Consider the following 57,671-nt stretch of genomic DNA (forward strand, 5'->3'; position numbering starts at 1 on the left):
ATGGATCAAAACCTGCAAACTTCATCGTCGCGAAAGACTTCACGTTTACACCAGATGGGGAAGACTTCCGCGCGAAGTATCCGGATCTACAAAGCTACGATGCTGACGCTGCGAAAAAAGCTTGGGATGCTGGCTTGAAAGAACTCGGTGTGAAGACAGTCGAACTCAGCATGCTCTCACGAGATGAAGATGCCTTCAAAAAGGTTTCTGAGTACTTAAAAGGAGATCTTGAGAAGCACCTGCCTGGTTTGACGATCAAAATCAAACAACAACCGTTCAAGAACTTCCTCGAACTCGAATCGAAGGGAGATTACGATATCTCTGCGGCTGGTTGGGGACCTGACTACCAGGATCCAATGACGTTCCTCGATATGTGGTTAACGGATGGAAGCTTCAACCGAATGGAATACTCGAACAAAAAATTCGATGATCTCATCAAGGGAGCAAAACAACAAGCAGATGAAGCGAAACGTTGGTCGGACATGCAAGAAGCTGAAAAAATGCTGTTGACAGAAGACTATGCCATCGCACCAATCTACCAAAAAGGGGAAGCTTACTTACAACGTACAAACATTGATAAATTATACCGTCACCCATTCGGTGCCGATATGAGCTTTAAATGGATGGAAGTAAAATAACCCTTTAAAACATTGATGAACAAGTAGCGGACCTCGTTCCCTACTTGTTTTTTTATTTCCAGACGTGATTCTCAGAAAACAACAAAGACCCCTTCTGACGGAGCCATCGGGGGTCTTTACTGTGCAATTTGTTTATAAAAAGCAATCTCTTCATCCTGTCCTTCCTCAACTGCTCGGAAGAATTCAGCGAAGTAAGCATAAAGAACGGTGCGTTCCTCATACGTCGGTCGAGCTTGACGAATGACGGAGAATGCAAGATTTCGCAATTGACGTTTCGTTCGTCGATGTGTTGGTAACGCATGGAACTGACGCGTGAATGAACGATAGACATCGGCAATCAAAGCTTCATGCCCTTCAAAATAAGTCTTATCCATAATAATGATCTCCTTTCTAATCTTGTTGTCCTACTATTTTCTACGATCCTTCTAGATAAAAGTTTCATAGAAAGTGAGGTTTCTCACAAATGATATAGAACCTACTATAACAAGCTTTCCAAAATGATTCAATATCCAAACTATTAAGTTTCATTAAGGATTTCTAACCGTTTTGTAAAGTGGCTTTTTTTGATTTTAACGTAACTTGATTGACAGAAAAACGGTCTGAGTCCCGGAATGAGACTCAGACTCGCGACGGACATCAGTCTGCTTGTACTGAAATATGCTGAAAGTGTTTTACGTCGAATAATCCACTGTCGGTCAGCTTTAACTCCGGAATGACCGGTAAGCAAAGGAATGACATCGTCAAATATGGATTAAAGGAACGATCCGCCTCTAACACATCGAGTGCATCATTCAATGCTTCGAGTGTATCTCCAACTTCTTGGAAGGGACGATTCGTCATCAGTCCAGCGATTTCAAGCGGTAACTCAGCAAGTACCTCTTGCCCATTGACGGCAATGACTCCCCCACCCGCTTGGACGAGACGTTCCGCAGCCAGTTGCATTTCCTCATCCGACGCACCAACGATGACGAGGTTGTGCGAATCATGGGCAACAGTCGCCGCAATCGCTCCGCGTTTCATCTTGAAACCTTTGACGATACCGACTGCCGAGAAGGATGTGCCGTGATGCCGTTCAATGACAGCGATCTTCAAAAGATCCTGCTCCGGTACAGGCACGAAATGTCCGTCTTGAAGTGGAACATCGAGAACCAGATGTTCCGTGACGATGCTTTTTGGAATGACTCCGATCACATGCGCCCGTGATGATTCAAGTGGCAGCGCAAATACTTCCGGCGTAATCGGTTTTGTATTCAATGCACCTCGTAACGATTCTGGAACATGCGCGCGCCGTACTGTTCGGGTCGTTTTTCCTGCTCGTGCGACACACTCACCTTTAATATAAACCTCGTCAATCACGACGTTATCGGCATCGGATAACAGGACGAAGTCCGCCCGGCGTCCCGGCACGATAGCTCCACGATCGTCCAGACGATAGGCATTCGTCGCATGCAACGATGCCATCGCATATGCTGTCTCGCGTTTAATCCCATGACGAATCGCATAGCGGATATTATAGTCGATCGTACCTTCGCGTAATGTATCGTCCAAATGTTTATCATCCGTACAGAAGAGGAAACGGCTCGCATTGCTTTCCGTCACAGCATCGAGTACTTCTTTTAAGTTTCGAGCTGCCGAACCTTCCCGTACTTCGACATACAGACCACGACGTGCTCGGGCGATCGCATCTTCCTTACTGACGGATTCATGATCCGTTCGAATTCCGGCGACACCATAAATGTTAATTTCGCGTGGTCCGAGTCCCGCCGCATGACCATCGACCAGTTTTCCTGCGTCTTCGATCTGTTTAATTTTTTTGAGCATATCGTGATCGGCTCGTTCGACCGCTGGATAATCCATGACTTCTCCCAAACCATGGACACCAGGATGATCGACGAACGGTGCAAGTGCCGCCGCATCAAGAGATGCTCCCGCGTGTTCAAACGAAGTGGCCGGTACGCAGCTCGGTAGCATCATGCGGATATCAAGGGCGAGACCTTCAGCATCGTCTAGCATGAAGGATAATCCTTCTGCTCCTTTTACATTCGCGATCTCATGCGGATCGGCGATGATCGTCGTGACACCTAATGGTAGAATCGCTTGCTCATACTCACTCGGTGGCACCATCGATGATTCAATATGGACGTGGGCATCGACGAAACTTGGTGCGATGAAAAGTCCTTCTCCCGGACGATTCTCGATTCCCTCATACCCCTCTCCGACAGCAGCAATATAGCCTGAATCAATCACTACATCTGCTGTATATGTCTCACGTGTCATGACATCAATGACTGAAATATTCTGATAGACGACGGCTGCTTTCTCTTTTTTTGCAGCGATCGCGATCAATCGTTCACGCACTGTTTGTTCCATCCTGTCTCCTCCTGTTGTAAGCGTATTTTTACCATCTTACAATTAGTTTGGAAGCTGTTGCAATTTATTTTTTGTAACGTCAAGATGAAAGAGTGTTGATTTAATGTCTGAGGGGGAAAAACGCATGAAATATCGTGTCGGTTCACTTGTTCCAAACATCGATCCATCCGTTTATTTAGCGGACGGATCAAAGGTCATCGGAGAGGTCACGATCGGAAAAGACTCATCTGTCTGGTTCAATACGGTCATACGCGGAGATGAAGGTCCGATTCACATCGGGGAACGCGTCAACATCCAAGATGGTTCGATGATTCATCAGTATGAAGGATATCCGACCATCATTGAAGATGAAGTGACGATTGGTCATATGGCGATGATTCACGGCGGAATCATTCGAAAAGGAGCGTTAATCGGAATGTCGGCGACGATCCTCGATGAAGCCGAAATTGGAGAAGGGGCATTCGTTGCTGCGGGGAGTCTTGTTCCGCCAAAAATGAAGGTACCTGCCGGCGCGATGGTCATGGGTGTTCCTGCAAAAATCGTCCGGGATATCAGTGACCATGATCGATTCATCATGGAACGAACAGTCCGAAAATACGTGAAACGAGGTCAGCAGTATGCTGACAGTTGTGAAGCTATTACAGAGGATATGACAAGTTTGTGATAACGTTTACAAAGTTCACAGGTTCTTAATACCTCCCCTCTTCCATCTTTACAATTCTTTCGTACACTAGAGGTGTAAGAGATGAATCAAGACACAGAGAGGGGATTTTACATGATTCCAGTATACGAAGAACGCATCATGTCTGATTTGTTTTCATCTACGAATAACCCAAGTTACGGTTTGCCGACGTTACCCGAATCAGAAACAGATTGGTTGACAGTCGAGATTCAAGCACGTATCGTTAAAGATGCCGAGCACCGCCTTGGAACATTAAACCGAGAGGAAGAACGTGTATGATTCAGCAACGCACTGTTCGCGCTTGGCTCGCTAGTCGCATCAAAAAATAATTTAATCACTTGATTACGTATTTTCCAAAACGATATAGCGCGTCAGCGCGCATACCAAAAGAGCCGAAGCGGATTCCCGCCTCGGCTCTACCTGTTTATTTTGAAATTAATCCTTCTTCGATTAAGAAATCACGCGCGACTTTTTCAGGGCGCTGTTTCTCGACATCTGCTTTGTAATTCAATTCTTGCATCTTCTCATCCGTAATTTTATCTTTTAACGTGTTGAGGACTTTTTTCAGCTCCGGATGTTCTTCAAGTGTTTCTTGACGAACAAGCGGTACCGCATAGTATGGTGGGAAGAACTTTTTATCGTCTTCTAGCACTGTCAAATCGAATTTTTGTAACAAACCATCTGTTGAGAAGCTATCGATGACGTTCGTTCGACCATTCGTCAATGCTGTATAACGGAGTCCTCCATCGACTGGTTGTACATCTTGGAACTTCATATCTGGATACTTTTTCTTCAAACCAAGGTAACCATCTTCACGGTTCGCAAATTCGATTGTTGATCCGAGAATCAAACGATCACTGACTTTTGACATATCTGATACCGTCTTCAAGTCATATTTTTCGATATCTTCTTTCGTCATGGCAAGGGCATACGTATTGTTGAAACCGATTGGGTCAAGGACGTCGACCTGACTTTTTTCCGGAATCATCTTCCCGACTTTTGCATAGACTGTTTCCGGATCCGTTTCGACGTCTTGCTTGAGAACGTCGATCAACAAAGTACCTGTGTACTCGACATACGCGTCGATTTCCCCTTTTTCAAGCGCCCCGTAAGCGACTTTTGTTCCGCCGAGGTTCAATTGACGTTCGACTTCTAAATCCGTTTTATCTTCGATTAAATCCGCTAACATATTTCCGAGAATCAATTGTTCCGTAAAGTTCTTCGATCCGATGACGATCTTATCTTCCTTGAGGAAAGAGTAAGCGACCGTTCCACCGATTAATAAGAAGACAATACTTGCAATCGCGATCTTACGTCCAGCTGGCATCGCCTTACGACGCTTCCGTGCCTTATTCTTGATCCGCCCATCTGCAAGTGGAATCCCATTTGGCGCCACGGAATATTCAATCCGACTGACGACGAAGTCGATGACGAGTGCTAAAATACCGGCTGGAATTGCTCCGGCAAGAATCTGGTTATTATCAACTGTTTGAATACCTGAGAAGACGAGGTAACCAAGACCACCGGCACCGATGAATGCTGAGATCGTCATTAAACCAACAGCTGTAACGGCTGAAATTCGAATCCCTGCCATCATGATCGGCAAGGCAAGTGGAATCTGAACCTTACTGAGAATTTGCCGATCCGTTAAACCAATTCCTTTAGCTGCTTCGAGCGTGTCCCCGGGAATGCTCGACAGACCCGTGTACGTATTTTTAACGATTGGCAAGAGTGAATAAAGCACGACCATGATGATCGCTGGTGTCGATCCGATACCAATGAACGGAATCAAGAAACCAAGTAAGGCAAGACTCGGAACGGCTTGCACGACACTCGTCAGCGCAAGGACAGGTTTCGCGAACTTTTGGTAACGGGTGATCAGAATTCCGATCGGAATCCCGAGAACGACCGCGATGACGACGGCAAAGACCGTCAGCTGTAAGTGCTCTAGCAATAAATCACCGATCTGATCGGTATTATTTTTTACATAATCAAAGAATCCGTTCATTGGACTTCCTCCTCATGAATGAATTGCTCACTCAAGACGGAAAGTAAGCTACTACGTGTAATCAACCCTCTGAGTTTTCCTGTTGCATCCGTTACTGGTAGATAACCAGTCTCTTCCTGATTCATGACTTCAAGAACATCGAGTAATGAATCGTGTTCATTGACGGCGATGATTTCGCCCTCCATCACTTCTTCGATCCGTTGGCTCTTATCCGGAATCGTCTGGATGTTCTTCAACTTAATCAGCCCTTGTAAGACGCGGTCACGATCGGTGATCAACAGGCTGTCGACTTTGCGTCCACGCATGATTTCAATTCCCTGTAACAACGTCCGTTTGCCACTGATTGAAACTGGGTCCTCGATCATGATATCTTCTGCCTTGATGAATTCTGGACTACTCCAGATTTTATTTTTTCCGATGAACGATTCGACATATTCATCTTTTGGATGACGCAAGATTTCTTCTGGAGTATCGAACTGGACGATTTCCCCATCACGCATGATACATATCCGATCCGCTAACTTGATCGCTTCATCCATATCATGGGTGACGAAAACGATCGTCTTTTTCACTTCTTCCTGCAAGTTAAAAAGTTCTTCCTGTAGATCGTTACGGGTAACGGGATCGAGTGCACTGAACGGCTCATCCATCAAAATGACATCAGGATCATTCATTAAAGCTCGTGCGAAACCAACACGCTGTTGCTGCCCACCACTGAGTTCGCTTGGATAACGATCGATGAATTGCTTTGGATCAAGCCCGACCATCGTCAACAGTTGTTCTGTCCGTTGATCCATCTCATCGTGGTTCTTCCCCTCAAGCCCAGCAATCAATTGAATGTTTTCCCGGACCGTCATGTGAGGGAACAAGCCGGTTTGCTGAATGACATATCCCATATGACGTCTTAATTCGATCGTGTCCGTCTTCATGATGTCCTTCCCGTTGACCAAAATCGTGCCTGAAGAAGGTTCGATCAGTCGATTGATCATCTTAAGTGACGTCGTTTTCCCACAGCCACTTGGTCCGATGAAAACAACGAGTTCACCCTTTTGAATCTCGAGCGATAAGCCTTTCAAGACGACATTGTCCTTAAACTGCTTACCGACGTTTTTGAATTCGATCATTCCTTCTCACTCCTTTTTACTATTTCCATATATTATAGTTTCCCAAAAAGATTACGGTTTAAACAAATTTTCTGTAGTTTAGTTTTATTTCTTTGCAAAACGGGAATTTCTTAGTTCTTTTTTTAAAATAAAGGGAATACCTTAATAAAGAGTACTTGTAAAGCATGTTTTTGATGAAGGAGGTACTAGACGATGAACATCAAGAAACCCACCATCATGATGATCGGATTGCTTCTCCTAACCCCACTTTCAATTCCCTCACAGGTCGATGCAGCGAGTTCTACGTTTGTCACAAAAGGAACGACGACCAAAAAAGTCGTCGCATTGACATTTGATGACGGTTCAGATGGAACGAACATTGCCAAAATATTAAGTGTCTTAAAAAGTAATCAAGTGAAAGCTACTTTCTTTTTAACAGGCAGTGGTGCAAACAACCATCCTCAATCGATTAAAAACATCACAACCGCCTCTCCAACACATCAAATCGGCAATCACTCGTATTCACATCCGGATTTCACGACTTTATCAGCAAGCCAAATGACAAGTGAATTATCCCGGACGGAGTCGCTCATCCGATCCTTGACCGGAAAAACGACGAAACCGATTTTTCGGGCGCCGTTCGGTGCGAGTAACAGTAAGATATTGAGTGTCGTCGGAGCGGCTGGTTATACGAAAACGATTCAATGGAATATCGATTCGACGGATTGGAAAGGCATCTCTTCAACAGCCATCTTGGATCGTGTGTTACCAAAAGTCGTTCCTGGATCAATCATCCTCATGCACACTGGGGCTGGTGCGAAAGGAACACCAACCGCTTTGCCAACGATGATTTCAAAACTAAAAGCAAAAGGCTATTCGTTCGTCACGATTTCAGAACTGTTGCGTTCTACGGTCCCAACCGGTACGACGTATACTGTCAAAGCAGGCGATACACTCTATTCGATTGCCCGTAAATACAATGTCTCGGTCTCTGCCCTCGCGAGTGCGAACAACATCACGAATTGGAGTCTACTCAATGTCGGTCAAGTCTTAAAAATCCCGACAACGACGTATACGGTTAAAGCGGGTGATACACTTTACTCGATTGCGACACGTTACGGCGTCACCGTCACAGCATTGATGCAGGCAAACAACATTACGAATCCGAACCTCTTGCTCGTTGGACAAGTCTTAAAAATTCCAAAATGAATATGCTAATCGCAACACAAAAAAACGATCCCTCTCTATTCAAGAGAAGAATCGCTTTAGATCGTATGCATGAAACCGGCGCGATAGCGTCGGTTTTTTTGTCCTCTAGTTTGACCCCGCACCTCTTACGACTCTGAACGGACCCCATTGATCCCAAGATCATACTGAATCAAATCCGCATACGTTTGTCGACGGACGACTTCACGGGATTCCCCGTCCCGAACGAAAATGAGTGCCGGACGTAAGAACTGGTTATAGTTGCTTGCCATCGAAAAGTTATACGCTCCTGTCCCAAAGACAGCAAGTGTATCGCCACCGTTCGGTGTAACCAACTGTGCTTTTTCAGCGACGAGATCCCCTGATTCACAAGCTGCTCCAACGACCGTCACTTCGGTCGTTTCGCCACTCATCCGGTTAGCGATGACCGTTTCATACACCGCACCGTAAAGTGCTGGGCGAATGTTATCTGTCATTCCGCCATCGACCGAAAGATATGTCCGGACGCCTTCGATCTCTTTGATGGCCCCGACTGTATAAAGTGTCGTCCCTGCATTCGCAACGACCCAGCGTCCTGGTTCGATACCGATTCGCGGACGTTCGATGCCAAGTCGTGCCGTTTCCGTCTCAATGACATCCATGACGCGTGCGATCGTCGCTTCAAAGTCAAGTGGCTGGTCGTCCTGCGTATAGGCAATTCCGAACCCACCTCCAACGTTGACTTCGCTGACTGTGAAATCATGTTGTACACGAATTGTTTCGACGAAGCCCATCATCGTCCGAGCCGTCTGTTCGAACAGCGACGGATCTTGGATTTGCGAACCGACATGACAATGGATGCCAAGTAACGATAGATGTTCTGATGCTAAAATCGCTTCGATTGCGTCCAAGTAATCTGACGCATGTGTCGAGAAACCGAATTTCGTATCGACACCACCTGTCTGAATTTTCGCATGCGCTCCACCGATGACTTGTGGCACGATCCGAATCAAGACATGAACCGTTCGACCAGCTTGTGCCGCAATCGCTTCCAGTTGTGCAATCTCTGCAAAGTGATCGATGACGATTCGTCCGACACCTTCTTCGACAGCATACTGAAGATCAGCCGTTGATTTATTCGAACCATGGAAATAAATTCGCTCTGCTGGAACGCCCGATTGACGGGCGATGAAGAGTTCCCCGCCCGTGACGACGTCAATTCCAAGACCATGACGCACGACTTGTTCATACACCGCACTGACAGTCAATGCTTTAGAAGCGAAGGAAGCATACGTGTTCGGATACTTATCAAGGAAGTGTTCCCGGACGGTCGCCAGTCGATCCGTCAGCTCCCGCTCTGCCATCACATACAACGGTGTTCCGTACTGTGCTGCAAGATCGGTCGCTGCGACACCATCGATGTGCAACGTATTGTTTTCTTCTGTCAGGTATTGACTTCCATACATAATAAGTTCCTCCTTATAGATACTGATGCGTCAAACGCCAAGACCGGGCACACATCTGCTCTGAATTGTTCGCTGCTCCTGTCCGAGTAATATCGTCAATTTCAACGCCATCCCCGTATAGCACGACCTCGTCTCCGACCTCAACCGTCCCATCGACAGCGACGAACGTATGACTCATGAATAATTTATTGATGACCGGATAAGGTTTTTCTTTAATATGAACAGGCAGAGCGGCACGCCCACGGACGACACCGTCTCCATAGCCGACTGGTAAGATGGCAATCCGCATCGGTTCTGTACTCGTAAAGTTCGTCCCGTACCCAACGTGTTCACCCGGTCCGATTTCGCGAATTTCAACGACCTCCGTCGTCATCCGTAGCGAAGGAACGAGCCAGTCCATCTTTTCAATCGGTGAATAGCCGAATAAGAAGATTCCAGGGCGGACATAATTACAAAATGCGAGACGCGGATCGTGTTTGACGATCGTCGCACTGTTTTCCGAGTGCATATACGTAAACGTATGGCGCTTTCGTAACACATCGGCAATGGCGACGAAACGTTCGACTTGTCCATCGTGATCCGCATCCGGCTCATCGGCAAGCGGAAAGTGTGTATATAAACCTGTTAAAGCGAGCGAATCTGCTTGCGCAAGCGCAAGAACAGCTTCCGCCTCTTGAAGCGAACTGACACCAAAACGATTCATCCCGACGTTGATCTTCAAATGTAACTCGATTCCCTGCAGCTGTTTACTGTTTAGGGCGAGCCATTCTAGCGATGAGACACCGAGTGCAATTCCGAAACGTCGTGCTGTTTCAAAATCCTCCGTCGGATTCATCACCAGTACATAACTGTCTGGAAAATTCGTTTTGATTTCAATGGCTTCATACAACTCGGCGACAGCAAAGTGATGCACATCAGACGCCATCAGCGTTTCGACCATCTCGAGCATGCCTAAGTTGTACGCATTGTTCTTGACCACGGCAAAAATACGTTTACGTGACCGAGCGAAGACCGATGCGACGTTCTGTCGCACCGCCTTCCGATCGATCGTGACGAGTGTACGCGTCGTCATTCTGCGACAGCTGGTGTCACATACGTCAACCAATCCGCATATTGCGGCAATTGACCTGTGACGGCTTGACGGTAAAGATCGAGCAACTCATCTGCGACGTTCCGTGTTCCGCCGTTGATGGAGATATGATCGATTTCACCGACACTCGTGATTTCAGCAGCTGTTCCTGTTAAGAAGATCTCATCTGCGACATATAACTCATCGCGTCCGATGTGACGTTCGACGACAGGATAGCCTTGATCTTGTGCCAAACGGATGATGACTTGGCGTGTGATACCGTCGAGTACTGAACAATCAAGTGACGGTGTATGAATCGTTCCGTTTTTAAGAAGGAAAAGATTCGCAACACTCGCTTCACTAACGTTTCCGTTCATGTCGAGCGCGATGGCTTCATCAAATCCATCACGGATCGCTTCACCTTTTAAGAGTTGTGAGTTCATATAGTTCGCAGCCGCTTTCGCTTGCATCGGCATCATCGTTGATGAGACGCGGCGGTATGATGCGACTTTGGCACGGATGCCAGCACCTTTATCGAAGTATTCCCCAAGCTCCCAGCAAGAGATGCCGACATGAACCGTCGTATCTTTCGCCATCAATGCTTGCCATGGCGTACCGAGGAACACGAATGGACGGATATAACACGATTCAAATCCGTTTTTCGCAACTAAATCAATCGTTGCTTGAACAAGTTCGTCGACAGTATACGGAATCGTGACATGGTAGTACGCACAACTGCGGAAGAGACGCTCGATATGTTCCTTCAATTGGAAAATCGCCGGTCCGTCCGGTGTCGCGTATGCACGAATTCCTTCAAAGAATCCACTACCGTAGTGAATCGCATGTGACATGACGCTCGTGTTCGCATCTTTCGGATCATGAAAGACTCCATCTAACCAAATTGCTTCTCCATACTGTGTATCCACTGCCATGTGTTTTCCTCCTCTTCGACGTCAATCAGAGTGAACGTAAATCATCCACCAATTGCGTCTTCTCTTCTGTTTTCGCATCTTTCTGTTTGATGACACGTGCAGGTGTTCCAGCAACGACGCTTCCAGCAGGTACGTCTTCTGTGACGACACTACCAGCAGCGACGACGGCATCTTTGCCGACTTTGACGCCTTCAAGAATGACTGCATTTGCACCAATCAAGACACCGTCTTCAATGATGACAGGTGTTTTTGAAGGTGGTTCGAGGACACCCGCAACCACGGCACCTGCGCCGACATGAACGTTTTTCCCGATCGTCCCACGTGCACCGACGACAGCGTTCATATCAATCATTGTACCATCTCCGATTGATGCACCGATATTGATGATTGCACCCATCATGACGACTGCGTTGTCACCGATGACGACATGATCACGAATCCATGAACCTGGTTCGATGCGCGCATTCAAGTGACGTGTATCAAGCATTGGTACCGCACTGTTGCGACGGTCATACTCCACGTGAACATCCGTGATGCGATCTGAATACTTTTCTAAGAAAGTAGCCGCAAGTCCTGCATCCGCGAAGAAAATCTTTGATTCATCTGATCCGAATGCTGTAGCGCCTTCGATCGTCAAGCCCGCCAAATCGCCGTTGACGTAAAGTTTTACCGGTGTTTGTTTTTTAGCATCTTTAATGAATTTAGCAATTTCGTAAGCATCAGTGAGTAACATGTGAATCCTCCTGTGTGTAGAGCGTCTCTAATGTATAGAGTCCCGCTGTTTTTTGAATGAGTGCCTCAGCTGCTTTGATCGCACCAGAAGCAAATACTTTTTTTGATAGCGCTGTATGTTTGATTTCAATCAATTCGTCGACACCTGCGAATAAGACTTCGTGTTCTCCGAAGATCGTTCCACCGCGCATCGCGTGCATCCCGATCTCGTTCGTCTCTCGCTTTTGCCGCGTCTGTGACCGGTCATATACCGGTGTGACGTCACGTGCCGTCTGAATCGTTTGCAATAACAACTCCGCTGTTCCGCTTGGCGCATCGACTTTTTGGTTGTGATGTTTCTCGAGCAATTCGATGTCATACGCTCCTGCTAGTGGTACGAGTGTCTTCAGCAGTTGCTGCACCATCGCGATACCGTACGACATGTTGTACGACTGGAAGATCGGAATTTCTTTTGCGGCGTCCTTAATCGATGCCAGTTCCGCCTCAGAAAAACCAGTCGTTGCGATAACGAGTGGTGTTTTTGTCGCCAGCCCGTATGCGAGCAGATCAGGTAGCAAACTCGGATGCGAGAAGTCGATGATCGCATCGACCGTTTCTGACATCTCTGTTAGCTCGGCATATGAAGCGATCGTATCGGATGACTTCGTCCGGTCAACGATCGCCACGACACTTTGTGGTGCGAGTTCGACGACGTATTGTCCTGTCGCCCCATAACCGTGTAACGCGAGTTTCATCGAACCACTCCTTTGTAAGCCCGCATCGTTTCGAGTAAGTGGGCATGTCCCGCTTCCGATTGACGGACGAGCGGCAAGCGCGGCGCACCGACAGCAAAGCCAAGTTCTTCAAGCGATGCTTTGACTGGAATCGGATTAACGTCACTGAACAAGGCACCGATGACCGGTAACAAGTCTGCCTGAATCCGGCGAGCCGTGACGAGATCTTGTGCGAGTAACGCCTCAGCAAGTGCTTGTGTCTCTGCTGGGTACGGGTTCGAAAGAACTGAGATGACGCCTTGTGCCCCCCATGCCATGTACGGCAGGATTTGATCATCATTTCCACAGAAGACCGCGAAATCTTCCGGAATCGCCGCCATCAGTTCACCCATGAAGCTGACGTCTCCACTCGCCTCCTTAAACGCTTGGATTCGTGGATGACGTGCTAACGTCACTGCTGTTTCGACTGCGATCGCAACGCCTGTCCGCGACGGAACGTTGTACAGCATGATTGGTAATTCGGTTGCATCAGCGACCGCCGTGAAATGTGCGACGAGACCCGCTTGCGATGTTTTATTGTAGTACGGTGTGACGAGCATCGCTGCGTCCGCACCGAGGCGCTCTGCGAGTAACGTCTTCTCGATTGTTGCTGCCGTGTTGTTCGAACCCGTTCCGGCAATGACGGGTACTCGTCCTGCCGTGATTTGAACGGCAGTCGTCAGTAGTTGTTCGAATTCCGTGTTCGTCAGTGTCGATCCTTCTCCTGTCGTTCCTCCGACGACAAGCGCCTGAATTCCTGCTGCGAGTTGTTGCTCGATCAAGCGTTCGAATACGTGTAGATCCAACTCGCCTGCTTCATTAAATGGTGTGACGAGCGCTGTACCTGCTCCTTTGAACATGAAGAACTCCTCCTTTTTTATGAATGAATCGACTGTTCGATTGCTTGGCGTGCGACTTGTACGGCATTCGAGGCGGCACCTTTTCGAATGTTGTCGGCTACACACCAGAGATGGAACGTGTTCGCGAGACTATCATCTTGTCGAATCCGACCGACGTAGACGTCGTCCGTACCACTTGCATCGAGTGGCATCGGATAACGCGTATTCGCGACATCATCGATGAGGACGACGCCCGGTGCGCCTTCAAGTGCTTCACGGATCGCTGCAACCGTCGTCGGCTGCGTAAACGTGACGTTGATCGCAACCGAGTGAGAATTCGTGACTGGAACACGCACACATGTCGCACTGACTGGTAGTGCTGGAAGATTGAAAATTTTCCGTGTTTCGTCAATCATCTTCTGCTCTTCTTTCGTATAGCCGTTCTCAAGGAACACATCGATATGTGGCAAGATGTTATCGTGAATCGGATGCGGATAATTGACGGGCTCTTCTCCGCGTGCTCCACGTGCCAGATCCTCGATTCCTTTTTGACCAGAACCGGATACGGCCTGATACGTCGTATAGTTGACACGCTCGAATCCCAGTGACTGGAGCGGTGCTAAGGCGACGACGGATTGAATCGTCGAACAGTTCGGATTTGCGATCAAGCGGTCCGTCGCTTGAATCGCTTGTGGATTGACTTCTGGCACGACAAGCGGAATCGTCTCCTGCATCCGGAAAGCACTTGAATTATCAACGACGAGTGTTCCGTTTTCAGCTAGTAACGGGGCATATTGTTCACTGATCGTTCCGCCCGCCGCGAACAACGCGACATCGATCCCGTCTTCCGTGATATTTGGTGTCAGCGCTTGGATCGTGATGGCTTCTCCCTTGAACTGTACCGTGTTCCCTGCTGAACGAGCAGAAGCGTAAGCGGACAGGCGGCTGACCGGGAAGTCCAGTTCGGCTAGTACTTGTAACATTTTTTGACCGACGGCGCCGGTTGCTCCAATGACTGCTACATGATACATCCTGTTTTCCTCCTTATAACTCGAACGCGTTTGCAATCGCTGCAACCGTCCGTTCAATATCTGCTTGTGCAATCGTGTATGAGATGCTGATTTCTGAAGTCGTAACTTGATAGAACGGAATGTTCTCTGCTCGGAAGATTGCGAACAATTTCGAAGCGACACCTGTTGCATCCCGCATCCCGATTCCGACGACAGATAATTTCGCGTGTTGATTATGGCGATCGACCTTGACTGTCGTGAAGCGATCCATGATGTCTTTCAATGCTTCATCGAGGAACTCTTCTTCGTCGAGTGGACAAGAGAACGATAAGAAGATGTCACTGTCGAACGTCGTTTGACTGATCATGTCGATATTGACGTGACGGTTCGATAAGAGTTCGAAGATATCGGCTACTGCTGCGTTCGTTTGCGGTACGTGTTTAATTGATACCGTCAAGACGTTCTTCGTGACACTGACACTCGTGACCGCTTTTTGTTCCATTGTTTCCGTCGCTTCCATGATCCATGTTCCCCTTTTTGATTCAAGTGTTTTCCCGACGAAGATGTGTACGCCGTATTTTTTTCCTAATTCGACACTCCGCATTTCCATAACCTTCGACCCGAGAGCGCTCATCTCCATCATCTCATCATATGAGATGTGCGGAATCGGTTGAGCAGTGGCATGGATTCGTGGATCAGCCGTATACACACCGTCGACATCAGTGTAGATTTCACACCGTTTATCAAGGACTGCCGCAAGAGCAACAGCCGTCGTATCCGATCCGCCTCGTCCGAGTGTCGTCACGTCACCAAGTTCGTTGACACCTTGGAATCCGGCGACGATGACAACATCGTACGTTTCGAGTTTTTGTCGTAATAGATCTCCATCGATCTGTTTGATTTTACTTTTCGTATGCACGCCCATCGTGCTGATCCCTGCTTGCGCGCCCGTTTGCGATAACGCTTTGACGCCAAGTGAGTTGAGAGCGATGCTGAGTAATGAAATCGTCTGTTCTTCTCCGATGGCAAGCAACCGATCGAGTTCTCGCCGCTCAGGGCGATCCGTGATGGCTTGTGCCTGAGCGATCAAAGAATCTGTCATCTTGCCCATCGCCGAAACGACGACGACGAGTTTTTCACCTTCGGCTGCGCGACTCTTCAAATAATTCGCAATAGACTGAATCTGTTCGACAGTCGCAACCGAGCTTCCACCAAATTTAAGTACAGTTGTCACAATCCTATCTCCTTTGTCCCGATACAGAAAAAAACGACGGGCCGGTAGGAGCGTTCCTACGGCCCGTCGTTATCACGATCGGACAAACGAAGACAAAGTCATTCGTTCTTTTACGTAAGATAGCGCTCCGAAACATCGGTTTCGGCAGTACAACGGATCTTAACCGTTGTACCAGCAAATAAGAAGAAGCATCTTCTCGTTCACTTCGGCGGACTTCCCCTTTCACATCATTCAGCATGCTTGCCTTCAAGAATGATGCTACTCATGTCATCCGCGCCTCTATCTGTCGGTTGTTAGTTACAGTTATAGCAGACATCTTTTGTTAAATCCAGTCATTTGACTGATTTTTTTCAAAATTCGTCAATTCGCAAGATGCTGTTTCGCGAGTTCGAGTTGCTCCGAAACGGAAGCAAACCCTGTACCGCCGTAGCTTGTCCGGCGTGCCACTGCTTGAACCGGATCGAGGAGCGGATAGACGTCTTCTGTGATATCAGGATGGAACGTTTGATACGTCTCGAGATTCAAGTCCTTCAGGAAACAACCGTTCTGCACACAGTAAAGGACGGCTTTCCCTACGATTTCATGCGCTTCCCGGAATGGTATGCCTTTCGTTACAAGGTAGTCGGCGAGTTCCGTTGCATTCGAGAAGTCTTGCATTGTCGCCTTCTTGAGCGCTTCGGTCTTAAACGTCGCGGATTCAATCATTCCGGTGAAGATTTGAACGGATTGGAGAACGGTATCTGCTGTATCGAAGACCCCTTCCTTATCCTCTTGCATGTCTTTGTTGTAAGCGAGTGGTAATGCCTTCATCGTCGTCAAGAAGCCCATCAGGTTGCCGTAGACGCGACCTGTTTTTCCACGAATCAATTCAGCAAAATCAGGGTTTTTCTTTTGTGGCATCATGCTTGAGCCTGTCGAGAAGGCGTCAGACAACTCGATGAAGCCGAATTCTTGCGACGCCCAGATGATGATTTCTTCACAAAAACGTGAGAGATGCATCATGACGGTCGAGGCGATTCCGAGATATTCAATGACAAAGTCGCGGTCGGAGACAGCATCGAGACTGTTCGGATAGACCGACTCAAAACCGAGCAACTCGGCAGAACGGAAACGGTCGATCGGGAACGTGGTCCCCGCGAGCGCGCCTGCCCCGAGTGGTGATTTCCGAATTCGTTTTTGATTGTCCGTCAACCGTTCGACATCACGTTCGAACATCCAGAAATAAGCGAGCAAGTGATGCGCAAGCGAGATTGGTTGTGCCCGTTGCAAATGCGTATACCCCGGCATAACCGTCTCGATATGTTGCTCAGCTTGTTCCGTAATGACCGATTGGAGCTCGCGTAATGCCGTCGTCAACGCTTCGACATGCTGCTCCATCCATAGATGTAAATCGGTTGCGACTTGATCGTTTCGGCTCCGTGCCGTATGCAGTTTTCCTGCAACCGGACCAATCTGTTCCGTCAATAGACGCTCGAGATTCATGTGAATGTCTTCATCTGCTAGCGTATACACATGATCCGCTAACGTCGTTTCCAGTTGCTTCAGTCCTTGCTCGATTTTTGTCCACTCGTCTTGAGCGAGGATCCCTTGTTCAAATAGCATCTGCGCGTGTGCGAGACTGCCTTTTAAATCGACGCTCGCTAATTTTTGATCGAACGTGATCGATGCTCCGAAGGCTTCCGCTTGAGCGGAAGCACTTTCCGTAAAACGTCCACCCCAGAGTTTGGTCATTTCGTTACACCCGCCTGACGATGTACGCTCGCATGAGTCGAAACGGCAAGTCCGTGTAATTTGATGAAGCCTTTTGCTGCTTCATGATCGAACGCGTCTTCTTTCGTATACGTCGCAAGTTTCTCATCGTAGAGTGAGAAAGCGGACTGACGACCTGTCACGGTTGCGTTTCCTTTGAACAGTTTAACGCGAACTTCTCCTGTGACGTCCTGTTGTGTCGCCGTCAGGAATGCTTTCAAGCCTTTCGTCAATGGTGCATGGAAGAGACCGTTATAGATCGTTTCTGCGTATTGTTTGCTGAGTAGTGGTTTGAAATGTGCGACGTCCTTCGTCAATGTAATCGTCTCGAGTGCAGCGTGAGCTTTGAGTAAAACCGTTGCTCCTGGGCACTCATAGACTTCCCGCGATTTGATACCGACGAGACGGTTCTCGACGTGGTCGATCCGTCCGACCCCATGTGCACCAGCGATGATGTTCAGTTCCGTGATCAGTTTCGCAAGTGGATACGTCGTTCCGTTGATCGAGACCGGAACACCTGCTTCAAAGCCAATGATGACTTCTTCTGCCTGATCCGGTGCGTCTTCTGGCGCTACTGTTAACGCGTAAGCGTCTTGCGGTGGCTCTGTCCAAGGGTTTTCTAGGACGCCACACTCGTTACTCCGTCCCCAGAGGTTCATGTCGATTGAGTATGGGCTGTCGAGGTTGATCGGGATCGGCACGTTGTTTTCTTTCGCATAGGCGATCTCTTCTTCCCGTGACCATTTCCATTCCCGAACCGGTGCGATGACTTCGAGTGATGGATCAAGTGCTGCGACCGAAACTTCGAACCGGACTTGGTCGTTCCCTTTTCCGGTACATCCGTGAGCGACCGCCGTTGCACCATGTTGATGCGCGACTTCGACGAGCTTTTCTGCGATCAACGGACGCGAAAGCGCTGAAATCAACGGATAGGCATTTTCGTAATGCGCGCCATATTGAAGTGCTGGCAAGACGAAGTCTTGTGCGAATTCTTCTTTAACATCGAGGACGATCGATTCGATCGCACCGACGAGGAGTGCTTTTTCTTTAATGACGGATAAATCTTTTCCTTCTCCGACATCCATGCATAAGGCAATGACGTCATAGTCCTTGCTCAACCATTTGATGGCTACCGATGTATCAAGTCCCCCAGAGTACGCTAAGATCAATTTTTGTTTCGACATGTATAATTCCCTCCTGGTTTTAAATTCATCTGTCTGTATAAAAATTCATTATGAATTATATATATACATAGAAAACAAAAAAAAGAAACCCTTTTTGCAGGATTTCTTTCAAAATGACTTACATTTTTTTCTCCATCGTCCGGTGCGGGATGCCCGCATCATCGAATTCATCGGAGACGATCGTATACCCGAGTCCTTGATAAAACGGGATGGCTTGAACTTGTGCACCGAGTGTCAGAAGTTGTTTCCCTTCACGCCGTGCGACACGCTCCATCGCCTGCATCAACTCACCACCGTATCCTTTTCCTCGTGCTGTCGCTAGCGTCGCGACACGTTCTACCTTCATCCGTTGGTCGTCATATGGGCGGGTACGTCCCGTTGCGACCGGTCGACTCTTTTCATCGAGGACAAGCAGATGAATCGCTGTTTCATCATGTGTATCGTATTCAAGATGGCGTGGTACGCCTTGCTCCTCGACGAAGACACGCTCCCGGATCATCCGGACGGCTTGATGTTGTTCTGCTGTACGTACTTGAATGACTGTCATGACTGATATTCCTCCCGTAATCGATCGACATATGCCATCGCATCATCCCGATTCGTAAATTGTGCCTGTGCCTGAACCGCACTTCCTCCGCCTCGCCCATTGAATGCTTGAACATATGCTTTAGCGAACTTCCCGAGATGGGGTTCACCTGGACTACTCATCAGTAGCTTGTTCGTCGTCGCATTCCAGACGACGCCGACGCGTCCCGCTGCTTGAATCGCTTTAGCAAGTTGCTCGGATATTTTGATTTCTTCATCCAGATGTTCAAACACAAGAATGCCTTCTTGTTGTTCTAAAGCGTGAGCGAGTGTGAACGTTGCGAGTTGTTCCTGGGCGTGTTCGACCTGTTTCGTTAAGCGTTTCTGCTCTTCTTGTAACGCTTGGACGGCTTCTAGCATTTGAACTGGTTTGACCGACAAGGCTTGCGCCGCTTCCCGTAAGGCTCGTCGTTCTGCCTGAACGAGTTGGTATGCCCGTTCCTTTGCGACATAAGAAAGACGAATATTTCCACGAATCCGCTCGACTCCGGTAAAGAGAATCGACTCAAGCTGTGCCGTTGAATCGAGATGCGTTCCACCACAGGCACTATAATCGAGTGTGCCGATTTGAACGACGCGAATTCGTCCTTCGACTTGTGGTGTTTTTCGTAACGGTAAGCATAGCGCTTCCGCCTCGTCATACTCTGTCGCCGTGATCGGTAATCCTTGTTCAATCACCTGGCGTAATCGTCGATTCAGCTGTTCTTGTTGCATAGTTGTCCATTCAGATGTCTCGATATCAAGCGTCGAGACCTCACTTCCCGTCCGAAAACTGAGTGTCTTGATATTTGATTCATCTTGTAGGATCGCAGAGATGACATGTTGTGCCGTATGCTGCGCCGCATGATCGATCCGGACTGCGTCATCTACGATACCGGTGACGTCACCTGTGAGCGGCGTCGCCAGTTGGTGCCAGACGACACCGTCTTCGATTTGAACGTCAAGGACCGGTTGGTCGTTCAATGTTCCACGATCTGCCGGCTGTCCACCGCTCTCCGGATAGAAGTAACTTTTCTCTAAAGCAACCCAATAGCCATCTATTTGTTTTGTCGTGCGAATGGATGTCTGAAAGGTTCGGACATCGGATTCTATTTGTTCGGGGCGCATGCCTCGACCACCTTTCTCTGTCAGTTTCACTCTGTATTATGCCATATTTCATCCAGAATCGTTTGTCGGCTTGCCTTTTTCCTAGTACACTAGACGAAAGACTACCGATCGCGAAGGGACGAAATGCCGTGATTCAGCATATCAATAAAAATTCACCACTCCCCATCTACTATCAAATCGAAGCTGCCTTAAAACAACAAATCGAAAGCGGTGTTCTTCAACCTGGCGATCTGATCCCGTCCGAGCGCGAATTTGCCGAAGCGCACCAAATCAGCCGAATGACGGTCCGACAAGCCATTTCAAACTTGGTCAACGCCGGTTACTTGATTCGTCAAAAAGGACGTGGAACATTCGTCGCGAATAAAAAAATCGTCATGCAACTGTCTGGATTGACGAGTTTCTCGGAAGAGATGGAGCACTTAGGTTTAGAACCAACGAGTGCGCTACTTTCCTATCAAATCATCGACGCCTCGATGACGATTGCCAATAAGCTCCGGATTCGCGAAGGAGCATCCGTGTATGAATTGAAACGTTTACGAATCGCAGATGAGCAAGCGCTTGCCCTTGAGACCGTCTATATCCCGGAACAGCTCTTACCTGGACTCGATCAAGACGTCGCGACCGCATCGCTCTATGCATTTGCAGAAGCGAGCGGATTAAATCTTGGACGTGCGAGTCAAACGTTCGAATCACGTCTTGCAACGAAGGAAGAGGCGGGCCATCTTGGTCTATCGACCGCTTCGCCTGTCTTATCTGTCGAGCAACTAACGTACCTGACAACAGAGCAACCGTTTGAATACGTCATCTCCGCTTACCGCGGCGACCGCTATACCTTCACCGTTGAAATGGAACGCCAACGCTAAAAATCCCCTTGTATCGTCGTACAGTGACGATGATACAAGGGGATTTTTAGTGTGTCTTACTGTGCAGGGACGGCTTCCGTCTCTGTCACTGGTTCTTCTGTCGTACTTTGTGCCGGGTCTGTCTCTTCCTTGATCGGTTCGACTTCTTGACCTTGCATCGCTTTTGCTAAATTACTTTTCACTTGCTCCAATTGATTCGGATCGAGATGATATTCCCATTTCCCGCTAATACCGATGTAGCCTTCTCCAGCGAGTTGGTACTCCGTCGTATTACGTAACGCTGCCGTGAAATCTGCTAAGCGTGTATAATCGTTCGGACCTAAGTTCGTTTCGACGTTATCACCGACAGCATCCAAAATATCACGGTATGCACTGAGGGAACGAAAACTTGCCGCTTCTTTGGCGACCGCTTGAATGACTTGCATCTGTTTTTGACCGCGTCCGATATCACCGAGCGGATCATCATGACGGTTCCGGACGTAAGCAAGTGCTTGCTCTCCTGTTAAATGTTGCATCCCTTTATCAACAGTGACAGTACCGGCTTTACGTTTTGAATCTTGCTCTTTGAACGCATATCGTACATCGATGTCTACGCCGTCCAATGCATCAATCAATTGAACGAATCCTTGGAAATTAACTTTAACGACGTGATCGATTTGAATACCGAGCAGGTTTTCTGTCGTTTCACGCGCTAATTTAATCCCATTATAGGAATTCGATTTATCCATCGAACCGAAGTAATGGGCATGGGTGATTTTATCTTGCTCAACACCTGTCTTACCATAAGGTACATCGTATTTCGAATAATCGATGTTCACGAGTGAATCACGCGGAATACTCGTCAACACTAATTGTTCCGTTTTTTTATTTAAGATTCCGACGATCATGACATCTGATCGCGCCGGTTCATTTCGTTCTTTACTTTTTTTCGTTTCATCCGTCCCAAGAATCAAGAACGATTCAGACGGAACATCATCATATTTAGAGCTCACCTTCGAGCCGGGAATGTTAATCTGCGTCTTTGCCAATGTTTCTTGCGTTTTAATAAAAACAGCTCCAGCATATCCAGAACCGATGATTGTGACAAGCAGGACGAGTGCAGCGATGACTTTCATGAACATCTTGCCAGCACTTGGCTGTCTCTTTCGTGCGGATCGCGTTTCCATCATGTAAACCCTCATTTTCATGTAAATTTTCCGTAAAGTTCGCTAATCTCCATTATCCGTACATTTAATGAAATGTCAATTTACGTTTCGATTAAAGAAATTGTATGGAATCGTTGCACTGAAAAAATCATGGACCCTTAGTGCGCTGTATCATGAGATTGAATGATCTTGGTATATGTCCTGTTGATGCCTTTCTATCAAAATAAAAAATCGCTTGAGACTAGGCTCAACAGAATCAAAAAAAGGAATAGAGTCAATCCAATGATTGTCTCTATCCCTTTTGATTCATCGCTCTTCCATCGTCATACTTTCATGAAATTCAGATAAGCCGCCCGTCCTGTACGTTTAGCGTCATCTGACAATAAAGATGCAGCTTCTTCGTCCAAGATCACCATGACATCAGCATGACGCTTGAGTACAGTCGCTGGACAATCCGTTGTTGCGACACCTTCCATCATGTCGCGAACCGCTTCTGCCTTTCGTTCACTAGAAGCAACGAGAAGGATTTTCTTCGCTTCCATGATCGTACCGATTCCCATCGTGATCGCCTTCGTCGGTACTTCTTCTAATCGATCAAAGAATCGTTGGTTCGCTTCTCGTGTCGACTCTGTCAATTCCGTTACGTGTGTCTTAGCATCGAACGGTGTACCTGGTTCATTGAAGGCGATGTGTCCATTCGCTCCGATTCCAAGTAATTGAATGTCGATTCCTCGATTGCGGACGAGCGCTTCATATCGTTCACTTTCGCGCACGGGATCTTCTGTGTCCCCGATTGGAACGAATGATTCCTTAAACGCGACATCTTTGAATAGATGCTCTTGCATGAACGTATGATAACTTTGTGGATGCTCTGGGCTGAGACCGACATATTCGTCTAGATTAACCGTCGTCACATGTCGACAATCGAGCGAATCCTTCCGCCATTCTTCATAAACGCCGACCGGTGAACTTCCCGTTGCCAGTCCTACCGTCAAACCTTCCGGGTGACGCTCAATTTCCTGTTTCAAAAATTGATAGGCCACCTGTGCTAATTCTTCTCCTTTTTCTACGATCATCCATTTCATGAGGTAGACTCCTTTCCGTTCGTGATCCGGTGTCGCGTACCACGATGAATCGTTTCTTGAATGTGTAGCGCTTCGTCGAGCAGGACGATGTCCGCATCCTTGCCGACCGAGAGGCTTCCCTTTTGAGTCAATTGAAGTTCTTTTGCCGCATTGACCGATGTCATGCGAACCGCTTCTTCGAGCGAACAGCCTGTATAGGCGATGATATTCCGTAAGGCGGCGTCCATCGTTAAGACACTTCCAGCTAAGCTACCGTTTTCAAGACGTGCCGCACCGTCTCGAACGAATACAGCCTGACCACCTAACTCATATTCACCATCAGCTAATCCTTTTGCACGCATCGCATCCGTGATGACAATCAGTCGATCTGCGCCTTTCATTCGGTAGGCGAAGTCGACCATTTCTGGCGCACTGTGAATCCCATCCGGAATGATCTCCGCATAGACGTCTGGTGTCAGGAGGCAATATCCGACCGTGCCTGGTTCCCGGTGATGAAGTGCCCGCATTTGATTGTAGAGGTGGGTACCATGCGTGACGTGACCGGCTTGGTTTTGGGCATACGTCGCGTCCGTATGTCCGGCTGACGGAATCGCACCCGTCAAGCGCACCGCTTCTTCGAACGCCCGTGCTCCCGGGCGTTCCGGAGCGTATGTGACGAGCTTGATCGTGTTCCCTGCTGCTTTTTGCCATTTCAAGAACTGCTCGACATCCGGTTCGACGATATGTTCGTGAGGCTGTGCACCCGCATAATCCGAATTGATGAATGGTCCTTCAAGATGAACGCCGACGATCGTCGTATCGTCTTGCGCTACGACTTCTCGGACCGTCTCAAGCGCGCGTGTGATATTTCCCCAGTCCTGAGTAATCGTCGTCGCTAAAAATGATGTCACACCTTCTTGTAACATCTGTCGGCTGAAATGACGCAACCTCTCGACATCTCCATCCATGACATCGACATCATATCCCCCATGAATATGCACATCGATCATTCCCGGAATGAGTGATTGATGCTGCGCATCGATCGTCTCTTCTCCTGCGATTTCCTCGAATTTCGACATGGGTCCCATCGCCTCGATTGTTCGGTCAAAACGAATGAAGCCGTCTTCAATCGTCTGCTCCCCCGTGTAAATCCGAGCATTGATGATCACTGTCATCTGGCATCTTCCTTTCTCTATCCGTTCCATGACTTGCTTCCGTATCTAGTATAACGCGATTAATTCTAGTTGTATAGACCTTTGTACATTTAAACGAAATTATAAAAGGACGATCCCGCATATCCGTAGATATAGGGTCGCCCTTTGTATACCCGTCGATTGCCGACTTCATGCGTCAGTCGATCATGGTAATAAAATCCGGTCTTTCTTTCGAGAAATCAGACGCGTTGCTTTTAAGATTGCCATCGGTAACGATTGACGCTTTCGGTAAGCAAGATATCGTCCTTCCCATTTTGGATCGTACTTTTCTTTGTATCGTCGTAGACCGGTGAAACTATACATGTAGCGAATATTATTGAAGACATCCGCTGCCACACGTTCTTGCCAGAAGGACGTCTCGTCCTCTCCGACGGACGAAAGCGGAGCCATTCCCATGTTGAACGTGTGGTAGCCTTCATCTTTCGCATACTCGAATAGTCGAATGAACATCGCATCCATGATTCCATTCGGTCCATCTGGTCGAAAACGCATCAAGTCAATCGATAAGACCCCTTCTTGGTAAGCAGGCATGAATGTCATGAACCCGATCAATCGTCCTTCCGCTTCACGCATGATGCCAATCGGCGCTCGATTTAAATAAGGTTCGTGGAAGTAACCGAGCGAAAAGCCTTTCTCGGACTTACCGCCTAACCATTCGTCGGAGACCTCTTGTAGTTCTGCTAATAGAGTTCCTGAAATAGGTGGCTCGACTACTTCGAACGTCATACCCTCTCGTTCAAAGCGATTTTTAATCGACCGAAGTCCAGCTCGTTTTTTCCCTGATACAGTGAAAGATGGGATATCAACGATCGCTTCTTCCCCGAGTTTGAAGAAGTTGAAGCCAAAATCATGATAGAGAGACATATTTTGCGCTTGAATTTGATAGATGTTCGGAATATATCCAAGATCTTCGACGCGACGTAAGAAAGACGCGATGACTTGTGAATGCTCCTTCGGATCTCCACTAGGGTCGCCAAGGACCATGATCCGATTACCGGTCTGACTGAACTGGATGAATGAACGCCCTGTTTTGGAGAAGAAGAAACGTTTATCACCTAGAAACGCGAGATGGCTTAAATAATTCCCACCCTGCTCACGCAATACCGATTCGATCTTTTCAGCATCGAATCGCTCACCGAGAACCGGTTGATTGAATGTGTTGAATAAGCGGATGAAGACGAGAACATACACGAGCGCAAAGATAGAGGCACTCGCTGCAAACATGAAAATTTCGTGTGCTGGATACACTTTTGTTCCGTCTGCTGATCCGAGTGTATAGAAGGCGTATCCAAAAAAGACGAATCCTCCAATGTACAATAGACCAGCGAAGGCAACCCGGATGAACCGTGTCGTCGTAATGAGCGTTCGTTCTCGGTGAAATGCTTTTCGCGACATCAGTAGCAAGACGAGGACGATGATGACGGCAAGGAAGGAAATCAAGTTAAAACCACGAAGTGCCATTCCAATCAACGCGAAAAAAGATGCCCCGTACATCATATATAACGACCGTTTTGTTCGACGATACAGTGCTGTCGATAAGAGGACGAACAATAAGCCGCCCATCAAGAAGAAACTATTCGCGAGTAACAGCGCTTCATGCGGTAATTTCGATTCCAAATATTCATATTGCGTCGAGACAGGTGGTAAAATCGCCAGTCCCCAGATCGTGATTCCGGCAACGAGTGTGATCAACGCGAGTGTGAAATGACGAATTTTACTGAGGAATCGCAGTTGTAAGCGCCAAATGACACCCCCGACCTCCATCGATGGACCAACGATCGGTTTGTCTTCGATCATCTTGACGACCGGACCGCTGAACTCCCGAGCTGAGAAAATGACACCGATCAGGAACGGAATCAAGTAGTAGACAAGACGATAGATCAATAATCCTGTCAAGACGATGCCTTCCTCGACACCCGCGCGCTGCATGCCGATCAAAAACACTAAGTCAAACGAACCAAACCCACCCGGTACCATCGAGATCAAACCGGCTGTCGCAGCGATAATGAAAACACCGATGACTTTTGAGAAACTGACATCCGTTCCGAGCGCCGCCAAAATCAGATAGACGACAACGCCAGCACTGAACCATTCTGCGAGTGAGACGAGTGAATATAACGCAATCGATTTCGGATGGATGCTGCTATTGCCTCGTCGAAACGAGAACAGCAAATAGAGTGGAAAGAAGAATGCGACACCAATGATGACGGGCCACAACCATTTTTTTAAATCGAGCACTTCGAACGCTGGAAAAACGTGCAGAAGCGATAAGGCAGATAAGATGGACAATCCACTGATCAACGTCGGTGCCATCCAGCCGATCGCCTTCAACAAACGACCGCCTTCAACAAATGGTCGATAAAGAGCGGATCGAATCGCCATCCCAGCGAGACCACCGAATCCGATGATCCCGTTAAAGGAGTTCGCAATCCAGGATGCTCGGAAAATTAGTCCGATCGGTGCTTTCGCCTCCAATGAACGTAATAAGAAGAAGTCATAAAAGAACATCGTCGAGACTGCCGCAAGACCTGCGAGAATCAACAGGATGAATTGCCAAGATGGGACTTGACGAATCGCTTGAATCGATTCCTGTAGCGACAAACTACGCAATTCGTTTTGTCCTTGATAAAAAATGAATCCAATCAAGACGATCGGCAAGATGATCTTCGCAATCGTCATGATGCGTTGTTTTGAGAATTTCAAGCTGCCAGCCTCCTTGATTTACGGATTAAATGCATAAGACGAACAAGTAGTAGCGTTGCTCCGACCGCAAGACCGATGATCAATCCCCACCAGTAACCATCTGGTCCGAGCGTCGTATAGCGTTCGAGATAAAAACCTAATGGTAGTCCAATGACCCAGTAGGCAGCAATCGTCAACAAGAAGGTGACGTTGACATCCTTGAATCCACGTAATGCACCTTGCGTCGGTGCAGCAACGGCATCCGACAGTTGAAAGAAAATCGCTAAAATCATGAAGTGTGCGGCTGCTTCGATGACTTGAGGATCACGACTATATAAAGCGGCAAGTTCTTCATTCTTTAAATACAACAAGATCCCGGAGAACAAGGAGACGGCAACACACATCGTCAATCCAATGACGACGTACTGGACAGCGTCCTTGATTCGTTTGGCGCCGACCTCAAAACCGACTGTGATCGTCAAAGCGGACGCAGCAGATAATGGGATCATATAGACGAACGAAGCGAAGTTGATGGCTGCTTGATAGGCACCGATGATGACATCGCCGTACGCTCCGAGCAGCAACGTGACCGCCGAGAAAATACTGACTTCAGAAAAAATCGCAAGACCAATCGGGGCACCGAGTAGAATCAATTCCTTGATTCGCTTCATGTCTGGACGGTAAAAGCGCCGCAGAATCCCAAGGCGTTGAAATAACTCTCCTTTAAAGACGACAGCGATGATCGCTAAACAAAGAATCCAGTACGTGATGGCAGTCGCAACTCCCGCGCCCACTCCACCAAGTTCCGGAAAACCGAAGCTTCCGAAGATGAATAGATAATTGAAAAGGACGTTAATGGGTAAAGAGATTAGTAGTAAGACCATCGTGATATTTGATTTGCCTAATGAATCGACGAGTGTTCGTAACACGAAGAAAACGAACATCGGTACGATTCCGAGTGCTAACATCACGAGGTAATTTCGCGCGACTTCACGCGCCTCTGCTGATAACTCCATCCGTTCGAGAATCGGATTGACAGCAATAAGTCCGATGACGACAGTCAAACCAATGATCACGACAGCAACGTACAACGCCTGCATGACGATCCGTTTGACTTCCCGCTCGCGTTTTGCTCCCATCGCTTGGGAAACGAGCGGTGCGACGGCAAGTAGAATACCGGTCAGTCCTGTGTAGACGGGTGCCCAGAGACTTGCTCCAACACCGACTCCTGCTAAATCAGCAGAACCATATCGACCGGCCATGACCGTATCGAAAAAACTAATTAAGTAAAACGCGACTTGCGTTACGAGGATGGGAAAGAAAATTTTCATGAATTGCTTCATCTTTCCTGAGAACGTAACTGTTTCTAACATGTTTCCACCACATTTCAGGAGGAGTCCTCCTTAATTTTAAAACCTAGCACTCTTGAACTCTTACGAAAATAATCCGAGGAGGGATTCATCTCATGAACCATCGAGATACTGAAAAGCTGACTTTCGAACTGCTTGAGACATGGTCGACCTTCAATCATTATGCCAAAGAGGCTCAAACGTTTGAAAATCCGGAAGATGTCCATCAAGCGCGGATTCGGTTACGGAAACTAATCACATTCGCCCGATTGGTCGATTTAACGGAGGAACCCGTTTATTTGATTTGGAAGCGACTGATGCATGCTTTCGGCGAAGTCCGTGACCTCGACGTACAACTCGAAGCAACCTCAAATAAAACAGAAATCGATCAGTTGTTCGCGAACCATGTCGCTCTGCAACTTCAAGGAAAACGTTCGACTTTAATCGAGACGATGCATCTCTTGATCTCAAATGAACTGGATCGATCCGTTCGTCGCTTTTTAGCCGGTCCGATGACAAAGCGCCTCAAACGGATGTCAGAAAAAGAGCTGATTCAGGCCGCCGAGAAACGCTATGAAAAAAAACGTGAACAATTTGAAAAAGTGCAACGAAAGGATGGAACGAAGCGTGTCGAACGGATGCATGAATTACGGCTTGCTACAAAAGCATACCGTTATACGGTCGAGTATCTTCGTCCCTACACGCATCAACCGAAGTCTGCTGTCGATCGTCTAAAGGCAACCCAGACACGACTCGGACACATCAATGACACGTATCAGCGATTAGAAAGATGGCGCTCTTTCGAGGTTCCATCTGCTTATCAAGAAGAGCGTTTGCGTCAGATCAAGCGGTTAGAGGACGAACTACGTTCTGCGCTTGATCAGATTGAAATCGCTCATGGATGACGTTGAACGAGTAATTCCAGCATCTTTGTTCCGGCAATCGAGTTCCCTTTGGCATCAAGCGATGGTCCAAAGACACCGATTCCGAGATCGGCCATATCGAAATCACTTCGACCGCAAGCAACGACTGCACCGGAAACACCACTTTTTCCTGGAAGCCCGACTTGGACGGAAAATTCTCCAGATGCATCGTACATGCCACACGTCGTCATGATTGCTCGAATGATTCGTGCGTTCCGACGTGAAATGACTTGGCGTCCTGATGGTGTTTTTCCAGATGTACTCAAAATTTTCCCCATCATGGCAAGTCCTTTACAGTTCGTCAAAATCGCACATTGTTTCGTATAGACGTCGATGATTTCTTCGACATTTCCCTCAATCACACCGTGATAGCGCATGAAGTAGAGCAGTGCCCGATTCAAATCTGTCGTTTCGAATTCCGATTCAGCAACATCTGCGTCATATTTTACCATTTCTACTTCAATATCCAATAGTTTTGCGATGAATTGACGCAATTGGAGTAATTTATCGGCAGCATCCGTTCCCGGTAACATGCTCGTCACGGCTAGTGCTCCTGCATTGATCATTGGATTGAGCGGTTTTGTTGGAATCGTCTCTTCAAGTTTCGCGATCGAATTGAATGCATCACCCGTCGGTTCCATCCCGACTTTTGAAAAAACATAATCTTCTCCGAATGTCTCGAGAACGAATGCGAGCGTGATGATCTTCGATACACTCTGTAGTGTAAACATCGTATCCGCATCACCTGCCGAGACGAACGTCCCGTCGGCATTACAGACGGCGATTCCTAGTTGTGTTGGATCAACCTTCGCAAGCTCTGGAATATAACTGGCGACTTGTCCAAGCACTGTATACGGACGGCATTCTTCAATCAACTCCTCGAGTTGTGCTTGTGTAACATTCATGGCGTTCCCTCTTTCTCTTTTTTTCTAGCTTATCACGCATCTGACGAATACGGATATGGTTCTTCTGTAAACGCTAAAAGGAGTCGACTCGTTTCAGCCGAGTCGACTCCTTTTTCTAGCATCCGCTTCATCCGTGTACGACTAGTTCGCCGTCTTCTACGTCAATCGCAATCCGGGCACCATCTTGAATCGCCCCACTGATCAAGGCACGGGCAAGTTTCGTCTCAATCGTCCGTTGCATATAACGATTGATTGGACGTGCGCCGTATTGTGGTTCAAATGCTTCCTCGAAAATCAACGTCTTCGCAGCATCCGTAACATCAATCGTAATGCCACGTCCAGATAAACGTGAACTCATTTTCTCGACCGCTTTGTCGATGATTCGTTCGATTTCCGTCCGGTGGAGTGGATGGAATAAAATCGTATCATCGATCCGGTTCAAGAACTCCGGTCGGAAGTGACGCTTCAGTTCTTGGCGAACGGCTTCCTCTTCCGCCGCATCGATGACACCATCTTTGGCGGCTTCAAGCAGGATCGGTGCCCCGATGTTTGACGTCATGATGACGATCGTGTTCTTGAAGTCGACGACACGTCCTTGCGCATCCGTTAAACGACCATCGTCGAGCAACTGAAGCAAGATATTGAAGACGTCCCCGTGCGCTTTTTCGATCTCATCGAATAACAGCACCGAATACGGGCTCCGTCGGACGGCTTCCGTCAATTGACCGCCTTCTTCATAACCGACGTATCCCGGAGGCGCACCGACAAGACGGGAGACATTGTGTTTTTCCATATACTCCGACATATCGATGCGGACGATGTGATCTTCACTATCGAACATCGCGGCTGCCAAGGCTTTGGCGAGTTCTGTCTTCCCGACCCCTGTCGGACCGAGGAACAAGAACGAGCCAATCGGGCGGTTCGGATCCTTGATGCCAGCTCGCGCTCGAATGACAGCGTCCGCGACGAGACGGACCGCTTCGTCTTGACCGAAGACACGCTCATGAAGCGTATCTTCAAGATAAAGTAATTTTTCGCGTTCGCCCTGCGCAAGCCGCGTCACTGGAATGCCGGTCCATTTCGAAACGATGTCGGATATCTCTTCTTCCGTCACCGCTTCTCGAACGAGTTCGTGTGAGACGTGTTCAGATGACTCTTCCGCGACTTTCAGACGTGCCTCAAGATCCGGAATTTGACCGTACTTGATTTCCGATGCTCGGTTCAAGTCATAGCGCCCTTCCGCTTCTTGTAATGCCAGTTTTGCCTTCTCAAGATCCGCGCGTAACTGTTGGACACTTTGCGAACTCTCTTTTTCCCGTTCCCATCGTGTCCGAAGCGCACTCTCGTCTTCTCGAACAGAGCTGAGTTCTTGTTGTAAGATGGCAAGTCGTTTCCGAGATGCTTCATCTGTCTCTTTCTTTAACGCAGCTTCTTCGATTTCGAGCTGCATGACTCGACGGACGAGTGAATCGAGTTCAGCTGGCATCGACTCCATATCGGTCCGAATCATAGCACATGCTTCATCGACGAGATCAATCGCCTTATCCGGCATGAACCGATCCGTAATATACCGATCGGATAACACCGCCGCCGCGACGAGCGCATTATCATGAATCCGTACACCGTGGTGAATCTCGAACCGTTCTTTTAGTCCACGCAGAATGGAGATCGTATCCTCGACATCCGGTTCTGCGACGAGTACTTGTTGGAAGCGACGTTCGAGCGCTGGATCTTTCTCGATATACTTCCGGTACTCATCCAGCGTCGTCGCACCGATACAGTGCAATTCTCCTCGTGCAAGCATCGGCTTGAGCATGTTTCCGGCATCCATTGCGCCGTCTGTCTTCCCGGCACCGACGATCGTATGCAGCTCATCGATGAACAAGAGAATCTGTCCTTCGGCTTCCTTGACTTCATTCAAGACTGCTTGCAGTCGCTCTTCGAACTCACCCCGGTATTTCGCACCAGCGACGAGCGCACTCATGTCTAAACTGAACAACTGCTTGTTCTTCAGACTCTCCGGTACATCTCCTCGGACGATCCGTTGCGCGAGTCCTTCAACGATTGCCGTTTTCCCGACGCCGGGTTCTCCAATCAAGACGGGATTGTTTTTTGTCTTCCGACTCAAAATCCGGATGACACGTCGAATCTCATCATCACGGCCGATGACCGGGTCTGTTTTCCCAGACCGGAAATCCGCTACGAGATCACGTCCATATTTTTTCAGCACATCAAACGTCTCTTCGGGATTTTTCGTCGTGACCTTCCGATTGCCTCGCATACTGACGATCGCTTCCCGGAGTGTCTCTTCCGTAATGCCTTGACGACGTAAAAATTGAGCTGCTGGACTTGATTGTTTGATCAATGCTAGCAATAAGTGTTCGACGGAGACATAGTCATCCTGCATGAGACGCGCTTCCGTCTCTGCTTCCGTCAACACGTTCAGCAACGAGCTACCGATCCGAGGCGTCGTCGCCTGGGACAAGGCAGGAAGCTTACCAATCGCCTCGTCAATCGCTCCATTCAATGTCTCAATCCGTTGATTCAGCTTTTCAAAGACGACTCGTGCAATCCCTTCTTCTTGAGCAAGTAAGGCAAGTAACAAATGCCATTCTGTGATTTCACTATGACGACGTTGTTTCGCGATCGCTTGGGCAGAGACGATTCCCTCGTGTGCCCGATCCGTTAAACGTTCAAAATCCATCCTTGATCACTCCTTCACTGCAAGTTGACGTTCCCACTCTTCATAAAAGGCACGGTCCATCTCAGGTAACTTGACTTCGAGTTGGACAAGTAACGCCCCACGATGACCATTCGCTTGACTCAGACCACGATTTGGAATCCGGAGTCGCGCTCCTGGTTTCGTGCCCGGTTTGACTTTCAGTTTGATTCGTTTCCCTTCAAGCGTATCTGCGACGACTTCGCCTCCGAGCACAAGCGTCGTCGGATGAACACGGACGGTTGAAATGACGTCTTGGTCGACCCGTCGGAACTGATCGTCATCCTTCAAGTGAATCGTCACGTAAACATCTCCCGCGACACCTTGTCGGTTACGCATCGAACTTTTTCCACGTAAGCGAACTTTTTTACCGTCATAGACGTCTTTCGGAAGCGTCAGCTGGATCGAACCCGTCGCAAGACGCACCGTGACTTTTTCGTTCGTACTGAGATGACTGAGTGGGATCGTCAATTCAAGCTCTTCATCGGTCGACACTTCTTCCTGACTAAAGAACGAACCGAACATGTCTTCAAATCCGAACGATTGTCCAGGTCGTGTCCGTCCACCACCTCCGAACTGTCGGAACAGATCTTCGTAATCTCCAGCGCCACCAGCTCCAGCACCTGCCATCTGATCGAAGTTACTGCCGTATCGATCATACTTCGCTCGTTTTTCCTCATCTCCAAGCACATCGAAGGCTTCTTGGATATCCTTGAAACGCTGGTCCGCACTCGCCTCTTTATTGACGTCTGGGTGATACTGCTTCGCCAATTTGCGGTACGCGCGCTTAATATCTTGATTCGATGCATCCTTTGTGACACCGAGTGTTTGGTAGTAGTCTTTTGCCATTCGAATTCACTTCCTTTTCCTATACTTCATTACCTTAATTATAAAAGTCGTATCTTAATTGGTCAAATATAGTCAAACTTTTTTCTGACATTCTGTTCTCTTTTCACTTTACGTCCTTGCGACAAACAAGTTTCACCGACTGAACCATGTTATACTGATAGCCAAGCAGGAAATGAACGATGGGAGGATCTACAGATGGATGGTAAAACACGTAAAAATATCACGCCCGGTCTTAAAGTCAGCATCGTGTTGAAGCAAGATCAACGAACGGGTAAACGAACAGAAGGAATCGTCAAAGACCTTCTCACGAAATCTCCGCAACATCCGCACGGGATTAAAGTGCGCTTAGAAGACGGTCAAGTCGGTCGTGTTCAAGAAATTTTAGGATAAAAAGACAGCAATCGCTCGTCCTGATTCCTTTTCGGAGTCAAGACGAGCGATTTTTTCATGATTCAGTAGCTTGTTCTAAGTAACGCCATGTCGCTTCGACGAGAATACGCGCTGCATCGAGCATCGCCGGCTCCTTAAAATCAAACTGTGGATGGTGATGCGGTGGATACGAAGCATCTCCCGCTCCTGTAAAGAAGAACGCGCCCGGTACGTGTTGCAGATAATAAGCAAAATCCTCGCCACCCATCGTTGGTTCGATCTCAAATACACGCGCGTCTCCTAGAACTTCTCGTGCGACAGATTCAATCAATGCGGTGGGTGCAGCATGGTTGATGACAGCTGGATAGCCTTTTTCGTATGTAAAGTGATACGTTGCTCCGACTGCTTCACAGATTCCTTTGATCGTTCGCTCCATCCGCTCGATGATCTCGTCTGCTGTCGCTTCATCAAACGTCCGGATCGTTCCTGTCAACGTCGCTTGATCCGCGATGACATTAAACGTATTCCCCGCATGTAATGTTCCGACGGTCACGACTGCCGGCTCCAGTGGATTGAGTTGACGACTGACGATCGATTGTAATTCTTTGACGATCGTTGCCCCGAGTAAGACAGCATCAATCGTCTCATGTGGTTTCGCACCGTGTCCGCCTTTTCCATATAAGATCAGTTCGAACTTATCAGCCGCTGCCATGATCGGACCAGTCCGAACACCGACATGTCCTAAATCGATCGTTGACCAAAGATGCGTTCCGAAGATGACATCGACCCCTTCGAGACAACCGTCCGCAATCATATCGCGTGCACCGCCCGGAACGACTTCTTCCGCATGTTGATGAATCAAGACGACGTTCCCCGGTAATGATTCCCGCTGTTGCATGAGCGTCTCTGCGACGGCCAGCAGCGTTGCCGTATGACCATCGTGACCGCATGCATGCATCACACCCGGAACCGTCGACCGATACGCGACCTCTTTAGCGTCAGCAATCGGTAAGGCATCAAAGTCGGCGCGTAACGCGACGGTCTTTCCCGGTTTTCCTCCACGAATATACCCGACGACACCACGTCCGCCGACCTCCGTCTTGACTTCGATTCCGAGCGCTTTTAAATGTTGCGCGATATAACGCGGGGTCTCGACTTCGTGAAACGACAACTCTGGGTGCTGATGTAAATAGCGACGGCGCTCGACCATTTCTGGATACAACGCTTCTAGTCCGGCAGTTCGTTCTGACATATATGTATCCCCCTTATTTCTTTTGATGCAGTGTCTTAACGCTTTCCCGCGTGTATTGAAGGCGTTCGAGCGTGTCTTCATAATGTCCCGCAGCATACGATAAGAACAAGACATCGATCGCAAATAGTTGGGCGAGACGCGAACTGAGCGCAGCACTACGAAGCGGTGCTTCCGGAGCGCGTGATGTCCAAAGCGCGATATCCGCTAGTTGGCTGATCCGGTTGTCCCCGAAACGTGTCAGACTGATGACCTTCAGCCCTTGGATTTTCGCCAAACGGATCAATTCGACAACCTCTTCTGTTTCTCCGCTATAGGAAATCGCAAAGAAGACATCTTCTTTACGTGCATTCGCTAAGATCGTCGCAAGTAGGTGCTGGTCCGTTTCTTGAATCGCTAGTTTTCCGACACGCGTCCATTTTTGAGCAGCGTCTTCGGCGACGACATGCGATGCCCCAATCCCATAAAAATAAATCGCACGCGCCTGATCAATCACATCAATCGCATCCGCAATCCGTTCATCATTCAACTGCTTCGCAGTATCCTGTAACGCTTGAATGCTGTTACTAAGCGTTTTTTCAATCAAGTCGACAGGACGTTCATCCTTTTCGATATCGTGATACCCTTTTAAATCCGTCCGTGCTGTATCGGCAGAGATACGCATCCGCAACTCCGGGTATCCCTTTAATCCAAGCGCGCGGCAGAAGCGGACGACTGCAGCGGCACTTGTATCCGATTCCTCTGCGAGTTGGTGGATCGTCATGCGCGCAATTTGGTTCATATGCGTCAAGACATAGTCTGCGACTTTTCGTGAGGACGATGGTAGTTCCTCTCGAACTGCACCGATTTGTGAATAGATACCGCCTTTCATCTACATCTCCCCTTTATCCTCTTCTTTTTAAAAGAACTAACGATTTATCACTTACCGCGTCGTTCCTGTGTGTAGAACTGTTCTTCTTTCATTATGCTCTCTCCTACTGGCTTTCGTAAATCTAAAAAATGGGAAAGTGAAACAAAATACCATTCTTCTTCCATACCCTTCCTTTCTGATTCATATGCTTTTCTCTTCCAGCGTCCGTTCTACAAAAAAAGCGACATTCCGTCCATTGGAGGAATGTCGCTTCATAAAGTGAATCGAGAAATCAGCGAATCTTGACGATTGGTTTTTTTGTATCCGGATCGAGGAACAGCATCGCTTCCGTATCCCCGTTCAAGTTCGTCACAGTGATCGTCGTTGGAATGTTTCGATTATACTCCCAACGATTCTCAAGCAGATACGTCACGTACTGAACGAATGCGACGAGTTCTGCTTTTCCGTAAAATTGAACGGGAATCTTCATCTCAAGCTTTTTCAGTTCGTCTTCTTGATAGAAGCCTTCCCCTATCATACCGGTGTAGTTCGGGAAGTAGTCTTCTAGACGGTCTTTAAATAAATCGAACTTCGCCGCATCATCCCGCACATCATTCGTCGCGCGTGCTGACGGGTAGTAGTAATAGCGCTCATTGTAGTTTTTCCAGTCGTTCGCACTGATTTGATTCCCGCGACCGATGAAGGCAGACGAGAGATAGTGACCGGAAACCGGTGATCCTTCTTTTTCCTGGAGGTAGAGAGCGACGTGAATCGGTGTCGTCTTCATCCCTTGTGTCTTACGCATCTTCTTGACTAACTCGTTTGCCATCCGCTTTCCTTCAGCAACGACTTTCTTTTCATCAAGTTTAACGGTATAGGTCGGTCCATAGTTTTCATCTTGGAACACATACTCACTATTTAAGACAAGCGCAATCGACGTGCCACCGAGTTCGAGTTTCTTATCTTCTTCAAGCATGTAGTCTTGCTCTAAGATATGCGATAGAATCATAGGTGACTTTTGGTTTTTTTCTTTATACGACTTACCAGACGTATAGGCTGGGTTCAGACCTTCAGGATCGCTGACGCCATCGCCTGCTTTTCCTTTTCGCAACAACCATTTCGCGATTTGGTCGGCTTCGAGTAACTGACCTTCTTGGTAATAGTATTTTTCCGGATCAAAAAACTGTGTCGAATGACGCATTAAACCCGTTTCGATTTCATCAAGCTCAAGACGTGAACTGACACGTTTTTGTGTCATTCCACGTGCGACGCTTGGACGAAACGGTAAGACCGTCCGGTAGTACGAATCTGTCGTATCAATGGCTGGACTGACGACGGCTTGGACTTCCTTACCTTGTTCACTTTCAGTAATGACTTCTTTTGTATCGCTACTTGGCGAAAGGTCGAACGAACAAGCACCTAAAAATAACGTGCTCGATAACGTCAACGCTACTGCTGTTTTATAGTTCATCTCTATTTGCACCCCATGTTTTTTAAATCGTTCTCTTTATCATAACAGAATCGTTTTCCATCGGGGAAGGACAAGTTTTCCCCTGATTTTCAAAAAAGATGATGCGCCTTAGCGTATCCGAAAGGACTTTTTCTCATGACACGTCGTAAATTCATCGGTCTGCTTTTTTTACTGGCAGGCATCGCCCTTATTGCTTGGCCCTTCATTAGTGACTATCAGCGTGAACAAGAGGCAGCCAATTTAAAAGAACAATGGACAAAAAGTCTAAAGACCGTCGATGCAAAAGAGACGAAACAACCGCTCGCAAAATCAGGTGTTGGACTGCTCTCGATTCCAAGCATAGATTTCGAGCAAGTCATCTTAGAAGGCTCGACGACAGCGGTCTTAGACCGTAGTATCGGTCATATTCCAGAAACCGGATCACCCGGAAAAGGCAATTATGCGCTCGCCGGACACCGAAGTTTCACGGAAGGGCTTCATTTCAATCGTCTGCCTGACGTCAAAAAAGGCGATACCGTCGTCGTCACGACAAAAACACATCGGTATACGTACCGCATCACATCCAGTCGTCTTGTCACACCGACGACATTGTCCGTCCTCGATCAATCCGTCGCTTCCCCAACCATCACATTAATCACCTGTGATCCACCAGAAACGGCAACGAATCGTCTCATCAAACAAGGTACTTTGATTCGGAGCGAAACGATTGCTTCGTGACAAGGATGAACACGAAAAAAGGAAGGCGGAATTCCGCCTTCCTTTTTATTTGATCGTTCTCATTCATCCTGCTCACGCTTCGTGTTTAGCTAGTTCTTCTAACAGACGCGCTTCATCCCAAATTTCGATACCAAGCGATTCCGCCTTCGTCAGCTTAGAGCCTGCCTTTTCCCCTGCGACGAGTACGTCCGTCTTTTTACTGACGCTTCCTGTCACATCGGCACCGAGTGCTTCGAGTCGTTTACCAGCCTCTGACCGTTTTAAGCTCTCGAGCGTCCCCGTCAAGACGATCGTTTTGCCACCGAGTGGTGCATTCGTCTGGTCAACCCGTTCCCCAAGGAAACGTTGATTGACGCCCAGTTGTTCCAAATCACGAATCAATGCCTGTGCTTCCGGATGTTCGAAGTACTTCACGATCGAATCCGCGATTTTCCCACCGATGCCATCGATTGCGACAATCTCCTCGTAGCTTGCTGCTGCTATCCCTGCTAACGAATCAAAACGTTCCGCTAGAAGATACGCCGCTTTTTGACCGACGAGTCGGATTCCGAGACCAAACAAGAGACGCTCGACCGAGTTCTGTTTCGAAGCTTCGATTGCCGCAAGTAATTTATCGACGGACGTCTCACCCATTCGATCAAACGTCAATAATTCTTCACGATCGAGTCGATATAAATCGGCAATCGTCCGGATTGCTTCATGATCATACAATTGACGGACGACTTTTTCACCAAGACCATCGATGTTCATCGCCTGACGCGAAACGAAGTGAATGATACCTTCCATCAATTGCGCTGGACATTCCGGACTGACACAGCGGATGTCGACTTCACCTTCGAGACGGACAAGTTCCGATTGACAGGCCGGACAATGCGTTGGGAAAACGATCGGTGTCTCTTCCCCTGTCCGTTCTGCCGTGACGACTTGTACGACTGCCGGGATGACATCGCCTGCTTTTTTAATGATGACTGAGTCCTGAAGGCGGATATCTTTTTCAGCGATGAAGTCGGCGTTGTGCAGGGTCGCATACGTCACTGTCGATCCTGCGACGACGACCGGTGCAAAACGGGCGCGAGGTGTGACTTTCCCGGTCCGACCGACACTGAAATCAACGTCTTCAACCGTCGTCATGACTTCTTCCGCCGCAAACTTATAGGCTGTCGCGAAGCGGGGACTTTTTGCTGTGAAGCCGAGCTCTTCCTGATCATCGTATCGATCGACTTTCAAGACGATTCCGTCAATCTCATATGGCAGGCTCGCGCGTGCTTCTGTCCAGTGCGCGATGTAGGCAAGAATCTCTTCCACCGTCTCACACGTCTGCATATGTTGATTGGTCGGTAACCCGAGTGAAGCGAGTTGTGCCATCGCTTCGCTATGTGAACGGGCCGTCAACGTATTGACACCGACGCCATACACGAACAACGACAGATTGCGCGACGCTGTGATCGACGAATCCAGCTGACGCAGACTACCTGCGGCCGCATTACGCGGATTCGCGAACAATGTCTCTTCCCGACTTGCACGGTCTTCATTCAAGCGTTCGAACGATTGCTTCGGCATGTAAGCCTCACCACGGACTTCGACCGTCTCTTCTGCCTGCAAACGAAGCGGTAACGCTTTGATTGTCCGTAGGTTCTGCGTGATGTTTTCGCCGACGGTTCCATCGCCACGCGTTGCCCCACGAACGAATCGGCCGTCTTCGTATTTCAGCGAAATCGCAAGTCCATCGAATTTCAGTTCGGCGACATACGTCGTCGAACGTCCGAGCGACCGCTCAATCCGAGCGACCCATTCGCGAATTTCTGTCTCATCAAAGACGTTTCCGAGCGACAGCATCGGTAAATCATGCGTCACCTTCTCGAACGCTTCGAGCGGTGCCGCGCCGACGCGTTGCGTCGGCGAATCCGGTGTGATCAGTTCTGGATGCTCTGTTTCTAACTCCGTCAGTTCACGAAGCAATTGATCGTACGTCGCATCCGGTACCGTTGGTTGATCCAGTACGTAGTATTCGTAGCTGTATCGGTTCAATGTTTGACGAATCTCATCTATACGCTGGCTTGCGTCCATCTGTGGACCTCCCGTCATACCTTTTTAATCGGTGCGAATTTCGCGAGTAATCGTTTGATTCCGACTGCTGGGAATGCGATATCGATTTCAAGATTATCCCCTTCACCACGAGTCTGGACGACTGTACCGAGTCCCCATTTCCCGTGCTCTGCCTTATCTCCGACCGACCAACCGAGCGTTTCCGCACCTGACGTCTTCATTGCTGTCGGTTTGCTGATCGAGCGACCGATGACGGCTTTGCCTTGCGGAACAGGGCGGTCTTCCCATGGAAGTGGCTTCGCTTTTTTACCGGTCCGCTCGATGACGACTTCCGGCAGCTCCGCTAGGAACCGTGATTCTTGGTTCGCATTTGTCCGTCCGTACAGAGAACGCATCCGCGCATGTGACAAGTAAAGGCGTTTCTCAGCACGTGTGATCCCGACATACGCGAGGCGACGTTCTTCCTCCATCTCGTCTTCATCCTGAAGCGAGCGGCTATGTGGGAACAAGCCTTCCTCCATCCCAATCAAGAAGACGACCGGGAACTCGAGTCCTTTTGCCGAGTGGAGCGTCATCAATGTAACTTGTTCTTCCGGATCCGTCTCGTCGAGTGAATCGACATCGGCGACGAGTGTCAAATCAGTCAAGAAGGCGATGATCGTCCGATCTTCTGGATCGGCTTTCGCCGTTTCCTTCTCAAAGTTTTGCGCAACGGTGATGAACTCGTTAATGTTCTCGAGACGACTTTGTGCTTCTAGTGTCTTATCTTCCTTCAGTACTTGACGATATCCTGATTTCTCGAGTACTTCTTCGACCAGTTCCGACAGGCTGATGAATTCTTGCATTTGACTGAGTCCAAGAATCATCGTCCGGAAATCCGTCAGCTTCGCTGCCGTCTTCGGTGCGATACTCGACAATTCGATATCGCGAATCGCTTCCATCAATGACACACCCTGTAAGTCGGCGAAATCACGCAGCTTATCAATCGTCGTTGCGCCGATGCCACGTTTTGGTTCGTTGACGATCCGCGCGAAGGACAGGTCTTCATCCGGATTCGAAATCAAACGGAGATAAGCGAGAACGTCCTTGATCTCTTTACGATCGTAGAACTTCGTGCCGCCAATCATTTTGTACGGAACGTTCGATTTCAGAAGTGTTTCCTCGATCGCACGCGATTGTGCATTCGTCCGGTACAGAATCGCGATATCGCTCAGTTTCATCCCGTAACGAAGCGAGTTCCGAATCTCTTGGACGATATAAAAGGCTTCTTCCCGCTCATTCTCTGCCGTATGGACGATCAGCTTCTCGCCTTCATCATTATCCGTCCAAAGTTTCTTGTCTTTGCGTGTCGAGTTATTTTGGATGACATGGTTAGCCGCCTCCAAGATTCGTTTCGAAGAACGGTAGTTTTGCTCGAGTAAGATGACAGCTGCATTCGGATAGTCCTCTTCGAACGAGAGGATGTTCGCGATGTCAGCACCACGCCAGCGATAGATCGACTGATCCGAGTCCCCGACGACACAGAGATTCTGATGTCCCGATGCTAACAGGTTGACGAGATCATACTGGGCTTTGTTCGTATCTTGATACTCATCGACATGAATGTAGCGGAATTTCTTCTGATAGTAAGCAAGGACATCCGGACTCTTCTTGAACAATTCCGTCGTTTTTCCGATCAAATCATCAAAGTCGAGCGCGTTGTTCCGGCGTAAGACCGCTTCATATCCTTTATAGATTTCAGCAACTGTCTTTTCATACGGGCTCGTCACGATCGAGGCGTAGAATTCAGCACTGCGTAATTCATTTTTCTGTGACGAGATGATCGTCAGCATCGAACGTGGATCCCATTTTTTCGGGTCCAAGTTTTGTTCCTTTAAGACGAGCTTGATCGCCGACTGCTGATCACTTGAATCAAGAATCGTGAAGTTACGGTCGTACCCAAGCTGATCGATGTCACGACGTAACATCCGGACACACATCGAGTGGAAGGTCGAGACCCAAATATCATTCGCGACACCACCGACCAAACGACCGATCCGGTCTCGCATTTCTCGCGCCGCCTTGTTCGTGAACGTAATCGCGAGGATGTTCCACGGTGCGACTTGTTTAGCCGCCATCAAATAAGCGACCCGATGTGTCAGGACGCGTGTCTTCCCGGAACCGGCTCCTGCCATGATCAGCAGTGGACCTTCCGTATGCTTGACTGCTCTTGCTTGCTCAGGGTTTAGTCCACTGACGAGCTGTTCACTCAAATTAAACATATCAATAGCCTCATTTCTTATATTCCGAACTTTTGTTCCTATATTTTATCGTGTCGCTGCGACAGTCGCAAGCGCTGCTTTTAAATCCTCATAAATGACGTTCCCGACGACGATCGTATCCGCATACTGCAGCATCTCACGCGCTCGCTCTTCGGAGTCGATTCCTCCACCGTAAAACAGGCGTGCCTGTTTCAAGACATCGCGAACGGCTGCGACTCGTTCCGGTTCTCCGTAAACGCCGCTGTATTCGAGATATACGACCGGTAGACGGAAGACGCTATCCGCTAACTGCGCATAAGCGACGGTCTCATCTAATGTTAACGGTTTTGCTTGTGTCACACGCGCGACCTTCGCATCAGGATTCAGGACGATATACCCTTCCCCGACAAGATCAGCGTGAGCCAGCATATGACCGACTTGTTCTAACGCCTCGACTTGTTTTTCGACGACGTACTCTAATGTACCCGCATTCAGGACCGTCGGTGTCAGATACGTATCAAATCCCATCGTTGCGGCTTCGAGTTCAGAAATCTCGAGTGCCACTGCGACTGGATACCGGCGCAAACGCATCAAGAGATCAAGCGTCGCATCGAGTGTGATGTCATCCGTTCCACCGACAAGAATCGCATCCGTTCCGGACGTCGCAATCGCCTGCAGGCTAGCATCATCGATTGGTTTTGCTGGATCTAGTTTAAAGACATGTCGCCATTCATTAAAAGGTAATAACACGGTTCGTCCCATCCTCTCTTTCTCATTCCACATTCAGTATAAAACAAAAAACCATCTCGCGCAGGGCGAGATGGTTAGACGTGTGTCCGTCGTTTCGTCAAGAGTGACGCCAGTAACAACGCAAAGACCGCATATACCGGCACGAACGCCCACGGTTCTGCCAAAAAGAAGCCGAGTACCGGAACGTCCAGTAACGGTGAATCCGGTGAACAGAGTGCTCGCCCATTGACGAGCGCCAAAAACGGTAAGACAGGAACAGCAAAGATATAGGCGAAGTTGATCCAAAAGGCATGTTTCATAAAAGAGCCTCCTTATCCGATGATGACGGATTCCTTCGGATAGTTGTAGTTACGTTTCGGTTGGTTCGCCTTCAAGAGAAGAACGAACGAGATGACACCGATTCGACCGATGAACATCAGCACGGACAACGTCCATTTTCCGATATCCGATAGTTGATCCGTGATGCCGAGCGATAGACCGGTCGTTCCGAACGCCGAACAGGCTTCAAAAAACAGCACGAGGAATGGGGCATCCTCGACAAGCAACAAGACGATCAATCCGACCATCGTCACACCAGTCGAGACGACGATGACGACGAAGGCTTTCCAGATGTCCGACTGACCAATCTCACGACCAAAGATTTTGATGCCGTATTCGCCTCGGATGAAGGCGATGACACTCAAGACGGCGACCGCGAACGTCGTCGTTCGAATCCCCCCACCAACGGAAGACGGTGACGCCCCGATGAACATCAAGAGCGACAGGACGAAAATCGACGCTTGTGAGAAGGAGGTGATGTCGACCGTCGTCAATCCCCCGTTTCGGGTCGTGACGGATTGGAACAAGGCGTCGACGAGCTTCTCATCGATCGGTAAACCTTTAAAGGATTGGTTCCATTCAAATAGCAGCAATGCTACCGTTCCGAATAGGACGAGAATGAAGAACGTTGACGCCGTCAATTTTGTAAACAGTGAAAAATGATACGGTTGACGTGTCGCTTGGCGTGTCGCCCGGTACGAGATGTAGCGCCGGACTTCGACGAGTACCGGAAAGCCGATCGCACCAAGTGTCAGTAACAAAATTTGCATGAAGACGACGAACAAATCACCACGAAACGGTAGTAACGATTCACCCGTGATATCAAAACCAGCATTCGTCGTCGCACTGACCGATCCGAACAGTCCTTGGAGCATCGCTTCACCTAGTGTCGGAAAATATTTCGTATAGTACAGCCCGAGAATCAATGCCCCAATCAATTCAATCGAGACGATGATCAAGATGACTTCCCGAATGTATTTGACGACCCCTTGCATCGTCGTCTGGTTTTGATCTCGGACGACGAGTTGGCGTTCCCGAAAGCCGATTCGTTTTCCGAGAATGACCCACATCGCGATATGAAGCGACATCAAACCGATTCCGCTGACTTGCACTAAAATCATGATCATGAAGTAGCCGAACGTCGTGAAGGTTTCTGAGACCGAGACCGTCGTCAAACCAGTGACACTGACACAACTGACCGCCATGAAGACGAGGTCCGTGAAATCCCAGTTGTAGTCTCCCTTGGTCGACCACGGCAGACCGAGCATGATGATTCCGATGATGACCGCAACGAAGTAGATGATGACGAGCGACTGGATGGGCGTCAGCCTTCGAATGAAGTGCTGAATTTTATGTTGTAACGCAAAATCCAATATGACACGCCCCCCTTCATAGAAGTAGCGGATAACATTAGTTATCCGCTACTTCTTGCTCGATAAGACCTAGGCGGGCAAGCGCCAGATCATAACCGCCCGAACCGTAGTTCAAGCAACGTTTGACACGCGAGATCGTTGCTGTTGAAGCACCGGTCGCCTTTTCGATTTTGTGATACGTATTGCCTTCACGTAATTGACGTGCGACTTCAAGACGTTGGGCGAGCGCCTGGATTTCGTTGACGGTCGCTAAGTCTTCGAACAACGTATAACAATCTTCTAATGAATCCATCTTCATGATGGCTGTAAATAACTGATCCAATTCTTTTCCACGCAATTTATCGAGTTGCATCTTGTGACTCCCTTTCCCATTCAATTGCTCTTTAATAGTTTAAAGCGCGACGTTTTAAAATTCAAGCGTCATCGCAAAATCGCTGGGAAAAGGACTTTTTTCCTAAGGACTTCGTATATTCCCTGCGGTGTGATCCGCACATATGGCAAGTGAGTGGACGCTAGGAATAGCAACGTATAGACAGGATCTTCAAACGCATAACCGCGTTCAAACAAGGCTTCCCGTAAAGCGGTTTCCTGAACGATCAAATCTTCGAGTGGCAAGTCGGACGTCTGCCCCATCAAGGTCAACGGAACTTCAGCGATGACTTCTCCGTCCTCGACGAGAACGATTCCGCCACCGAACGCTTTCATGCGATCAAACGCGACTTGCATGTCTCGTTTCGATTTACCGATCATCAAGATATCACCGCTAATCGAGTACGAACTGACGAGACCTCCGACTTGTGTCGCAAAGTTTTTCAGAACGGTATTCAGTCGCCACTTCCCTTCCCGGTCGAGTAACATCAGGAAGGATTCATCACATCCTGCTGGTAGCACAGGCACACTTGTATCGTGTTCGACTTGATAGAGCTTCATGATGACGGAATTGACCATCTCAAGACCAACCGGCATGCTGAATGAGAAATCTTGTTCCGTTAACGAAACCTGGACTTCTGAACGTGGCATGAGCGCATAGACTGCATCAAGCGCTTCTGCCGGGTAACAAGGGATGTCTGCTTGACGGACCCATGTGCCGCGCGCAAGCACGGCGACAGGTGTCGGTGCGTCTTTTGCCTCAAGGAAATTGAGATGCGCGATCCGTCCAGGTGCGATACTCCCGAGTAGATGATCGAGATTAAAATGACGCGCTGCATTGTACGACGTGATCCGGTACGCTTCTTCGACCGGGATGCCTGCCTCAAGCATCAATCGAATCGTCTCGTCCATCATGCCTGCTTTATAAAAGGACGGCGTTGAACCATCTGTCGTCACGAGTACCTTATCGAACTGCGTCAACCCTGCTTCGACGAGACCTTTAAAGATATCCGGTAGATCTGGACGAATCGATGAATAACGAATTGTCGTCGTGTAGCCAAGTTCAAGACGTGTCATCGCTTCTTCGACCGTCATCGCCTCGTGATCGCTCGTCACGCCATACAGCGCCATCTTCGTCAGCGTCTTCGCTGAAGCACCAGGGAAATGACCTTCGATCGGTTTTCCGAGTTTGATCGCATCCTGCATCCAATGGAGCAATTCATCGTCCCCTTGCGAGAGACGTGGCCATCCCGTCAACTCACCTGCTTGGATGACTTGTGGATGCTTGAGCCACGCTTGAATCCGGCGATTATCGATCGAGATACTGTCGGCATCAAGCTCGGTTTGTGCGTCGAGTCGTGCCCACCAGTACATTGAGGTCGGTAAGTCTGCTAGCGCCTCGACTTGAGCAAACGCTTGCTCCGTCGGCTCTAATAATAACAACATGTTGTCGTTGACGAGCGTCGATGTTCCCCGCTCTGCTGCGAATTTTGCAAGACTCGCTGGATTGTAAAGTTGGAACGGATGGGCATGGGGTTCAATGTAACCGGGTACGATATATTGACCTGTCGCATCATGATACGCATCAGCTTGTTCCGGCATTTCTGGACCGACATAGACGATCCGGTCGCCACTGATCCAGATGTTCGCCGTCCGCCATGCTTTGACACCATGATTCAGGTAAGTGGCATTCTGTATGACAAGTGTCGGTGCAAGCTTTCCGCTGATGACCGCTTGGTGTGTTCGTACTTCAGATTTCGTCCAAGGGGATCTTCCACAATTTTTTTTCACGAAAGCTCGACCTCCTTTGTTTTATTGAAAACGCTTTCTTATAGTTCTTATACTAAAATGTTGCTAAGTAAGTTTCAAGAAGTTTTGCCCCGTTCCGGATTCATTTGGTCAAAATAACACAAATTCGCCATGGAAGACAAATCTTTTCGTGCACTTCGCCAAGAAACAAAAAAACCAGACGCGGCTCCTTCGAGCACGTCTGGTTCAGATATCATGATTCATGCGAGGCACGAAAGGCTTTTTGAGCGATATCAGTTCGGTAAAAGAATGGTTGATTCGTCACGTCTGGTAAGTTCGCATAGACCTGTTCGACAGCCTGCTCGATCGTCTCGGCACGGCTGACACATACGAGGACACGTCCACCAGCTGAGACAAGTTGATCGTCTCGTTCTGCCGTGCCGGCATGAAAGACGAGAAGACCGTTCCCGATCTGATCAAGTGGAATCGCTTGTCCCGTTTTTGGCGCTTCCGGATATCCTTCTGCTGCGACGACGACACCGACAGCTGCTTGATCCGTCCAAACGACTTCTGGTATCTGTCCGTCCATCAGCGGCATGATGACATCAAGCAACGGCGTCTCTAAGCGCGGAAGAATGACCTCTGTTTCCGGATCACCGAACCGGGCATTGAACTCGATGACGAATGGTCCTTGTTTCGTCAGCATCAGACCGGCATAGAGGAAGCCGGTGAACGGAATTCCTTCGCTTGCCATCTGATCGACGAGCGGCTGAATGATGCGATCAACAGCTTCTGTCGTCAACGCTGCTTCGTCCCACTGAGGAAGCGGAGAATACGCGCCCATGCCTCCTGTGTTCGGACCTAAGTCACCGTCAAACGCCCGTTTATGATCTTGCGACAATACCATCGGGATGACCGTCTCTTCGTGCACGAATGCCATCAACGAACACTCTTCCCCGATCAGGCATTCTTCGATGACGACTCGGCTTTGTTGACCGTATTCTCCGGCAAACGTATCGTGGATTGCAACAAGCGCCTGGTCCACGGTTTCTGCGACCGTGACTCCTTTTCCAGCAGCAAGTCCATCGGCTTTGATGACGATCGGTGCACCCGCTTTGCGAACATACGCCTCTGCATCTGCTGCTGAAGTAAAGACGGCGTGAGCAGCGGTCGGAATACCGGCACGCTCCATCAATTCTTTCGCGAACTGCTTACTTCCTTCGATCGCTGCCGCTTCCCGTGTTGGTCCGAAGATTTGCAGTCCCGCTGCCTGAAAGGCGTTAACGACTCCGAGAACGAGTGGTCCTTCTGGTCCGACAATCGTCCAATCGATCTGTTCGTCTTGTGCGAACGCCACGAGTTCATCGATAGCATCTTCGGCGATCGGAACACATGTGGCTTGTGTCATCCCGGCATTCCCAGGCGCAGCATACACGGTCTCGATCCGTTCATCCTGTGCCAGCTTCCAGACGAGCGCGTGTTCACGCCCTCCTTTACCAATCACCAATACCTTCATTCAAATCGCCTCCACTTAGTGTTTGAAATGTCGAACGTTCGTAAAGACCATCGTAATGCCATGTTTGTTACACGCATCGATCGACTCTTGGTCACGAATCGAGCCGCCTGGTTGAATAATTGCTGTAATGCCAGCTGCTGCTGCCGCTTCGACCGTATCACCCATTGGGAAGAAAGCATCGGAAGCAAGGGACGCGCCAACTGCTTTTTCTCCGGCTTGCGTAATCGCGATGTTCGCTGAACCAACACGGTTCATCTGTCCTGCACCAACACCGACCGTCACTTCGTCCTTCGCGAGAACGATCGCATTCGACTTGACGTGTTTGACGGCGCGCCATGCGAGTTTCAAGTCCTCCCATTCCGCTGCTGTCGGTTTGCGGTCTGTCACGACACGTGCTGCTGCATCATCGAGCGTCTCATCGTCACTGTCTTGGACGAGCATGCCGCCAGCGACTGCCGTATAACGGATCGCTTGGACACGCTTGACGTCGAGTTCAAGCAGACGGATGTTCTTTTTCGCTGACAACAAGGCGAATGCTTCTTCTGTGAAGGATGGAGCGATGATGATCTCAAGGAAGATACCGCTCAATTGTTCTGCTGTCTCTAAATCGACTTCACGGTTCAAGGCGACGATGCCACCAAAGATCGACACTGGATCGGCTGCATGAGCGCGGCGGAATGCCTCTCCGATCGTTGGACCGACGGCAACACCACATGGGTTCATGTGTTTGACGACGACAGCTGCTGCTTCGCGGAACTCGTCGAGAATTTCAAGTGCAGCGTTCGCATCTTGAATGTTGTTATACGACAACTCTTTACCGTGTAACTGTTTCGCTGAAGCAAGGGAAGCCCCACGGTAAATCGGTGTTTTATAGAAGGCTGCTTCTTGGTGTGGATTTTCTCCGTAACGGAGATCCTGAACTTTCTCAAGCGTGATCGTCAACTGATCGGGGAACTTCTCGCCTGTTTGCGTCAAGAAATAATCCGCTATCAACGCGTCGTACGCCGCTGTATGCCGGAAGGCTTTCGCTGCAAGACGTTGACGTGTCTCAAACGTCGTACCGCCTTCACGAATCTCAGCAACGACAGTTTCGTAATCAGCTGGATCGACGACGACCGTGACAGCTGCGTGGTTTTTCGCTGCTGAACGCAACATGCTTGGTCCACCGATATCGATGTTCTCGATCGCATCGGCATAGGCGACGTCTTCTTGTAAGACCGTCTGCTTGAACGGATACAGATTGACGACGACGAAATCAATCGGTTGAATCTGTTGCGCAGCCATCTGCTCACGATGGGATTCAAGATCACGACGACCGAGTAATCCACCATGAACCATTGGATGGAGCGTCTTGACACGCCCATCGAGCATTTCTGGGAATTGTGTGACTTCACTGATACCAATGACCGGAAGCCCAGCTTCCTCTAATGCTTGATGTGTTCCGCCTGTCGAGACGAGCTCGATCCCTGCTTCATGGAACGCTCGTCCTAATTCGACGATTCCTGTTTTATCAGACACACTAATTAACGCTCTCATACGTTTGCCTCCTCTTTCATCCACTCTTCGATGACTTGCGGATACAGTCTATGTTCGACACGCTGAATCGCTTGTTGCAATGTTTCACGCGTCATCTCTTCTGTAATCCGGACGGCTTCTTGGGCCATGATCGGTCCTGTGTCCATGCCTTCATCGACTATATGAATTGTAACACCTGTGATTTTAACTCCGCCACGAAATGCTTGTCCGATCGCATCTTTTCCCGGGAAGGCCGGCAGTAGCGACGGGTGGATGTTGACGATCCGCCCTGCGTATCGTCCGAGCAACTCTTCCCCAATCAATCGCATATAGCCGGCGAGAATGATCCGTTCAACGCCTTTTGCTTCAAGACGGGCAATGATTTCCCGCTCAAAACTCGGTTTATCCGGATAGTCCTTCGCCCGAAAGACGAAGACGTCACATCCGCGTCGTTTCGCCCGTTCAATGACTGCTGCGTCCGGTTGATCGCAGACGATCAGTTCAATCGAGGCATGTAACGTTCCTGCCTCGATTGCTTCAAAAAGTGCTTCGACATTACTACCGCTTCCTGATGCAAAACAGGCGATCTTCATGCGTCGACTCCTTGAATTCGAACACCTTCTTGATCGGTCACGTGACCAATCACGTACGCCGTCTCATTTTCACGAGCGAGGCGTGCTGTTACTTCCGCTACATCTTCTGGTTTGACGATCAACATGAAACCAATCCCCATGTTGAAGACATTATACATGTCATGTCGTGGAAGGTCACCCGCTTGCTCGAGCCAGTCGAAGACTGGTAACGTCGGCCACTTTTTCGGGTCGAACGATGCGCCGAGACCTTCTGGCAAGACGCGTGGTACGTTCTCGTAGAATCCCCCACCCGTAATATGAACCATCGCTTGGATCTTTTCCGTCTCAAGGGCTGCTTTGACCGCTTCGACATAGATACGTGTTGGCATGAGCAGCGCATTTCCGAGCGTATGACCGAGCATCATGACTTCATCTTCGTATCGGAGACCACTGTCGGCGACGATTTTACGAACAAGTGAGAACCCATTTGAATGGACGCCGGACGAAGCGAGACCGAGAATGACATCTCCTGCTGCGACCTTATCACCTGTGATCAATTTTTGTTTCTCGACGGCACCGACGGCGAACCCGGCGATATCATATTCGCCGTCCGCATACATCCCTGGCATTTCCGCTGTCTCGCCGCCGATTAACGTACATCCCGCCTGGACGCAACCTTCTGCGACACCTGCGACGATCCGTTCGATCTTCGCCGGAATCGCCTGACCGAGCGCGATATAGTCAAGGAAATAAAGTGGTTCCGCGCCTTGGACGATGATATCGTTCACACACATCGCGACACAGTCGATCCCAATCGTATCGTGTTGTTCCAGTGCGAAGGCGAGCTTGAGCTTCGTACCGACACCGTCTGTCCCACTGACAAGGACCGGTTCTTTCAACTGCAATTGGCTGAGGTCGAACATCGCACCAAAGCTACCGAGTCCCGTCAATACTTCTTTGCGCATCGAACGGGCGACGTGTTTTTTCATTCGGGTGACTGACTCATATCCTGCTGTCAGACTCACACCTGCTGCTTCGTAATGTTTGCTCATGTTCTTCCCCCATCTATCAAAGTTTAGCTTCTAACTCGAGCGAACCGAGCGGTGTCGGATACTCTCCTGTGAAGCAAGCGGTACATTGTCCTTTTAACGGTCCATCGAACGGGCGATCGATCGCATCGACCATGCCCGGTACAGTCAAGAATTCAAGTGAATCTGCACCGATTTCCTGACGGATTTCTTCCGGCATCAACCGAGCAGAGATCAGTTCTTCCTTCGACGAAGTATCAATCCCGTAATAACATGGATTCGTGATCGGTGGTGCCGTGATGCGGACGTGCACCTCCGTCGCACCCGCTTCACGTAACAAACCGACGATGCGACGACTCGTCGTTCCTCGGACGATTGAATCATCGACCATGATGACACGCTTTCCTTGTACGACGCCGCGTAGCGCGGACAACTTCATTTTGACCCCACGTTCCCGTAACTCCTGTGACGGCTGGATGAACGTCCGTCCGACATACCGATTCTTGATCAATCCCATTTCATATGGAATTCCACTCGCTTCCGCGTAACCGATCGCTGCCGAAATACTTGAATCCGGCACTCCGGTAACGACGTCTGCTTCGACCGGTGCTTCTTCATACATCTTTTTCCCAAGTGCTTTGCGAGCCGTATGGACGTTGACGCCATCAATGATTGAATCCGGACGTGAGAAGTAGATGTATTCCATCGAACACATCGCCCGTTCACGTGGTTCCATGTATTGACGAGACGACATGCCGTGTTCTGTGATCGTTACGAGCTCCCCTGGCTCGATATCACGAATGAACTCCGCACCGACGATATCAAAGGCACATGTCTCTGACGCAAATACGATGCCGCCATCCGGTGTCTTCCCGAGTGACAGTGGACGCAGTCCGTGTGGATCAACCGCCACGAATAACGTGTCTTCCGTTAAGAAAAGAAAAGCGAATGCCCCAACGAGACGGGCGAGACTGTCGGCAATCCGGTCTTCGAGTGTGTCGAGCTTACTGCGTTTGACGAGATGGGCGACGACTTCTGTATCACTCGTCGTCTGAAAGATGGCACCTTCTGCTTCTAACAGGTGCTTCAGTGAATCGGCGTTGACGAGGTTTCCGTTATGTGCGAGGGCGAGATCTCCCGTCCGCGATTTGAAATGCAGCGGTTGAGTATTCTCAAGCGTGTTTCCACCTGCTGTCGAATACCGGACATGTCCGATCGCGTGATGTCCTTTCAGATTCGTCAGTGTCTCTTCCGAAAAGACTTCCGTTACGAGTCCTTGCCCGCGGTGCGGGAAGAGGTCGTCACCGTCACTCGTGACGATGCCTGTCCCTTCCTGTCCCCGGTGTTGCAAGCTATGCAAGCCGTAATAGGCGAGTTGCGCTGCATTCGGTTGTCCGAAGATCCCGAAGACGCCACACTCCTCATTTAGTCCTTTGATGTCATATAACACGCGATTGCTCCTTCCCAGTCTCCCTGTAAGGTCGAACGGTCTGCTTCGATCCGTGTCTCTGCCGTTTCGATGACGAGAAGCTCATCGTTCGTAACGACACCGATCGCTTGAGCACCAGTCCGTTGTTCGAATGCTGTGACGTGCGCTTGTGGCACAGTGACGATGAAGCGTGATTGCGATTCGCTGAACAGGTGTAACGTTGGTCCGTCAAACTGAACCGTCAACCCGAGGTTCGTCCCAAACGTCATCTCAGCGAGAGCGATTGCGAGACCACCTTCTGATACATCATGCATCGCATTGACTTCACCTGCTTGTACTGCCTGCTGTAACAATTGTAAGCGTGCGTGTTCGACGGCTAAATCAATCTGTGGTGCGCGACCGAATGATTTACCGAATTGCATATATTGAAGCTCACTACCACCAAACTCGGCTGTTGTTTCTCCTAATAGATAGATCTGGTCACCAGCTTGTTTGACGTGTTGCGTCGTGATCCATTCGGTTTGCTCGTGTAAGCCAACCATTCCGACGACCGGTGTCGGGTGAACCGCTTGACCGGCTGACTCGTTGTAGAGTGAGACGTTTCCACCGATGACAGGTGTCTCAAGGACACGACATGCTTCGGCCATACCGGCTGTTGCTTGTTGCAACTGCCAGAAGCCTTCTGGTTTATCCGGATTTCCGAAGTTCAGACAATCCGTGATGGCGAGTGGTGTCGCCCCACTCGCGACGATATTACGTGCTGCTTCCGCAACCGCAATCTGTCCACCGACGTATGGATCCAAGTAGACGAAGCGGCTGTTACAGTCGGTCGTCATCGCGAGCGCTTTGTTCGTGCCGCGGACACGAATGACGGCTGCGTCTGATCCTGGTGCGACGACGGTCGATGTCTGGACCATATGATCGTACTGATCGTAGACCCAACGTTTTGAAGCGATCGTCGGCTGACGGAGTAACGCCCGCCATGTCTCAACGACATCTTCGACGACTGGAAGCCTCTCTTCCATCGCTTGGAATTCTTCATAATACGCAGGAACGCGGGATGGTTTTTCGTAGACTGGTGCTTCTTCCGCTAACGCATCAACCGGAACTTCTGCCACGATATCTCCATGATGAATCAACCGTAAGACTTTCTCTTCAATGACTTCTCCGACGTGAACGGCATGGAGTCCCCATTTGCTGACGATTGCTTCGATCTCTGCCTCACGACCACGCTTGACGACGAGTAACATCCGCTCTTGTGATTCCGAGAGCATCATTTCGTAAGCAGTCATCCCTGTTTCTCGTTGCGGAACGTCATCGAGGTGCATCTCGATGCCCATACCGGCTTTTGAAGCCATCTCTGCTGAAGACGATGTCAGTCCGGCAGCACCCATGTCCTGCATCCCGACGAGTGCCGGATGCCCGACGATTTCAAGACAAGCTTCAATCAATAGCTTCTCCATGAATGGATCACCGACTTGAACAGCCGGACGTTTTGCTTCCGTATCCTCTCCGAGATCCTCAGAGGCAAACGTCGCACCATGAATTCCGTCGCGTCCAGTAGCTGCACCGACGTACATGACTGAGTTCCCGACACCTTTTGCCTGACCTTTTTGAATATCCGCATGGTTGATTAAACCGATACACATCGCGTTGACGAGTGGATTGCCTTCATACGAGCGATCAAATCCGATTTCGCCACCGATCGTTGGGATCCCGACACAGTTGCCATAACCCGCGATTCCGGCGACGACTTGTTCGAACAGTTGATTGACACGCGGTGTACCGAGATGCCCGAAGCGGAGCGAGTTCATAAGTGCGACTGGTCGTGCGCCCATCGAGAAGATGTCACGAATGATTCCGCCGACGCCCGTCGCAGCCCCTTGGTACGGTTCAACAGCGGATGGATGGTTGTGGCTTTCGATTTTAAAAACGACTGCCTGCTCATCGCCGATATCAACGACACCTGCACCTTCCCCTGGTCCTTGTAAAACACGTGGTCCAGTCGTTGGGAATTGACGGAGGACGGGTTTAGATGTCTTGTATGAACAATGCTCGGACCACATGACCGAGAACAATCCTGTTTCCGTATAGTTCGGTTGGCGTCCGAGTAAATCGACGACCATCTGGTATTCCGTATCACTCAAGCCCATCGTGGCATAGACGCGTTGCTCTTGAATCAATTCTGGTGTTGGTTCAAACTGTTGTTTTAGCATGGTGTGCCCCCTGTTTGACGAGTGAAGTAAAGAGTTTTAGTCCATCTGTTCCGCCAGTCAATAACTCGACCGCTCGTTCCGGGTGTGGCATCATCCCGAGAACGTTGCCGGCTTTGTTCGTGATCCCGGCGATATCACCGCGTGAGCCGTTCGGATTATCGACATACGTGAAGGCGATTTGTCCGTTCGTTTGGAGCATCGCGTAAGTCGCATCGTCACAGTAGTAGTTTCCTTCACCGTGCGCGATTGGAATCGAGATCGTCTCGCCTGGCAGATAATCCGATGTAAAGCGTGTCTTCGTATTTTCAACCTTCAGTTCAACCGTCCGGCACATGAACTTCAAGCCGTTGTTGCGATGCAAGACACCTGGTAAGAGTCCCGCTTCGACAAGGATCTGGAATCCGTTACATACCCCGAGGACCGTTTTCCCTTCTGCCGCAAAACGTTTGACTTCTTCCATGATTGGTGAGAAGCGCGCGATCGCGCCGCAACGGAGGTAATCTCCGTAGGAGAATCCGCCCGGCAGTAGGACGCCGTCGTAGCCTTCAAGTGATGTTTCGGTATGGAAGACGTATTCCGCTTCTTCTCCGAGGGCATCCTTGACTGCATGGTACATATCTAAATCACAGTTCGATCCCGGAAAGACGATGACCGCGAACTTCATGCTGGCGTCACCTCTTCGATCGTAATCTGGTAATCTTCCATCACTGTGTTGACGAGTAGTTTTTGACACATCTCATGAATCATCGCTTCTGTCGTTTCCGTTTCAACGAGCAGTTCAATCTGTTTTCCGATTCGGACACTCTCGACACCGGTAAAACCAAGCTGTTGCAATCCGCCTTTTACAGCAACTCCTTGTGGATCTAAAATGCTTTCCCGTAATGCGATCGATACGATGACTTTTTTCATTGTGTGTTTCCTCCTAGGCGATTGAATAGTGTTTGGTAGGTCTCTGTCAGTGAACCGATGTTGCGGCGGAAGACATCTTTATCGAGATGTTCTCCTGTCGCCTGATCCCACAGGCGGCATGTATCAGGTGAAATCTCATCAGCTAGTAGAATCGTTCCGTCTGCCGTCTTTCCGTATTCCAGTTTAAAATCAATCAACGTGATTCCGTTTTGACGGAAGTAGGGTTGCAATACTTCGTTTACGCGAAGCGCCTTGTCCGACAACTGTTTCAACTCTTCAGAAGTCGCAATCTTCAGTAAATTGATGTGTGATGAGGTGACGAGTGGATCGCCTAACGTATCATCTTTATAGTAGAACTCAACGATTGGTGTTTCGAGCACCGTACCTTCTTCGATACCGAGCCGTTTACTCAAGCTTCCCGCGACGACGTTTCTGACGACGACTTCGAGTGGAATGATGGTGACACGACGTACGAGCTGTTCGCGCTCCGAGACACGTTCAATGAAATGTGTCGGAATGCCCGCTTGTTCGAGGATTTCAAAGAAATGACTCGTCAACCGGTTGTTCAATTCGCCTTTTCCAGCAAAGACTTCTTTTTTCTCGCCGTTGAATGCCGTGGCCTCGTCT

General features: G+C 49.0%; 51 protein-coding genes and 1 riboswitch (2 of these 52 cut by a window edge). Of the genes, 8 read left to right on the top strand and 43 right to left on the bottom strand.

All coding sequences use genetic code 11. The annotated features are described in order from the left end of the window. Positions 1 to 638 carry the 3' end of a peptide ABC transporter substrate-binding protein gene (locus B3G15_RS05000; RefSeq protein ID WP_290716538.1) on the top strand. The gene continues 997 nt to the left of window position 1, outside the view, so the window shows 638 of its 1,635 coding nt (coding positions 998-1,635); its start codon lies off the left edge, out of view; the stop codon is at positions 636 to 638. Between the two features lie 116 nt (positions 639 to 754). Here B3G15_RS05000 and B3G15_RS05005 read toward each other — a convergent pair whose 3' ends face one another. Together B3G15_RS05005 and ade are read right to left on the bottom strand one after the other, a co-directional pair. Continuing rightward, entirely contained in the window at positions 755 to 1,012 is a 258-nt protein-coding gene (locus B3G15_RS05005) for a hypothetical protein (RefSeq protein ID WP_023467133.1), read from the bottom strand. 262 nt (positions 1,013 to 1,274) lie between these two features. Then, positions 1,275 to 3,008: an adenine deaminase gene (ade, locus tag B3G15_RS05010; RefSeq protein ID WP_290716543.1), complete on the bottom strand. Its 1,734-nt coding sequence runs from the start codon at positions 3,006 to 3,008 to the stop codon at positions 1,275 to 1,277. 124 nt (positions 3,009 to 3,132) lie between these two features. Here ade and B3G15_RS05015 point away from each other — a divergent pair, with 124 nt between their 5' ends. Together B3G15_RS05015 and B3G15_RS05020 are read left to right on the top strand one after the other, a co-directional pair. After that, positions 3,133 to 3,672, top strand: a complete 540-nt coding sequence (locus tag B3G15_RS05015; RefSeq protein WP_050678069.1) for a gamma carbonic anhydrase family protein — start codon at positions 3,133 to 3,135, stop codon at positions 3,670 to 3,672. A gap of 111 nt (positions 3,673 to 3,783) precedes the next feature. Continuing rightward, entirely contained in the window at positions 3,784 to 3,969 is a 186-nt protein-coding gene (locus B3G15_RS05020; RefSeq protein WP_050678068.1) for a hypothetical protein, read from the top strand. A 145-nt stretch (positions 3,970 to 4,114) separates the two neighbouring features. Here the strand turns inward: B3G15_RS05020 and B3G15_RS05025 are convergent, their stop codons facing one another. After that, the gene (locus B3G15_RS05025; protein ID WP_029340779.1) at positions 4,115 to 5,698 is read right to left on the bottom strand and encodes a glycine betaine ABC transporter substrate-binding protein; all 1,584 of its coding nucleotides are present in this window, start codon (positions 5,696 to 5,698) and stop codon (positions 4,115 to 4,117) included. Further along, the gene (locus B3G15_RS05030; protein WP_029340778.1) at positions 5,695 to 6,822 is read right to left on the bottom strand and encodes an ABC transporter ATP-binding protein; all 1,128 of its coding nucleotides are present in this window, start codon (positions 6,820 to 6,822) and stop codon (positions 5,695 to 5,697) included. Before B3G15_RS05030 ends, B3G15_RS05025 begins: the two co-directional genes overlap by 4 nt. Positions 6,823 to 7,014: 192 nt before the next feature. On the opposite strand from B3G15_RS05030, the gene B3G15_RS05035 reads away from it, so the two are divergent. After that, a complete protein-coding gene (locus tag B3G15_RS05035) occupies positions 7,015 to 8,010 on the top strand; it encodes a LysM peptidoglycan-binding domain-containing protein (protein WP_290716554.1) in 996 nt (331 codons plus the stop codon). A gap of 125 nt (positions 8,011 to 8,135) precedes the next feature. Here B3G15_RS05035 and lysA read toward each other — a convergent pair whose 3' ends face one another. The 12 genes from lysA to B3G15_RS05095 form a co-directional block, all read right to left on the bottom strand. Then, the gene (gene lysA / locus B3G15_RS05040) at positions 8,136 to 9,452 is read right to left on the bottom strand and encodes a diaminopimelate decarboxylase (RefSeq protein ID WP_290716557.1); all 1,317 of its coding nucleotides are present in this window, start codon (positions 9,450 to 9,452) and stop codon (positions 8,136 to 8,138) included. A 13-nt stretch (positions 9,453 to 9,465) separates the two neighbouring features. Beyond that, positions 9,466 to 10,524 (bottom strand): alanine racemase, encoded by a 1,059-nt coding sequence (gene alr, locus B3G15_RS05045; protein ID WP_050678066.1) that lies wholly within the window; start codon positions 10,522 to 10,524, stop codon positions 9,466 to 9,468. After that, positions 10,521 to 11,453 carry a branched-chain amino acid transaminase gene (locus B3G15_RS05050; RefSeq protein ID WP_023467124.1) on the bottom strand — a complete coding sequence of 311 codons (933 nt, stop codon included), beginning with the start codon at positions 11,451 to 11,453 and terminating at the stop codon, positions 10,521 to 10,523. Before B3G15_RS05050 ends, alr begins: the two co-directional genes overlap by 4 nt. Positions 11,454 to 11,478: 25 nt before the next feature. Continuing rightward, on the bottom strand, positions 11,479 to 12,186 hold the full coding sequence (gene dapD, locus B3G15_RS05055) for a 2,3,4,5-tetrahydropyridine-2,6-dicarboxylate N-acetyltransferase (RefSeq protein WP_029340774.1): 708 nt from the start codon (positions 12,184 to 12,186) through the stop codon (positions 11,479 to 11,481). Beyond that, positions 12,173 to 12,919, bottom strand: coding sequence for a 4-hydroxy-tetrahydrodipicolinate reductase (gene dapB / locus B3G15_RS05060; protein WP_023467121.1), 747 nt, complete (start codon positions 12,917 to 12,919; stop codon positions 12,173 to 12,175). Before dapB ends, dapD begins: the two co-directional genes overlap by 14 nt. Then, the gene (dapA, locus tag B3G15_RS05065) at positions 12,916 to 13,797 is read right to left on the bottom strand and encodes a 4-hydroxy-tetrahydrodipicolinate synthase (protein WP_023467119.1); all 882 of its coding nucleotides are present in this window, start codon (positions 13,795 to 13,797) and stop codon (positions 12,916 to 12,918) included. The genes dapB and dapA overlap by 4 nt, the downstream gene beginning before the upstream one ends. Before the next feature lie 17 nt (positions 13,798 to 13,814). Then, positions 13,815 to 14,807, bottom strand: coding sequence for an aspartate-semialdehyde dehydrogenase (locus tag B3G15_RS05070; RefSeq protein WP_064300864.1), 993 nt, complete (start codon positions 14,805 to 14,807; stop codon positions 13,815 to 13,817). A 13-nt stretch (positions 14,808 to 14,820) separates the two neighbouring features. Beyond that, on the bottom strand, positions 14,821 to 16,020 hold the full coding sequence (locus tag B3G15_RS05075; RefSeq protein WP_290716580.1) for an aspartate kinase: 1,200 nt from the start codon (positions 16,018 to 16,020) through the stop codon (positions 14,821 to 14,823). A 112-nt stretch (positions 16,021 to 16,132) separates the two neighbouring features. Next, positions 16,133 to 16,310: riboswitch (Lysine riboswitch) on the bottom strand. Between the two features lie 70 nt (positions 16,311 to 16,380). Continuing rightward, positions 16,381 to 17,751, bottom strand: a complete 1,371-nt coding sequence (argH, locus tag B3G15_RS05080; protein ID WP_290716583.1) for an argininosuccinate lyase — start codon at positions 17,749 to 17,751, stop codon at positions 16,381 to 16,383. Continuing rightward, positions 17,748 to 18,953, bottom strand: coding sequence for an argininosuccinate synthase (locus B3G15_RS05085; RefSeq protein ID WP_290716586.1), 1,206 nt, complete (start codon positions 18,951 to 18,953; stop codon positions 17,748 to 17,750). Before B3G15_RS05085 ends, argH begins: the two co-directional genes overlap by 4 nt. 118 nt (positions 18,954 to 19,071) lie before the next feature. Then, on the bottom strand, positions 19,072 to 19,500 hold the full coding sequence (locus B3G15_RS05090; RefSeq protein WP_050678062.1) for a GNAT family N-acetyltransferase: 429 nt from the start codon (positions 19,498 to 19,500) through the stop codon (positions 19,072 to 19,074). After that, positions 19,497 to 20,645 (bottom strand): alanyl-tRNA editing protein, encoded by a 1,149-nt coding sequence (locus tag B3G15_RS05095; RefSeq protein ID WP_290716591.1) that lies wholly within the window; start codon positions 20,643 to 20,645, stop codon positions 19,497 to 19,499. Before B3G15_RS05095 ends, B3G15_RS05090 begins: the two co-directional genes overlap by 4 nt. A gap of 128 nt (positions 20,646 to 20,773) precedes the next feature. On the opposite strand from B3G15_RS05095, the gene phnF reads away from it, so the two are divergent. After that, complete coding sequence (gene phnF / locus B3G15_RS05100; protein WP_029340766.1) at positions 20,774 to 21,508, top strand: phosphonate metabolism transcriptional regulator PhnF; 735 nt, start codon at positions 20,774 to 20,776, stop codon at positions 21,506 to 21,508. Between the two features lie 56 nt (positions 21,509 to 21,564). Here the strand turns inward: phnF and B3G15_RS05105 are convergent, their stop codons facing one another. The 5 genes from B3G15_RS05105 to B3G15_RS05125 form a co-directional block, all read right to left on the bottom strand. Continuing rightward, positions 21,565 to 22,677 (bottom strand): LCP family protein, encoded by a 1,113-nt coding sequence (locus B3G15_RS05105; protein ID WP_231681811.1) that lies wholly within the window; start codon positions 22,675 to 22,677, stop codon positions 21,565 to 21,567. Positions 22,678 to 22,976: 299 nt separating this feature from the next. Beyond that, positions 22,977 to 23,738: a glucosamine-6-phosphate deaminase gene (gene nagB, locus B3G15_RS05110; protein WP_050679000.1), complete on the bottom strand. Its 762-nt coding sequence runs from the start codon at positions 23,736 to 23,738 to the stop codon at positions 22,977 to 22,979. Further along, positions 23,735 to 24,892 carry an N-acetylglucosamine-6-phosphate deacetylase gene (gene nagA, locus B3G15_RS05115; RefSeq protein ID WP_290716603.1) on the bottom strand — a complete coding sequence of 386 codons (1,158 nt, stop codon included), beginning with the start codon at positions 24,890 to 24,892 and terminating at the stop codon, positions 23,735 to 23,737. The genes nagB and nagA overlap by 4 nt, the downstream gene beginning before the upstream one ends. A gap of 183 nt (positions 24,893 to 25,075) precedes the next feature. After that, the gene (mprF, locus tag B3G15_RS05120; RefSeq protein WP_290716606.1) at positions 25,076 to 27,634 is read right to left on the bottom strand and encodes a bifunctional lysylphosphatidylglycerol flippase/synthetase MprF; all 2,559 of its coding nucleotides are present in this window, start codon (positions 27,632 to 27,634) and stop codon (positions 25,076 to 25,078) included. Continuing rightward, the gene (locus tag B3G15_RS05125) at positions 27,631 to 28,986 is read right to left on the bottom strand and encodes an MATE family efflux transporter (RefSeq protein ID WP_058265717.1); all 1,356 of its coding nucleotides are present in this window, start codon (positions 28,984 to 28,986) and stop codon (positions 27,631 to 27,633) included. Before B3G15_RS05125 ends, mprF begins: the two co-directional genes overlap by 4 nt. A 92-nt stretch (positions 28,987 to 29,078) precedes the next feature. Between B3G15_RS05125 and B3G15_RS05130 the strand changes: the two genes are divergently transcribed. After that, entirely contained in the window at positions 29,079 to 29,867 is a 789-nt protein-coding gene (locus B3G15_RS05130) for a CHAD domain-containing protein (protein WP_149426803.1), read from the top strand. Here B3G15_RS05130 and glsA read toward each other — a convergent pair. The 3 genes from glsA to B3G15_RS05145 all read right to left on the bottom strand — a co-directional run bounded on the left by glsA (position 29,858) and on the right by B3G15_RS05145 (position 34,358). Beyond that, entirely contained in the window at positions 29,858 to 30,790 is a 933-nt protein-coding gene (glsA, locus tag B3G15_RS05135; RefSeq protein ID WP_023467099.1) for a glutaminase A, read from the bottom strand. The genes B3G15_RS05130 and glsA overlap by 10 nt on opposite strands. Positions 30,791 to 30,917: 127 nt before the next feature. Further along, positions 30,918 to 33,494, bottom strand: coding sequence for an ATP-dependent chaperone ClpB (gene clpB, locus B3G15_RS05140; RefSeq protein WP_290716617.1), 2,577 nt, complete (start codon positions 33,492 to 33,494; stop codon positions 30,918 to 30,920). 6 nt (positions 33,495 to 33,500) lie between these two features. Beyond that, a complete protein-coding gene (locus B3G15_RS05145) occupies positions 33,501 to 34,358 on the bottom strand; it encodes a J domain-containing protein (RefSeq protein WP_290716622.1) in 858 nt (285 codons plus the stop codon). Between the two features lie 195 nt (positions 34,359 to 34,553). On the opposite strand from B3G15_RS05145, the gene B3G15_RS05150 reads away from it, so the two are divergent. Beyond that, positions 34,554 to 34,748, top strand: a complete 195-nt coding sequence (locus tag B3G15_RS05150; RefSeq protein ID WP_023467094.1) for a YwbE family protein — start codon at positions 34,554 to 34,556, stop codon at positions 34,746 to 34,748. Between the two features lie 55 nt (positions 34,749 to 34,803). Here B3G15_RS05150 and B3G15_RS05155 read toward each other — a convergent pair whose 3' ends face one another. From B3G15_RS05155 to B3G15_RS05165, 3 genes are all read right to left on the bottom strand, one after another. After that, on the bottom strand, positions 34,804 to 35,979 hold the full coding sequence (locus B3G15_RS05155) for a M20 metallopeptidase family protein (protein ID WP_290716627.1): 1,176 nt from the start codon (positions 35,977 to 35,979) through the stop codon (positions 34,804 to 34,806). A gap of 13 nt (positions 35,980 to 35,992) precedes the next feature. Then, complete coding sequence (locus tag B3G15_RS05160) at positions 35,993 to 36,847, bottom strand: MurR/RpiR family transcriptional regulator (protein ID WP_050678993.1); 855 nt, start codon at positions 36,845 to 36,847, stop codon at positions 35,993 to 35,995. Between the two features lie 271 nt (positions 36,848 to 37,118). After that, a complete protein-coding gene (locus tag B3G15_RS05165; RefSeq protein ID WP_087682081.1) occupies positions 37,119 to 38,297 on the bottom strand; it encodes a CamS family sex pheromone protein in 1,179 nt (392 codons plus the stop codon). A 135-nt stretch (positions 38,298 to 38,432) separates the two neighbouring features. On the opposite strand from B3G15_RS05165, the gene B3G15_RS05170 reads away from it, so the two are divergent. After that, positions 38,433 to 39,014: a class D sortase gene (locus B3G15_RS05170; RefSeq protein ID WP_023467085.1), complete on the top strand. Its 582-nt coding sequence runs from the start codon at positions 38,433 to 38,435 to the stop codon at positions 39,012 to 39,014. 72 nt (positions 39,015 to 39,086) lie between these two features. On the opposite strand, the gene ligA is transcribed toward B3G15_RS05170, so the two are convergent. The 16 genes from ligA to purC form a co-directional block, all read right to left on the bottom strand. Continuing rightward, positions 39,087 to 41,081 (bottom strand): NAD-dependent DNA ligase LigA, encoded by a 1,995-nt coding sequence (gene ligA, locus B3G15_RS05175; RefSeq protein WP_058704951.1) that lies wholly within the window; start codon positions 41,079 to 41,081, stop codon positions 39,087 to 39,089. Positions 41,082 to 41,095: 14 nt separating this feature from the next. Continuing rightward, positions 41,096 to 43,321, bottom strand: coding sequence for a DNA helicase PcrA (gene pcrA, locus B3G15_RS05180; RefSeq protein ID WP_035412308.1), 2,226 nt, complete (start codon positions 43,319 to 43,321; stop codon positions 41,096 to 41,098). Positions 43,322 to 43,366: 45 nt separating this feature from the next. Next, the gene (locus tag B3G15_RS05185) at positions 43,367 to 44,050 is read right to left on the bottom strand and encodes a heptaprenylglyceryl phosphate synthase (protein ID WP_035412748.1); all 684 of its coding nucleotides are present in this window, start codon (positions 44,048 to 44,050) and stop codon (positions 43,367 to 43,369) included. Between the two features lie 74 nt (positions 44,051 to 44,124). After that, positions 44,125 to 44,349 (bottom strand): hypothetical protein, encoded by a 225-nt coding sequence (locus tag B3G15_RS05190; RefSeq protein ID WP_290716644.1) that lies wholly within the window; start codon positions 44,347 to 44,349, stop codon positions 44,125 to 44,127. 12 nt (positions 44,350 to 44,361) lie between these two features. Then, the gene (locus B3G15_RS05195) at positions 44,362 to 45,741 is read right to left on the bottom strand and encodes a TrkH family potassium uptake protein (RefSeq protein WP_029340750.1); all 1,380 of its coding nucleotides are present in this window, start codon (positions 45,739 to 45,741) and stop codon (positions 44,362 to 44,364) included. Between the two features lie 37 nt (positions 45,742 to 45,778). Next, positions 45,779 to 46,093, bottom strand: coding sequence for a YerC/YecD family TrpR-related protein (locus tag B3G15_RS05200; RefSeq protein ID WP_023467078.1), 315 nt, complete (start codon positions 46,091 to 46,093; stop codon positions 45,779 to 45,781). 68 nt (positions 46,094 to 46,161) lie between these two features. Beyond that, the gene (locus B3G15_RS05205) at positions 46,162 to 47,901 is read right to left on the bottom strand and encodes an adenine deaminase C-terminal domain-containing protein (RefSeq protein ID WP_290716651.1); all 1,740 of its coding nucleotides are present in this window, start codon (positions 47,899 to 47,901) and stop codon (positions 46,162 to 46,164) included. 211 nt (positions 47,902 to 48,112) lie between these two features. Continuing rightward, positions 48,113 to 49,375 (bottom strand): phosphoribosylamine--glycine ligase, encoded by a 1,263-nt coding sequence (gene purD, locus B3G15_RS05210; RefSeq protein WP_290716654.1) that lies wholly within the window; start codon positions 49,373 to 49,375, stop codon positions 48,113 to 48,115. Between the two features lie 15 nt (positions 49,376 to 49,390). Beyond that, positions 49,391 to 50,911, bottom strand: coding sequence for a bifunctional phosphoribosylaminoimidazolecarboxamide formyltransferase/IMP cyclohydrolase (purH, locus tag B3G15_RS05215; RefSeq protein WP_029340747.1), 1,521 nt, complete (start codon positions 50,909 to 50,911; stop codon positions 49,391 to 49,393). Continuing rightward, positions 50,908 to 51,483 carry a phosphoribosylglycinamide formyltransferase gene (gene purN, locus B3G15_RS05220; RefSeq protein WP_023467073.1) on the bottom strand — a complete coding sequence of 192 codons (576 nt, stop codon included), beginning with the start codon at positions 51,481 to 51,483 and terminating at the stop codon, positions 50,908 to 50,910. The genes purH and purN overlap by 4 nt, the downstream gene beginning before the upstream one ends. Next, positions 51,480 to 52,514, bottom strand: coding sequence for a phosphoribosylformylglycinamidine cyclo-ligase (purM, locus tag B3G15_RS05225; RefSeq protein WP_058713878.1), 1,035 nt, complete (start codon positions 52,512 to 52,514; stop codon positions 51,480 to 51,482). The genes purN and purM overlap by 4 nt, the downstream gene beginning before the upstream one ends. A 16-nt stretch (positions 52,515 to 52,530) precedes the next feature. Next, complete coding sequence (gene purF / locus B3G15_RS05230; RefSeq protein WP_290716663.1) at positions 52,531 to 53,940, bottom strand: amidophosphoribosyltransferase; 1,410 nt, start codon at positions 53,938 to 53,940, stop codon at positions 52,531 to 52,533. Next, positions 53,916 to 56,135, bottom strand: coding sequence for a phosphoribosylformylglycinamidine synthase subunit PurL (purL, locus tag B3G15_RS05235; protein ID WP_290716666.1), 2,220 nt, complete (start codon positions 56,133 to 56,135; stop codon positions 53,916 to 53,918). Before purL ends, purF begins: the two co-directional genes overlap by 25 nt. Then, on the bottom strand, positions 56,116 to 56,799 hold the full coding sequence (gene purQ, locus B3G15_RS05240) for a phosphoribosylformylglycinamidine synthase subunit PurQ (protein ID WP_050678983.1): 684 nt from the start codon (positions 56,797 to 56,799) through the stop codon (positions 56,116 to 56,118). The genes purL and purQ overlap by 20 nt, the downstream gene beginning before the upstream one ends. Next, entirely contained in the window at positions 56,796 to 57,044 is a 249-nt protein-coding gene (purS, locus tag B3G15_RS05245; protein ID WP_023467069.1) for a phosphoribosylformylglycinamidine synthase subunit PurS, read from the bottom strand. Before purS ends, purQ begins: the two co-directional genes overlap by 4 nt. Next, positions 57,041 to 57,671, bottom strand: partial view of a phosphoribosylaminoimidazolesuccinocarboxamide synthase gene (gene purC, locus B3G15_RS05250; RefSeq protein ID WP_058704942.1) — the 3' portion only. Its footprint extends 77 nt past the window's final position; the window shows 631 of its 708 coding nt (coding positions 78-708); its start codon lies beyond the right edge, outside the window; it ends in the stop codon at positions 57,041 to 57,043. Before purC ends, purS begins: the two co-directional genes overlap by 4 nt.

The sequence above is a fragment of the Exiguobacterium sp. UBA1053 genome (genome assembly GCF_002316465.1).
GTDB classification, from domain to species: Bacteria; Bacillota; Bacilli; order Exiguobacteriales; family Exiguobacteriaceae; genus Exiguobacterium_A; species Exiguobacterium_A abrahamii.

Bases quoted from the DNA above. Each gene is read 5' to 3' on its own strand.
- B3G15_RS05005 (WP_023467133.1), bottom strand. From the start codon at position 1,012: ATGGATAAGACTTATTTTGAAGGGCATGAAGCTTTGATTGCCGATGTC.
- ade (WP_290716543.1), bottom strand. From the start codon at position 3,008: ATGGAACAAACAGTGCGTGAACGATTGATCGCGATCGCTGCAAAAAAA.
- B3G15_RS05015 (WP_050678069.1), top strand. From the start codon at position 3,133: ATGAAATATCGTGTCGGTTCACTTGTTCCAAACATCGATCCATCCGTT.
- B3G15_RS05020 (WP_050678068.1), top strand. From the start codon at position 3,784: ATGATTCCAGTATACGAAGAACGCATCATGTCTGATTTGTTTTCATCT.
- B3G15_RS05025 (WP_029340779.1), bottom strand. From the start codon at position 5,698: ATGAACGGATTCTTTGATTATGTAAAAAATAATACCGATCAGATCGGT.
- B3G15_RS05030 (WP_029340778.1), bottom strand. From the start codon at position 6,822: ATGATCGAATTCAAAAACGTCGGTAAGCAGTTTAAGGACAATGTCGTC.
- B3G15_RS05035 (WP_290716554.1), top strand. From the start codon at position 7,015: ATGAACATCAAGAAACCCACCATCATGATGATCGGATTGCTTCTCCTA.
- lysA (WP_290716557.1), bottom strand. From the start codon at position 9,452: ATGTATGGAAGTCAATACCTGACAGAAGAAAACAATACGTTGCACATC.
- alr (WP_050678066.1), bottom strand. From the start codon at position 10,524: ATGACGACGCGTACACTCGTCACGATCGATCGGAAGGCGGTGCGACAG.
- B3G15_RS05050 (WP_023467124.1), bottom strand. From the start codon at position 11,453: ATGGCAGTGGATACACAGTATGGAGAAGCAATTTGGTTAGATGGAGTC.
- dapD (WP_029340774.1), bottom strand. From the start codon at position 12,186: ATGTTACTCACTGATGCTTACGAAATTGCTAAATTCATTAAAGATGCT.
- dapB (WP_023467121.1), bottom strand. From the start codon at position 12,919: ATGAAACTCGCGTTACACGGTTATGGGGCGACAGGACAATACGTCGTC.
- dapA (WP_023467119.1), bottom strand. From the start codon at position 13,797: ATGTTCAAAGGAGCAGGTACAGCGCTCGTCACACCATTTAATGAAGCA.
- B3G15_RS05070 (WP_064300864.1), bottom strand. From the start codon at position 14,807: ATGTATCATGTAGCAGTCATTGGAGCAACCGGCGCCGTCGGTCAAAAA.
- argH (WP_290716583.1), bottom strand. From the start codon at position 17,751: ATGACCAAACTCTGGGGTGGACGTTTTACGGAAAGTGCTTCCGCTCAA.
- B3G15_RS05085 (WP_290716586.1), bottom strand. From the start codon at position 18,953: ATGTCGAAACAAAAATTGATCTTAGCGTACTCTGGGGGACTTGATACA.
- B3G15_RS05090 (WP_050678062.1), bottom strand. From the start codon at position 19,500: ATGACAGTCATTCAAGTACGTACAGCAGAACAACATCAAGCCGTCCGG.
- B3G15_RS05095 (WP_290716591.1), bottom strand. From the start codon at position 20,645: ATGCGCCCCGAACAAATAGAATCCGATGTCCGAACCTTTCAGACATCC.
- B3G15_RS05105 (WP_231681811.1), bottom strand. From the start codon at position 22,677: ATGATGGAAACGCGATCCGCACGAAAGAGACAGCCAAGTGCTGGCAAG.
- nagB (WP_050679000.1), bottom strand. From the start codon at position 23,738: ATGAAATGGATGATCGTAGAAAAAGGAGAAGAATTAGCACAGGTGGCC.
- nagA (WP_290716603.1), bottom strand. From the start codon at position 24,892: ATGACAGTGATCATCAATGCTCGGATTTACACGGGGGAGCAGACGATT.
- B3G15_RS05125 (WP_058265717.1), bottom strand. From the start codon at position 28,986: ATGTTAGAAACAGTTACGTTCTCAGGAAAGATGAAGCAATTCATGAAA.
- B3G15_RS05130 (WP_149426803.1), top strand. From the start codon at position 29,079: ATGAACCATCGAGATACTGAAAAGCTGACTTTCGAACTGCTTGAGACA.
- glsA (WP_023467099.1), bottom strand. From the start codon at position 30,790: ATGAATGTTACACAAGCACAACTCGAGGAGTTGATTGAAGAATGCCGT.
- clpB (WP_290716617.1), bottom strand. From the start codon at position 33,494: ATGGATTTTGAACGTTTAACGGATCGGGCACACGAGGGAATCGTCTCT.
- B3G15_RS05145 (WP_290716622.1), bottom strand. From the start codon at position 34,358: ATGGCAAAAGACTACTACCAAACACTCGGTGTCACAAAGGATGCATCG.
- B3G15_RS05150 (WP_023467094.1), top strand. From the start codon at position 34,554: ATGGATGGTAAAACACGTAAAAATATCACGCCCGGTCTTAAAGTCAGC.
- B3G15_RS05155 (WP_290716627.1), bottom strand. From the start codon at position 35,979: ATGTCAGAACGAACTGCCGGACTAGAAGCGTTGTATCCAGAAATGGTC.
- B3G15_RS05160 (WP_050678993.1), bottom strand. From the start codon at position 36,847: ATGAAAGGCGGTATCTATTCACAAATCGGTGCAGTTCGAGAGGAACTA.
- B3G15_RS05165 (WP_087682081.1), bottom strand. From the start codon at position 38,297: ATGAACTATAAAACAGCAGTAGCGTTGACGTTATCGAGCACGTTATTT.
- B3G15_RS05170 (WP_023467085.1), top strand. From the start codon at position 38,433: ATGACACGTCGTAAATTCATCGGTCTGCTTTTTTTACTGGCAGGCATC.
- ligA (WP_058704951.1), bottom strand. From the start codon at position 41,081: ATGGACGCAAGCCAGCGTATAGATGAGATTCGTCAAACATTGAACCGA.
- pcrA (WP_035412308.1), bottom strand. From the start codon at position 43,321: ATGTTTAATTTGAGTGAACAGCTCGTCAGTGGACTAAACCCTGAGCAA.
- B3G15_RS05190 (WP_290716644.1), bottom strand. From the start codon at position 44,349: ATGAAACATGCCTTTTGGATCAACTTCGCCTATATCTTTGCTGTTCCT.
- B3G15_RS05200 (WP_023467078.1), bottom strand. From the start codon at position 46,093: ATGCAACTCGATAAATTGCGTGGAAAAGAATTGGATCAGTTATTTACA.
- purD (WP_290716654.1), bottom strand. From the start codon at position 49,375: ATGAAGGTATTGGTGATTGGTAAAGGAGGGCGTGAACACGCGCTCGTC.
- purH (WP_029340747.1), bottom strand. From the start codon at position 50,911: ATGAGAGCGTTAATTAGTGTGTCTGATAAAACAGGAATCGTCGAATTA.
- purN (WP_023467073.1), bottom strand. From the start codon at position 51,483: ATGAAGATCGCCTGTTTTGCATCAGGAAGCGGTAGTAATGTCGAAGCA.
- purM (WP_058713878.1), bottom strand. From the start codon at position 52,514: ATGAGCAAACATTACGAAGCAGCAGGTGTGAGTCTGACAGCAGGATAT.
- purL (WP_290716666.1), bottom strand. From the start codon at position 56,135: ATGCTAAAACAACAGTTTGAACCAACACCAGAATTGATTCAAGAGCAA.
- purQ (WP_050678983.1), bottom strand. From the start codon at position 56,799: ATGAAGTTCGCGGTCATCGTCTTTCCGGGATCGAACTGTGATTTAGAT.
- purS (WP_023467069.1), bottom strand. From the start codon at position 57,044: ATGAAAAAAGTCATCGTATCGATCGCATTACGGGAAAGCATTTTAGAT.